This is a genomic window from Flavobacterium aeripolare (genome assembly GCF_013294025.1).
In the GTDB taxonomy this organism is placed as follows: domain Bacteria; phylum Bacteroidota; class Bacteroidia; order Flavobacteriales; family Flavobacteriaceae; genus Flavobacterium.
This window is the reverse complement of record NZ_JABSNL010000007.1, coordinates 1-57,671: the sequence shown is the minus strand read 5'-3', so window position 1 is coordinate 57,671 and position 57,671 is coordinate 1. Positions and strand designations below refer to the sequence as shown.

Here is a 57,671-nt window from a genome sequence, read left to right as displayed (position 1 = left end):
CAAAAAGTAATTTGTAAATTTGTTTTGCATGTGAATTGTATTTAAAATTAATAATAAGGATTAACTTAATTACAAAACAGTAAGGAATGAAAAATAGGAATAGCAAGACTACTCCAAAGCGATAACTCCCGAAAGCTTTGTTGTTGTGCTTCTTGGCAGGTCTTCTGACTCATTCCTCTTTTTACTCCTTCCCATCAATTACGACAGTGGTTATAGTAAAAAGTATTTCCTGATGTGATCAGGTACGAACTTACAGCAGCGGGAACTGTTCAGGATTTACACCTGATTCCCTTTTAATGCTTTTACTTGAAATAAAAGCAACCAAAAAGCGTGCAAAACTAAGCTTTTTTTTTCGAAAATAAATCTTACAATCTCAGTTTTTGATTATTAATTTTAAATATTAAAATTCAGTAGCATATAAAAGTATGACTTTTAATCTTTCAGAAGGTTTTTTCTAGAAAGTGTAGCCTTTTTGTGGAGTAACACAATAATTTAGTGCAATATCATTTTCGAATACATCGCTTATAATTTCTTCTGCTTCAAAGAATGATAAACCTATTTTAATGGTTTCTGCTGTGCATTGTGACAAAAATTTGTCATAAAATCCTTTACCGTAACCTACTCGATGGCCTTTTAAGTCAAAAGCTAAAAGCGGAACAAAAACAACTTCAATTTTATTTGCAGGTACTTCGATTCCATCGATCGGTTCGGGGATATTGTATTCATTCTTCTTGATTTTTGTATTATCGGTCAGGAGAAAATGAGTCATTTCTCTAGTGTCAAAATCAGATTTAGAGATGATAATATTCTTGTCTCTACCCGAAAGCAGGTGCAAAATCAGTTCGGTGTCGACTTCATTGTGCTCTGTTATGGCTAGAAAAATATGAAAGTAATTTTTATCCCATATGGGTAGCTTCAATAAGGCATTGGCAATAGCCATACTTTTCTCTTCTATAAGTTCCTGCGAGAATGCTCTTCGTAAGTTTTTATACTTTACTCTTAGCTCTTTTTTACTCTGTGGCATCTACTATTTTTTTTGAAATATGATAAACGGCATCTCCTTGATAGGTAATAGGAGCTTGATTTGCATTGATCACGTAGCCATCATGAGGTGCTTTTATTTTTCGAACAAATTTACCAAAAGGATCTGTGATGGTTGCTAATACAGTGCCTTTGTCTACAAAGGAGCCTACTTTGCCATTGTCGTGTAACAATCCAGAACACTTGGCGCGTATCCAGATGGATCTTTCTATGTAAATTGTTTTTTGATCTGTTTCAGGAATGTCGTGCTTGCTACTCAACATGTCTAAGTGTTTGAGCAGTCTTTTTGCACCATCTGTTCCGGCATCTGCAACAGGGTAATTGATGTCTAGAGATTTACCTCCTTCAAAAAGTAACATCTTCACATTCAATTTTTGACTAGCATTTCTAAAACTACCGCCTATATTTTTTGAAAATAAAGTAAAAGGCGCGTTAAAAGCATCGGCTAGTGCTTTTAAATCTTCGTTATTAGGCGCTAATCTTATTTGGGGAGCGTTAAATCTACTAGCGCCACCGGCATGAAAATCGACAGCATAGTCAACATGCGGCATAATCTCAGTGAGAATGTGATAAGCAAATCTACTGGCTAGAGATCCTTTTTTACTTCCTGGAAAAACTCTATTTAAGTCGCGACCATCAGGGAATTCTCGAGATTTATTAATGAACCCAAACATATTAATGACGGGGATACAAATAATGGTTCCTCTTTTTGGTTTGTTTATTTTTCGAATAATAAGCTGACGTACGATTTCGATTCCGTTAATCTCATCGCCATGAATCCCAGCAGAGAAAAGTACTGTAGGGCCATCAATTTTAGAGCGCTGCACAATTATGGGAATCTTCAATTTAGTGGTGTTGTGCAGTTTTGCAATTTCCATATTAATAGTCTTGCTCTGACCTGGTAAAATGGATTGTCCTAGTATTGTAATCTCTTTTAAATTTTTCATATTGAATTAAAAGTTAAAAATAGAAATAATTATTTGGATTTCGTAAATTTGAAAATAAATCGGCGGTCTTTAGTGATAATTAAAGCTATTCCTAGGTTTACGGCGTAATTTAGCGCTTTTTCACACATACATAACAATGCAGCAACCCACACTCGAACTTCAAATACAAACATTGCCAGATGGTCCCGGTGTATACCAATACTATGATAAAGAAGGTAAAATTCTTTATGTAGGAAAGGCAAAAAATTTAAAAAAGCGTGTTTCATCTTATTTCAATAAAGTACACGACACCGCTAAGACAAATGTTTTAGTAAAAAAAATAGTCACGATTAAACACATTGTGGTCCCTACAGAAACAGATGCACTTTTATTAGAGAACAATCTTATAAAAACGTTGCAACCAAGATACAATGTGCTGCTTCGCGATGATAAAACCTACCCATGGATTTGCATAAAAAAGGAGCCTTTCTCCCGTATTTTTGCAACGCGTAGAATGGTGAAGGATGGTTCAGAATATTTTGGTCCGTACACTAGTTTTAAAACGGTAAACACTATTTTAGAATTAATTAAAGAGTTGTATCCTTTGCGCACTTGTAATTACGATTTGACGCCATCAAATATTGATAGTGGTAAATTCAAGGTGTGTTTAGAGTATCATATAGGAAATTGTAAAGGGCCTTGTGAGGGCTATGAAAGTCTTGAGAATTACCAGAAACAAGTAGATGCTATTCGCGAAATCCTAAAAGGGAATTTCAAAGAAAGTATGAAAGATTTTAAGCGTGTCATGATCGAACTTGCACAAGACATGCATTTTGAAGAAGCCCAAAAGATTAAAGAGAAAATTGAAGTTCTAGAAAATTATCAATCTCGATCAACGATTATAAATCCAAAAATAACCAACATAGATGTCTTCTCCATCGTATCTGATGAGGCAGCTGGATTTGTGAATTTTCTCCAGATTTCGCACGGTTCGATCATTCGATCACATACTATGGAGATCAAGAAAAAACTAGAAGAAACTGATGAAGAATTATTAGAGTTAGCTATCATTGAACTAAGAGAGCGTTTTCAATTACTATCAAAGGAAATAATTGTTCCGTTTCAAGTAGACCTTGGAGAAAATATTAAGGTTACCGTTCCTCAATTAGGAGATAAAAAGCAAATTCTAGACTTGTCTATTAGAAATGCTAAGTTTTATAGAATCGAACAATTAAAGCAATTGCAAATTGTAGACCCTGACCGACATACTACAAGGATTATGGCACAAATGCAAAAAGATTTGCGACTGCCAGTAGAGCCAAGACATATTGAGTGTTTTGATAACTCTAATATACAAGGAACAAACCCTGTAGCTGCTTGCGTGGTGTTTAAGGATGGAAAGCCAAGTAAAAAGGATTACCGTCATTTTAATATAAAAACAGTAGAAGGACCTGATGATTTTGCTTCGATGGAGGAAGTGGTGTATAGACGCTACAAGCGATTGCTTGATGAAAACCAACCGCTGCCTAATTTAATTATAATTGATGGTGGAAAAGGGCAGTTGTCATCAGCATTAAAAAGTTTAGATGCCCTAGAGTTGCGAGGAAAAATAGCTATCATAGGAATTGCAAAACGATTAGAAGAGTTGTTCTATCCTGGAGATTCTGTTCCTTTATATTTAGATAAAAAATCAGAGACCTTAAAAGTAATACAACAATTGCGTAATGAAGCACACCGTTTTGGGATTACGCATCATCGTGATAAACGTAGTAAAGCGGCCTTGAATTCCTCTATAGAATCGATTCCTGGTATTGGTGAAAAAACAATGTTAACGCTCATTCAGCACTTTAAAAGTGTAAAAAGATTGAAATTAGCAACAGAAAAAGAAATAACAGCAGTGATTGGTGTGTCAAAAGCAAAAAAAATTGTCGACTTTTACAAAAACATAAGCAAGTCATAATTAGTTCTTTACTACTAGTGTGGTTTTAATATCCTTATAATACTATGAATAAATACTTACTGTACGTTTTTTTCTTCTTTGCTTTTGCTACTGTGTTTGCACAGGAACACAACAGACCAAAAATTGGTTTGGTTTTAAGCGGTGGTGGAGCAAAGGGTTTTGCGCACATAGGTGTTTTAAAAGTTTTAGAAGATGCGGGGATTAAGATTGACTACATAGGAGGGACAAGTATGGGGGCGGTTATAGGTGGTTTATATGCTTCAGGGTACAACGCCGCACAAATTGATTCTATCTTTCAAACTACAAATTTTGATAAATTAATAAACGACTACATCCCTAGGTCGTCAAAGAATTTTTACGAAAAACAAAATGACGAGCGTTACGCATTAGTACTGCCATTTGATAAATTTAAAGTGGGTATTCCAGAAGCACTTTCAAAAGGGATGTACAACTTTAATCTTATTAGTAAATTGACAAGTCATGTACGCCATGTACGGGATTTCAATAAATTACCTATTCCGTTTTTATGTATAGGAACCGATATTGAAACTGGAAAACAAGTGATTCTTGATAAAGGTAATTTGGCGCAAGCGATAATTGCAAGTGCTGCTTTTCCATCGTTGTTTTCGCCGGTAGAAATAGATGGAAAATTGCTTGTGGATGGAGGTGTGACCAATAATTACCCTATTGACGAAGTGATTAAATTAGGTGCTGATATTATAATAGGTGTAGATGTTCAAGATGATTTGCTTACTAGAAAGTCTTTAAAAGATGCCACACGTATTTTAGTGCAGATAACTAATTTGCATTCGATAGAAAAAATGAAGGAGAATATCGCTCAAACAGATATCTATATTAAGCCAGATATTAAAGATTATGGGGTGATTTCATTTGATAAGGGAAACGAAATTATCAAGAAAGGGGAAAACGCCACCTTTGCAGTCTACGACAAAATCCAACTCTTAGCTGCAGATCAAACAGCTTATGTTAAACCTAAACTTGCTTTATTTACAGATAGTCTCGATATTAAAGAAATCAATATCAATCACCTTGATAATTTTACTAGGGATTATGTGCTAGGGAAATTGCGCTTTAAGCCACAATCAAAAATTGCCTACAGTCAACTAGAGCGCGGAATAAACAATATTAACGCAACACAAAATTTTAGTGTCATTAATTATTCTCTCGAAGATGGTGGCGGAAAAGATAATTTGAAATTAGACTTGACTGAAAACCAAACTAAATCAAATTTAAAATTTGGTTTGCACTTTGATGGATTGTTTAAAAGCGGAATATTAGTGAACGTGACAAGAAGGAAAACCTTATTTAAAAATGACGTGGCATCATTAGATGTGATTTTAGGAGATAATTTTAGATATGATTTTGATTATTATGTAGAGAATGGGTACAATCTAAGTGTGGGTTTTAAGTCAAATTATAATCAATTTAATCGAAATGTCGCTCGTGAGTTGAGTGGCATCGATCCTACAACCGAAGGAGCAAATACAATTAATGTAGATTTCTCTGATTACACAAGTCAGTTTTATTTTCAATCCTTATTTGTTCAAAAATTTCTAGTAGGTGCGGGAGTAGAATATAAATTTTTAAAAATTGAATCTGAAACGGTACAGAATGCTGACCCTATCTTTGATCGAAGCAGTTATGGAAGTGTTTTTGGTTATATGAATTACGATTCCTTTGATAACAAAAATTTTCCCACGAGCGGATGGTATTTTTCTGGAGATATTAAGTCGTATCTGTTTTCGTCTAATTATACTAAAGAATTTGAACCTTTTAATATTGTAAAAGCTGATTTTGGTATTGCAGCTCAATTATTTAAAAATGCAACAATTAAATTCCAAACAGATGCTGGGTTTTCTTTTGGTGATCAAAGTGTTCCTTTTTTTAATTTTATTCTGGGTGGTTATGGTTACAAACCAGTAAATAATTTTAAACATTTTTATGGTTATGATTTTTTAAGCATTGCCGGCGATAGCTACATTAAAACGGCAGTGACCTTAGATTACAAATTATTTAAAAACAACCACATTAATTTTACAGCAAATTATGCTAATCTAGGGAATAAAATATTCGAATCTACTAATTGGATTTCGCTTCCACAATATTCAGGATATGCATTAGGTTACGGTTTAGAAACGGTAATTGGTCCTATAGAAATCAAGCACTCTTGGTCTCCAGAAGAGTCAAAAGGCTACACATGGTTTAGTGTAGGTTTTATGTTTTAAATTTTATATAATTCAATAATATTTCCGATATTTGTTAATATGAAAACGAAATGGGCAGGATTATTAGAATATCTTCAATTCCTTATCAAGAGAAATCCTGAATAGGGTACTTTTTTTTGATTTAGAATAGCAAATTATAAAGCAATCTCGCTTGATTTAGTTACACTTAAAACAAAAAAAAATGCCATTATATCACAAACTGGGGACATTTCCTCAAAAAAGACACACGCAGTTTGAAAAACCCAATGGTGGTTTTTACTACGAACAACTTTTTGGTACCGAAGGTTTCCACGGACACGCGTCCCTATCGTACCACGTTCACAGACCCACGCAGGTTAAAGAGATTTTAAAATCGTATTCGATAGAGCCAAAAATTGCTATTGGTAAAAATATCAAGTCATTACTTTTAAAAGGATTTGAACTGAAACCAGCCGATGATTTCTTAGACAGTCGCAAAGCTATGTTAGTCAATAAAGACTGTACAATAGGACTTGCTGCGCCAAGAAAATCACTCACAGAATATTTTTATAAAAATGCCGATGCCGATGAAATGATTTTCATTCATAAAGGCACAGGAACATTACGTACCATGTTAGGGAATATCCCTTTTAAGTATGGGGATTACCTTATTATTCCGCGCGGAATTATTTACCAAATTCAATTTGACACTGAAGAAAATCGCTTGTTCTACGTAGAGTCGTTTGCTCCTTTTTATACACCTAAAAGATATAAAAATGAGTCAGGACAGCATTTAGAGCATTCGCCATTTTGTGAGCGCGATTTTATTCTGCCAACCGAGTTGGAAACTCATGACGAAAAAGGAGATTTTTTAATCAAAATCAAAAAAGAAGGCATGATGCACGAAGTGGTGTATGCCACGCATCCTTTTGACGTGATTGGTTGGGATGGATATAATTTTCCATACGGATTTAGCATTCATGATTTTGAACCTATTACCGGTCGCGTGCACCAACCGCCACCAGTACATCAAACATTTGAGACGGCTACCTTTGTAGTATGCTCGTTTGTGCCAAGGTTGTATGATTACCACCCAAAATCAGTTCCAGCACCTTACAATCATAGCAATATTGATAGTGATGAAGTGTTGTATTATGTAGATGGTGACTTTATGAGTCGCAACAATATCGAGCAAGGGCACATCACTTTACACCCAAAAGGTATTCCACACGGACCAGCGCCAGGAGCAATGGAACGCAGTATAGGGCATACCGGTACTGAGGAATTGGCTGTAATGGTAGATACATTTCGTCCATTGATGGTTACTGAAGAGGCTATGGGGCTTGACGACGGTCAGTACTATAAATCCTGGGTAGAGTAAGTAGTACTTGCTTGCAATAAAATAACCGCATTATAATTGTCATTTTGATTAGTTTTATAGGTAGGAGCAATTTCCTGCTGTTCGCTAAATCTTTATGTTTTTAAAGAAAAAACATAAAGGATACCGCTACCATCAGGGCTAGGATTAAGTGCAATTAATACACAAATTTTAAATTAGAAAAAATCAGTGAAAATCAATTTTATCCGCTTCATTCGCGTTCCAAAATTAGATTTCGCATAAAAATAAACACAATGGCAAAAGAAGTAAAATCAGTTGAATACGGATTAGAGAAAATATTTGAAGGAGCACAAGATTTCCTTCCGTTATTAGGAACAGACTATGTAGAATTCTATGTAGGAAACGCAAAACAATCCGCTCATTATTATAAAACGGCTTTCGGTTACCAATCATTGGCGTATGCCGGATTAGAAACGGGAGTTAAAGACAGAACATCTTATGTTTTAAAACAAGATAAAATACGCATTGTTTTAACGACGCCTTTAACGCAGGATTCCCCTATTCATGAACATCTTAAAAAACATGGAGACGGAGTAAAAGTAGCTGCTTTATGGGTTGAGGATGCAACTAGCGCTTATCAAGAAACGATGAAACGTGGCGCACGTTCTTTTATGGAGCCAACAGTGGAAAAAGACGAACATGGAGAAGTGGTTCGTTCAGGAATTTACACTTATGGAGAAACAGTACACATCTTTGTAGAGCGTAAAAACTACAATGGTGTTTTTCTACCTGGTTATAAAGAATGGAAATCTGATTATAATCCAGAAGCAACCGGCTTAAAATACATTGACCATATGGTGGGGAATGTAGGTTGGAACGAAATGAACACATGGGTAAAGTTTTATGAGGAAGTGATGGGGTTTGTAAACTTCCTTTCTTTTGATGATAAGCAAATCACAACAGAGTATTCGGCATTGATGAGTAAAGTGATGTCAAATGGAAATGGTAGAATTAAATTCCCTATCAACGAACCAGCTGAAGGGAAGAAAAGATCACAAATAGAAGAATACTTGGACTTCTACGGAGGCCCAGGGATACAGCACATTGCTATTGCTACTGATGATATTATTAAAACAGTAAGTCAATTAAGAGCTAGAGGGGTTGAGTTTTTATCAGCACCGCCACACACCTACTACCAAGCAATTCCTGAACGTTTAGGAGAGCACATGGGTATGATGAAAGAAGATATTAATGAAATCGAAAAGCTTGCTATTATGGTTGATGCTGATGAGGATGGGTATTTATTGCAAATATTCACTAAACCGGTGCAAGATCGACCAACCTTATTTTTTGAAATAATACAAAGAATGGGTGCTAAAGGTTTTGGTGCAGGTAACTTTAAAGCTTTATTTGAATCAATTGAGAGAGAACAAGAATTGCGAGGAACGTTGTAAAAACGCGTTTTTTTTGCATTATGTGAAAAAATAACTATTCAATCGATTCTGATTTTATCAATGTTTTGTTAAACTTTTTTTATTGAATATAGAAGTGAATTTGTTAGCTACCTTTGCACTCGCAAAATGGAAGGGGTGGTTTCCTTCCGAATTGATATAAATTTCATAATTTATAGTTTTTTGGTTAGTTAATAGCATAAAAACTCAGTCATTATTTGACTGAGTTTTTTTGTTTTAATATATTTGGAACAGAATTTGCTTTTTAAAGAAGTAAACAGAAAAAGTAAGTTATGAAAAAAGTTATTCTCTTCTTAGTATTGTTAGCTACAGTAAGTTTTGATAGTCGCAATCAAGATGCCTATGATGTAGGTGAATATTTTAAATTTCGAATTCACTACGGTATCGTTAACGCTGGTTATGCCACTCTTGAGGTAAAAGATGCTACAATAAATAATAAAAAAGTATTTCACGTTGTAGGTAAAGGATACACTACGGGTATGTCTCGTTTTTTCTTTAAAGTAGATGATTTATATGAAACGTACATTGATAAAGATTCAGGTATGCCATACCGTTTTGTTAGAAAAATAGACGAAGGAGGTTACAAGAAAAATCAAGAAGGCTTTTTTAATCAATCGGCTAATAAGGTAACCGTAAAGGATTATAAGAATAATAACGAAAAAACCTTTGTTACTCCTAAAAATACCCAAGACATTTTATCGTCATTTTATTACTTAAGGAATTATCCAGGAATAGATAAAATCAAACCGGGTGAGTCAATTACTATAGACATGTTCTTTGATGATGAAACAACAAAATTTAAGTTAAAGTTTGTAGGTCGTGAAAATATTACGACTAAATTTGGCGTTGTCCCATCAATGATATTTAGACCTTTAGTTCAATCCGGTCGCGTGTTTAAAGAGAAAGAGAGCCTAACGGTTTGGATTTCAGATGATGACAATAGATTGCCTATTCGAATAAAAGCAGATTTAGCTATTGGATCATTAAAAGCTGATCTTGATGCCTACAAAGGATTAAACAATCCGTTTAAAACAAAATAATAATGAATATTAGTGAGCACAGAGAAACTATCTTAAACGATATTGAGGTTAAATACGACGCTATAGGTCAAAAGACAGATACTCATCTCGAAGGACTTCTTTATGCTAAACCCATCACTTACTGGGACTACATTCAAACAGATGCACTTTTAAGTCTACAAACACAAAGAACGACCTTGCCTGATGAAATGGTGTTTATAATGTACCATCAAGTCAACGAATTAATCTTCAAGATGATTCTCTGGGAAATGCAACAAATATGCTATTGCGAGAATATCCAAACTAAATTTTTTGCCGAACGTTTATCTCGCGTAACACGCTATTTTGATATGCTAACGACTTCTTTCAGTATTATGGAGGAAGGCATGGAAGTAGAGCAATACATGAAATTTAGAAATACTTTAACACCGGCAAGTGGGTTTCAAAGTGCACAATATAGATTAATAGAATTTACCTCTACAGACTTGATTAATCTTGTAGACAATCGCTTTAGAGCTAAAATTGATAGAAATACGCCTTATGAAAATGCGTTTGAACATTTATATTGGCAAGCTGCAGGTAAAGATTATAGTACTGGTAAAAAATCATACCTCTTAGAAGAGTTTGAGAAAAAGTACAAAGGTTCTTTCTTGCGCCACATGGAAGAATATAATACAATCAACATTTATCAAAAATTCAAACAGCTGCCTATTGATGATCAAAAAAATCCTGAGCTGGTAGCTGCCATGAGACACTTTGATCATACTGTAAATATCACTTGGGTGATGCAGCATTTAAATGTTGCTATTAAATACATTGACCACAGTGGTAAAGGTGATGGTGAGGCAACTGGTGGTAGTGACTGGAAAAAATACATGCACCCTAAATACCAGAGACGTATCTTTTTTCCTGACTTGTGGAGTGAAGAAGAATTGGCAAATTGGGGTTTATAATAAAAGTAAAATACAAAAAAATAAGTATAGTTTGAAGCAAGTATTAATGGTTATCGTGTTATTGACAACAATACTATCTTGTAATAAATCTGCTGATAAGCTTGATAAAAAAGCACAGATAAAAAAGGTTGCTGTTAAAGCAGAACATTCTGATTTCGGATTTAATTTCGCTGATTTTAATGTAGTTCAAGATACAGTTAGAAAAGGAGACACTTTTGGGACTATAATTAATAAGCAAAATATAGGAGACAGGAAAGTTTTTGAAATAGTTGAAAGTGTCAAAGATACTTTTGATGTTAGAATCATAAAACCCAACCGCTCTTATACAATGTTGAGGTCAAAAGGAAAGACTAATAAACTGGAGGTTTTTGTTTACCAGCCTGATGCCTTAAGTTATTATATTTTTGATTTACGTGACTCTGTAATTGTTGCTCATAAAAAAACGAGGCCTATTACAATACGCCGCCGCACCATAGGTGGTGTTGTCAAAGGGTCGTTGTCAGAGACGCTTGGAGATGCCGGTGTAGAAGCTGCGTTAGCGAGTAGAATAACTAAAATCTACTCTTGGTCTATTGACTTTTTTAAATTAAAAAAAGGAGATCGCTACGGAATCACTTTTACCGAAAGGTTTATAAACGACTCCATTTATGATGGTGTTGACGAGCTCGAAGCTTCTTTTTTTGAATATAAAGGTAAATTAGTGTATGCTTTTCCTTTTGTACAAAATGAGGCTAGCGGTAAGGTAGAATACTATGATGAAGAGGGGAAAACGCTTAAAAATTTCTTTTTAAAGACACCTATTAAATTTAGTCGCATCACTTCTAGATTTACAATGAATAGATTTCACCCCGTACAACACCGATGGAAAGCGCATAAAGGAACAGATTATGCTGCCCCTACAGGTACGCCTATTACAACGACAGCTTCGGGTGTGGTAGAGCAAGCAGGCTATACTGCAGGAAACGGAAATTTTGTCAAAGTTAAACATAATGGTACGTACTCAACACAATACCTACACATGTCAAAAATCCTTGTGCGTCGTGGCCAACATGTTAATCAAGGTGATGTAATAGGTAGAGTAGGAAGCACTGGATTAGCAACGGGACCGCATGTGTGCTACCGTTTCTGGAAAAACGGCGTTCAAGTCGATGCATTGCGTCTTAATCTTCCCACTGGAGAACCCATGACAGGAAATAATAAACAACGTTTTCTTGATAAAATCACTCCTTTAAAAAGAGAGTTAGATAGTATTGCTAATTTATAAGTTAATTGCCAAAAATCTAATTATTTTTAAAAGTTAAAGAGATATATAGTGCTCCAAGTTGTCAATTAGATAATTTGGAGCTTTTTTTTTAACCGAAAGTGTCGTTGATTCCAATAGTAAAAGCTGTAATTGCAAGAATGAATTGACTAGTTAAAACATATTTCAGTATTTTTACAAACATTAAAAACTTGAACTAAAAAAAAATGGCTTTACAAACAAATAACCCTACAACTACTGCCGCTTGGACTAAGCTTCAGCAGCATTTTGAAACGATGCAAGATGTATCAATGCAAGAAATGTTTCAAAAAGATGCTTCGAGAACTGCAAAATTCAATATTAAATGGAACGATTTTTTACTTGATTATTCGAAAAACAGAATTAATCAAGAAACTATGACGCTATTGACAGCATTAGCAAACGAAATGGGATTGAAGAGTGCAATTTCAGATTATTTTAGTGGCGCTGCAATTAATAAAACCGAAAATAGAGCGGTACTACATACTGCTTTGAGAGCTACTGAAGATACAGTTGTCACTGTTAATGGTGAGAATATTATTCCAGAGGTGTACGAAGTAAAGAAAAAAATCAAGGCTTTTTCTAATGAGTTGATTGCTGGAAATAGAAAAGGATATACGGGGAAAGTTTTTACCGATGTCGTTAATATAGGAATTGGAGGATCTGATTTAGGGCCGGCGATGGCTGTGGAAGCATTGCAGTTTTATAAAAATAATTTAGACGTGCACTTTGTGTCTAATGTAGATGGTGATCATGTTAATGAAGTAATCAAGAAATTGAATCCTGAAACTACATTATTTGTTATTGTATCTAAAACATTTACAACTCAAGAAACCTTAACAAATTCAGAAACGATTAAAAAATGGTTTTTAGAGTCGGCAACTCAAGAGGATATTGCTAAGCATTTTGTTGCTGTTTCTACAAATATCCAAAAAGTAAGTGCGTTTGGTATTGATCCTGAAAATGTTTTTCCAATGTGGGATTGGGTTGGTGGACGTTTTTCTTTATGGAGCGCTGTAGGTTTAACGATTAGTTTAGCTATAGGATATGAAAATTTCGACCAATTATTAAAAGGGGCTAATGAAATGGATCAACATTTTGAATCATCAGAGTTTGATCAAAACATGCCCGTAATTTTGGCATTATTGAGCATTTGGTATAATAATTTCTTTGCTGCCGAAAGTGAAGCAGTCATTCCATATACACAGTATTTACAAAAGTTGGCTCCGTATTTACAGCAAGGAACAATGGAAAGTAACGGTAAATACGTAGGTAGAGATGGCCAAAAAGTAAATTATCAAACCGGAACGATAATATGGGGAGAGCCAGGGACTAATTCCCAGCATGCCTTTTTTCAATTAATTCATCAAGGAACAAAATTAATTCCTTCTGATTTTATAGGTTACCTGAAACCACTTTATGGAGATGAAGATCATCATGACAAATTGATGTCTAATTTCTTTGCTCAAACAGAAGCCTTGATGCAAGGAAAGTCAATAGAGCAAGTACAAGCAGAGTTTGACAAGCAAGGTTTGAATCAATCAGCAGCAGCAGCATTATTGCCTTTTAAAATTTTTGAAGGGAACAAGCCTACAAATACCTTACTTATAGATAAGCTAACGCCTAAATCGTTAGGTTCTTTAATTGCTTTGTACGAGCACAAAATATTTGTTCAAGGAATTATCTGGAATATCTTCAGTTTTGATCAATGGGGAGTGGAATTAGGAAAGCAATTAGCAAATAAGGTGTTGACAGAGATCAATAAAAATAAAGTAGCAGCACACGATGCATCTACAAGCTTTTTATTAGATTACTACTTAAAGAATAAATAAGAGTTTAAGTAATTTTTATAATGTAGCCCCAGTAAATTATGTTTGCTGGGGCTTTGTTGTATTTATTAGTCCCATTTTTTTTAAATGTCTGTAATACAAGTTAAAATGATCTGAATGCTATATAAAAAGGAGTAAAGCGGAGATTTATACGGTGTGCATTTTTTATTGTTACGTATTAAATAGAATAAGGAAATTTAAAAGATATAAGATTTCATTCGGATCAACCTGATTTATTTCTCTTAAAGCTTAGGTGTCAGTTATTTCAATTGTAAAATAATCAATATCATCATCATTAGAATAAAAAAACAGTTAAAGCGAAAATATTTTTTCAATTTTATTTGGCACAATATGTTGAATTATTGCTAATATTTATGCTGATTTCAGTTTAATTTCTCATTAATTACTTTAAAAAGTTATTTATAATAGAAGGAAGACTTCGCTTAATCAAAAATTTATTAACATTGCCTTAACTTTTATAGCTAAAATAGTTATAATTTTGCCAAAAATAATAAACTAAACAAAAATGAAGACAATGAAAAATTGGTTATTCTCTGGAATGCTGTTTTTAGTAGCTGTAACTGCGTTTTCTCAAGGAAAAGTTACGGGAACTATTACTGATGGACAAGGTTCTTTGCCTGGTGCTAACGTTGCTATTAAAGGTGCTACAACTGGAGTTTCAGCAGATTTTAATGGTAAATTTTCAATTAATTCTACTACAAGTAAGGGAGAATTAGTTATTTCTTTTATCGGTTTCGAAAACAAAATTGTAAAGTTTTCTGTTGCAGATGGTGGAACAGTAAATTTAGGATCTATTGTTTTAACGTCAAATTCAAATGAATTAGACGAAATAGTTGTTACTTCTAGTGTGATTGATATCGCAAAGGATAGAAAAACACCTGTAGCGGTTTCAACAATTAAAGCTTCAGAAATTCAAGAAAAGCTTGGTTCTCAAGAGTTTCCTGAAATTTTAGCTAACACTCCTTCTGTTTATGTAACTAAGCAAGGTGGTGGTTATGGTGATTCAAGAATTAATATTCGTGGTTTTGATCAAAGAAATATTGCTGTAATGATTAATGGAGTTCCTGTTAATGATATGGAAAATGGTTCTGTTTATTGGTCAAACTGGGCTGGTCTTTCTGATGTTACTTCTGCAATGCAAGTACAAAGAGGTTTAGGTTCTTCTAAATTAGCTATTTCTTCTGTAGGAGGAACTATCAATGTTGTTACAAGAACTTCTGATATGAAAGAAGGTGGTTCAGTATCGTCTACATTTGGTAACGATAATTATTTAAAAGTTCAAGGTTCTTACAATACAGGAGTAATGGATAATGGTTTATCTGCTTCTGTTTTAATTAGTTCTACAACTGGAGATGGTTATGTTAATGGTACTTCTTTTGAAGGTAAAAACTATTTTCTTGCTTTAGGTTATAAGCCTAACGATAAGCACGATTTTCAATTTACTTTTACAGGTGCTCCACAATGGCATCACCAAAGAAGTTTTGCTAACAAGATATCAGAATATATTAAATACGGTGATGCTGCTGCAAATGAGCCAAACATAAAATATAATTCAGATTTCGGATACAGAAATGGACAAGAATTTTCTTTTGCTAGAAATTTTTACAGTAAGCCTGTAGCTTCATTCAACTGGGATTTTAAAATAAACGACAATACAAAATTATCAGCAGTAGCTTATGGATCTTGGGGTCGTGGAGGAGGAACTGGTAGTATTGGTAGTAATCCTTACTCAGCGCCAAAAACTGCAGATGGATTGATGCAAATAGATGAATTCGTTAAATACAATAATGGTCAACCTAATGCTGTAGGTTCAGGAACAAATCTTTTCTTAGTTCCTAATGCTGATGGGCAAAATATCGCAAATAGTAGAAACGGATACATTAGAAGAGCCTCTATTAATTCACACAACTGGTACGGTGCAGTGGTTAATATGAATAAAAAATTATCTGAACAAGTTACTTTAGATTTTGGAATTGATGCAAGAACGTACACTGGTTTTCACTTTAGAAATTTGAGTGATTTGCTTGGAGCTGATGGTTATTTAGATAATGCGGATATTAATAATCCAAATAGAACTTTAACTAAAACCTATGATTCTTCAGCAAGTTTGAATCCATTTAGTAATGTTAAAGATCAAGAGAAAATAGCTTACAATAATAATGGTTATGTAACTTGGTTGGGTGCTTTTACACAATTAGAATATTCAGTTGATAATATTTCTGCCTTCTTTCAAGGAGCTGTATCTCAACAAGGATTTAAAAGAGAAGATACATTTACTTACTTAGAATCAGATCCACTTTACAAAACTGACTTTGAGAACTTAATTGGAGGAAATGTTAAAGGTGGTGTTAACTATAATGTTAGTGAAACAAGTAATGTTTTTGTTAATACAGGATTTTACTCAAAACAACCATTTTTTAATGCTGTATACCCAAATAATCAATCAGTAGTTGCTGCTAACTTAGTTAACGAAAAAGTATTTGGATTAGAAGGTGGATATGGTTTCCGTTCTAAAGTGTTTACTGCTAATTTAAATGTATATTACACTTCATGGAGAGATAGATATCAAAGAAATAGTGATCCGTCTATTGACAACGTTGGTGGATACTATGACTACAACGGTTTAACAGAAATTCACTCAGGTGTAGAGCTTGAAATGAATGCTAAGCCAACACCGAAATTAAGTTTGAACGCTATGATTTCTATTGGTAATTGGTTTTACAAAGGAAATGTTTCAAGTAATAGATTTGATATTGATAACAACGTAATTGGTGGTGGAGTGCCTACGACTTTATACTTAGATAAATTAAAAGTTGGAGATGCTGCTCAAAACACAGCAAGTATAGGTGCTAAATACGAAGTTGTAGAAAGATTAAGCTTAGATGCAAACTATAGAGTTTCTGATAAGTTATATGCTTCTATTGATCCATCAAAATTTACAACTGAGGAAAATAACGGAACTTTACAGTTGCCTTCTTACGGTTTAATGGATGCTGGTTTGTCTTATAAATTATTACTTGGTGCAAACAAGTTGAGTTCACTAAATTTTAGAATTAATGTAAATAACGTTTTGGACGAGGTTTATATTTCTGAATCTAGAACTAATAATTTTGCAACAGCAACATCTGCTACTTATGATGGTGTTGATACAAGTAATCAAGTTTACTTTGGTTTTGGAAGAACATGGAACTTTAGTCTTCGTTACAACTTCTAGTCAAATAATAAAACTAATAAAATTCATAAAAACCCTCATTTCATACGGAATGAGGGTTTTTTTTATGCCTTTTTTACTTATATTTGTTTTTCAAAAATTAAAATTTTATGTACGAATTTATTCAAAAATTACATTCGGGTTGGGCTTACTTAGCTCTGTTGTTGTTAGTTGTTGCTGTGTTGAATGCACTGTATGGTTTTTTCTCTAAGAAAGAATTTAATGCAACAGATAGAAAAATTGCTTTGTTTGCACTTATTGGTACGCATACGCAGTTATTGATTGGTTTGATAATTTATTTTGTTTCGCCTCTTGGGTTTGCTTCTTTAGGTAATATGAGTGATAAGGCCATTCGTCTTACTTCATTAGAGCATCCACTAATTAATATCATTGCTATAGCGTTGATTACGATAGGGTGGTCAAAACATAAAAAGTTGCTTACGAGTGAGTCTAAGTTCAAGACTTTTACCATATTTTATACATTAGGATTAATTTTAATTTTGATGAGAATACCTTGGAAATTGTGGTTGTAAAACTGCCAAAAAAGCCCTTTTTATAGGGCTTTTTTTATCTAGGTATGGTTTTTGTAAAAGTTGAACTGAAATATAAAATGATATGAGAAAATTAATTACACCTTTTTTACTAATAGCAATCATTGGTATTGCAACGAGTCAAAGCTCTATTGCTGATAAAATAAAGGTTTCATTACAAAAAACTGCAATTCAAAAAGATACTTTAAAGAAAAGTAAAGTCGCAGTTTTAGCTCAAAAAGATATAGCTAAGGATACTCTTACTGAGAAATACGGGAAACTAGCTGCCTATAAAACAAATGCTCGTGCGTCTTATTATGCTGATAAATTTCATGGAAGAAGAACTGCCAGTGGTGCTCCATTTAACATGAACGCTTATACGGCTGCTCATAAAAAGTTTCCTTTTGGTACTATGTTAAAAGTGACTAACCAAGTTAACGGTAAGTGGGTTGTTGTAGAAGTTAATGATCGCGGACCATTTGTGAGATCAAGAGAAATAGATCTGTCTAAAAAAGCATTTATGGAAATTGCTAAAAACAAAGGCATCGGTGTGATGACTGTGACAATCGAAGTTTTCAACCCTTAATTTCACTAAGTATTTTTGATTACCATTTACTAAATGGATTTGAATTGAGATAAGCGTTGTAATATCGAGGATCAGTAGTTACCTCTTCTCCTAGCCAAGAAGGTCTCTGGAATTGTTCCTCTTCAAATTTAAGTTCTACTTCGGCTAAAATTAATCCTGAATTTTCACCGTAGAATTCATCTATCTCAAAGATGTGATTGCCCACCTTTACTTCATATCTTATTTTATCGATTGCACCGCTTTCGCATAATTGTAATAAGCATTCGGCTTCAGTAATTGAAATTTCTTTTTCCCATTCAAATCGTGACATCCCAGATTCGTTTGAAGCTCCTTTAATTGTTAAGTAGGCCTGATCGCCTTTAGTACGTACTCTAACTGTTCTTTCTGGTACCGAACTTAAATACCCTTGTTTTATCTTTTTGTTCGAAAAACACTCCAATTTAAACACATCAGAAGTTACTAGAAATTTGCGTTCGATCTCAATCATTAGTTGTCTTTTTTGCTTTGAATTAATCCCTTAGGAGTGTCAAATGTATCAAATTTATTTAACATCAAAGGCGGTTCTTTTTTATGGAAATCGCTATAAATTTGTAAAATGGAAACCACAACCTTAAATAGAAAAATTATACATGTTGACATGGATGCTTTTTATGCCTCTGTGGAACAAATGGATAATCCTGAACTAAAAGGGAAACCCATTGCTGTAGGTGGTTCTGAGAATCGTGGTGTGGTGGCAGCAGCAAGTTATGAAGCTAGAAAATTTGGTGTTCGTAGCGCAATAAGTGGTGTTCTAGCCAAGAGAAACTGTCCCGATTTAATTTTTGTGAAACCTAGATTTGAACGATACAAGGAGATTTCGATTAAAATTCACAAGATATTTAAGGACTATACTGATCTGGTAGAGCCGCTTTCTCTTGATGAGGCCTATCTTGATGTAACCATTAATAAAAAGGGAATTACAAGTGCTAGTTTGCTGGCTGAGGAGATTAGGGCGCGTATCTATAATGAAGTTGGTTTGACGGCTTCGGCAGGTATATCTGTGAATAAATTTGTTGCTAAGATTGCTAGTGATTATAACAAGCCTAATGGGCAAAAAACGGTGAATCCGGATGAAGTGATTGCTTTTTTAGAGGTGCTGCCCATACGTAAATTTTACGGTGTAGGTAAGGTAACTACAGAGAAGATGTATCAGTTAGGAATATTTACTGGTCTAGAATTGAAAAGTAAATCTGTAGAATTTTTAGAAAAGCATTTTGGAAAGGCAGGGAACTTCTATTATAATGTTGTGCGTGGAATTCATAACAGTGAAGTAAAAGCAAATCGAGTTTCTAAGTCAGTTGCTGCAGAACATACCTTTGATACTAATTTATCATCTGAGATATTTATGTTGGAGCAATTAGAAGCAATAGCGGCAACATTAGAACGCCGCTTGAAGAAAAGTACAGTTTCTGGAAAAACAGTTACACTTAAAATTAAATACAGTGATTTTACGCAGCAAACTCGTAGTAAAACCTTGCCATACTTTATTGCGGATAAAGGCTTAATTATGGAATCTGTAACCGAATTGTTGTATCAAGAGCGTATGAAAGATTCTGTGCGCTTGCTGGGGATTTCTATGAGCAATTTAAATACAGAAGTCAAGAAATCTGTCGTGGTGCAGCTATCCTTTCCGTTTTAAAGTTAAATTTTAGGTTGAACAAAAGTTAAATGCTCATTTTGTGGTATTTGTCTTTGTTTTTAAATTTATATTTGACTAAAAATAATGCAAGATGATGAATTTTTTAGAGTACGATAAAGGAGTAGCTAAGTTTAACCAAGAACTGAGATTAAGTACAAGTCCCATTACTTCATGGGATTTTTATGGTGATTTGATTAATGATTTTCGCGCTATTAATTCAGATACTAAAAAAATAAGCCAACTCGCAATTGAGTCCAAGTGGTCAAATAAAAACTGGGACTTAAAAGACATTCTTAAAGACGAAGTTATTGTCGTTACAGATTCAAGCCTTACAATTGTATTTGCATCGCAGAATATCGCTAAAATGAATGGATATAAGCCTGATGAAGTTGTAGGGAAGAGTCCTAGAATGTTTCAAGGTGAAAAAACGTGTGCTGTCACTTCAAATGAGATTCGTGAAGCTATTTTGAATAAGGTGTCTTTTGAGAAGAAAGTAATAAATTATAAGAAAAATGGCGATCTTTATTATTGTATTATAAAAGGTTTTCCAGTTTTTAATAAAAGCGGAGACTTGTCGCACTTTATAGCGTTTGAACAAGCTGCATAGTTCTTGATTTCATATAAATTTAAAAGCCCTTAAAACTACTGATGTGTTTTAAGGGCTTTTAAATTTTAATTAAGTTACGGCTAGTCTTTACTAGATAATTTAGAAAGTAATCTTAGGAATTCGATATACAACCACACGAGGGTTACCATTAATCCCATGGCTCCAAACCACTCCATGTATTTTGGCATTTTTTGTTGTGCCCCTTTATCTATTCGATCAAAGTCTAAAAATAAGTTTAATGCAGCAATAATGATTACAAATACACTGATACCAATACTCATTAAGGAGTTGTCGTAATGTACCGGTTTATAACCTGTGAACATTGAAAACAACCACGAAATTAAGTAATAAGTAGCTATTGCTAGTGTTGCCGCAACCACTATGGATTTAAATTGCTCTGTAACTTTTACAATTTTAAAACGATATAATGCTAGGCATACTCCAAATGTTACAAATGTTGCCCCTACGGCTTGTATTACGATTCCAGGATACTTGGCTTCAAATATAGCAGAGATTCCACCAATGAATAACCCTTCAAATAACGCATAGCCAGGAGCTAAATATCCTGAGTATTGTGGTTTAAATGCTGCTGCAACCACTAATATTAATCCTATAATTGCTCCTGCTATAGCTGGCATAATAGGATTCATACCGTTAAAAGCCATCCACCACACAACCATTGCTGATGCTATTAGTAATAAAAATAAAATGAACGTTTTATTAATCGTTCCTGCTACAGTCATTTCTTGATTGTAATCAATAACGGTGGCACGATGAACTTGATCGCTTTTATGAGCTGATGTAGCTGAAAATGATTTGTTATTCAAAAACGGATTTTTTGATTTGAGATTCATGTTGAATAGTTGGTTTAATTTATTCAAAGATAATTTAAATTTTAGGACAAAAAAAACCGCCTAGTCAAATTGATTTAGGCGGTTATTGTTTGTGTTGAAAAGAGATTACTCTATTTCAGAAACTCTTAAGGTATTTACCATTCCTTTTTCTTTAATAGGCATTGCTGCTAAGTTGATTAAGAAATCCCCTTTAGTTACATATCCTTTTTGTCTTGCAATTTCATTAACATCAGTAACGGTATCGTCTGTACTAACCGTTTTGTCATAGTAGTATGATTTTACTCCCCATAACAAACTCAATTGTGTTACAATTCTTTTATTAGAAGTAAAAACTAAAATATGTGCTGATGGTCTCCAAGCCGAGATTTGGAATGCTGTGTATCCACTGTTTGTCAAGGTGCAAATAGCTTTTGCCTTTATAGCATCAGCCATAATTGCAGCATGGCGACAAATTGTTTTAGTGATAAAACGTTTTGTTTTAATTTGTGGTGTGTTTTGTGGCACTTGAATAAGTGGAGAATCTTCTACCGCTTGTATAATTTGTGTCATTTTTTGGATTACTTGAACAGGATAATTTCCTGCAGCTGTTTCTCCAGAAAGCATTACAGCATCTGCTCCATCCATAACTGAGTTGGCAACGTCATTTACTTCGGCTCTTGTAGGAGTTAAGCTAGTGATCATTGTTTCCATCATTTGTGTAGCAACGATTACAGGAATACGCGCCATTTTTGCTTTACGAATAAGATCTTTTTGTACTAAAGGTACTTCGTGAGCAGGAAGTTCAACTCCTAGATCTCCACGTGCAACCATAAGTCCGTCACAATAAGCAACAATCTTATCCATGTTTTCTAATGCTTCGGGCATTTCGATTTTGGCAATGATTGGGATTTTAACGTCAGAGTGCTCGTTGATTAAATCTTGTAAGTCTTTTAAATCTTGTGGTGTTTTTACAAAAGAAAGTGCAATCCAGTCTACTTTTTGACCAATTGCAAATATCGCATCTGCAATATCTTTTTCTGTCAAAGCAGGAAGTGATATTTTAGTATTCGGTAGGTTAACCCCTTTCTTAGATTTTAATTCTCCTCCTTGAATAACGCGAGCTACAACTTCTGTTTCTTTATCGGTAGAGACAATTTCGAAAATTAATTTTCCGTCATCTAATAAAATTCTTTCTCCTGGATTTACATCATTAGGAAAGTTTTTATATTTCATGAAAACTTTTTCGGCCGTACCAATCACCTCTTCAGCTGTAGTAAATGTGATTAAATTACCGTCATGTACGACAACTCCCTCATTCATTATTCCTACACGCAATTTAGGACCTTGTAAGTCTCCTAGGATTGCTGTAGTATAGCCAAATTCATCATTTAAAGATCTAATGATATTGATTTTTTCTTTTACACCTTCGTAGTCTGCGTGCGAAAAGTTAATTCTAAATACATTGACACCTGCGTCAATCATATCTTTTATAATTTCTCTTGTGCTACATGCAGGACCTAATGTGGCTACAATTTTGGTTTTTTTGTTTGGAATCATTTTTTTTAAAAAATTAAATTGTTTTTCGATTTTATTAGATTCGTATCTACAGTGTATATTGCTGAGATGCTATCTATACTATTTAACGTGGTTTTAATTTGGGACACGTCTATGGTGTCGTCAATGTTTTCTATTTTTAAAAAATAATCTGCTTTTTTAAATTCTGGTAGTAAGAAAACTTTTGTTGAAATCTCCATTGTAATTGCGGCAAATAAATCTTGTGATGGATTCATTTTATGCTGAAGCACTTCATTTTTATTTTGAATTAAATTCCAAGAAACGGCATTCTCAGAATCGTAATAATAAAAGCGCGCAAAATTAGTCTCGCCTTCTTTAATATTTATTTGAACTTCCTCATTACTTTTTGATAAATTAATGGGGAGTTTTTGATTAATAAAGTAAGCCAAACGATAATCTTCTAATGAAGTATGTAATGCGATTAAGAAATAATCTACTTCGTCAAATTCGCCAAGATCTAGTTTGTGAATAGCCATATTCATTAAAAATAATATCGTAAAGATACTATTTCTATCGAAGTATAAGAGTAGAAAATGTAATGATTTCGTTAATTTATGAACGAAAACGTTGTAGTTTTGATGGATTTGATATTATTTCTTGTCCATTTTTTCTTGAAATGCAAAATAAGCTCTTTGTGATGCTTTTTCTTCTGCTTTCTTTTTTGATGTAGCACGTGCTTTTGCAATTACTTTATCATCAATACTTAATCGTACCCCAAAAAGGCGTTGTCCATCGATTGCATTGTCTTCAAAGATGTCATAGTGAAACACTTTTTTTTCTTTTTGGCACCATTCGATAACTAAGCTTTTATAGCTTATCACTTTACCTTCTAATCTGGCGAGATCAACATAGGGAACAATAACTCTTTTTTGAATAAATTGTTCACAGTAATTATAGCCACGATCTTGGTAAATTGCTCCTACCAATGATTCAAAAATATTACCATGTATATTCTCTCCAAAATGATTAACGGGTACTTTGCTTTCTACAAATTGGATCAAGTTGAGATCTTTTCCTAATTCGTTTAAGTGTTCGCGACTCACGATCTTAGAACGCATTTTTGTTAAGTAACCTTCATCACCGTGAGGTGCTTCGGTAAATAAGTAAGCGGCAATAACTGAGCTTAACATAGCGTCACCTAGAAACTCTAAACGCTCATAATTTATAGGATTCCCCTCGTCACTCAAGCGATTTAACGAGCGGTGTGTGAATGCTTTTTTATAATTTTCTAGATTTTGTGGGGCAAAACCTAGGATTTTTTCAACAGCGTTAAAAAAAATCCCGTCTTCTTGAGAACGGGATTTTGAAAATATTTTTTTGAATATACTCATAAAGAATGATTACAATTCTAATTTTTTAACTAACACGCAAGCGTTGTGTCCTCCAAAACCAAAGGTGTTACTCATTACAACGTTCATCTCTCTTTTTTGAGCTACATTAAATGTAAAGTTCAATTTAGAATCAATGTTTTCGTCATCAGTAAAATGGTTAATTGTAGGAGGTACGATACCATGCTTCATTGAAAGAATCGAAGAGATTGTCTCAACAGCACCGGCAGCTCCTAATAAGTGACCTGTCATTGATTTCGTTGAATTCAAGTTCATGCTGTAGGCATGTTCTCCAAATACGTGTTCGATTGCTTTAGACTCAGCTAAATCTCCTAATGGAGTAGAAGTACCGTGCATGTTTAATCCATCAACATCTGTAGGTTTCAAACCTGCATCTCTCAAACAATTCAACATAACATTTTTTGCACCTAATCCTTCTGGATGTGGAGCAGTGATATGATGTGCATCTGCAGACATACCTCCACCACCTATTTCACAGTAAATTTTAGCACCACGAGCAACAGCGTGCTCATATTCTTCAAGAATTAATGCTCCAGCACCTTCACCAAGAACAAAACCGTCACGGTCTTTATCCATAGGTCTTGAAGCAGTTTTAGGATCGTCATTTCTTGTTGATAAAGCATGCATAGCGTTAAAACCACCCATACCTGCAATAGTTACAGCGGCTTCAGAACCACCAGTTACCATTACGTCAGCGTGACCTAAACGAATATAATTGAATGCGTCAATAATTGCATTTGTAGATGAGGCACAAGCCGAAACAGTAGCAAAGTTAGGGCCTCTAAAACCGTATTTGATTGAGATATGACCACAAGCGATATCAGAAATCATTTTTGGTATAAAGAAAGGATTAAATTTTGGCGTTCCATCACCAGCAGAAAAGTTCAACATTTCAATTTGAAAAGTTTCTAAACCACCTATTCCTGAACCCCAGATTACTCCAGCTCTATCTTTATCTAGCTTTTCAAAATTAAAGCCAGCATCATTTACAGCTTCTTCTGATGATACCATTGCATACTGTGCATAACGGTCCATTTTTCTAGCCTCTTTTCTATCTAAGAAATCTTCAACATTGAAATTCTTTAATTCACATGCGAATTTAGTCTTGAATTTTGAAGCGTCAAAGTAGGTTATTGGCGCAGCGCCACTAACACCATTAATCAGGCTGTTCCAATATTCTTGAATATTATTTCCTATAGGAGTAAGAGCACCTAAACCCGTCACTACAACTCGTTTTAATACCATAACTGTATATTTTATTATCTTTAAACAATAATACCCACGCTATCTTCACTGTATTGTTTAAAGAGCCGTGGGCATTAAGTTGTAAATATTCCTTTTGATTGAATTCTAGATTCAATCTGAATTTTGTTCTTTTAAAAAATAAATAATAACACCCGTACACCGTGATGGTATACGGGTGCTTCATTTATTATTTTTTAGCTTCCTCGATGTAAGAGATTGCTTGACCTACAGTAGCGATGTTCTCTGCTTGATCGTCTGGAATTTGAATGTCAAATTCTTTTTCGAATTCCATAATAAGCTCAACAGTGTCTAATGAGTCAGCTCCTAAATCATTAGTGAAGCTTGCTTCTGTTACAACTTCGTTTTCGTCAACACCTAATTTGTCTACGATAATCGCTTTTACTCTTGATGCAATGTCTGACATAATCTTTAATTTTAGAATTTAATTTGTTGGCAAAAATAAAAAACTTTATTTTAAAACAACGCATAAGTTGATAAATGTATTAACTAAATTTAAAAAAAATATTTTAACAAAGGCTTCTCAATGTTCTTTTTTTTAGTTTTTTATTCTTTTTTTTGCTTAAAATTAAACACGGTCAATCATGAAAAAAATTCTAATTTTTGCTTCTGGAGCGGGCAGTAATGCTGAAAACATAATAAAGCACTTCCATAATAATGATATCGCTACGGTTGTTGCTGTGTTTTCTAACAATGTAAAAGCTGGAGTAATCAGTAAAGCAGAAAATCTAGGAATTGCTTCACATACTTTTAGTAAAACCGATTTAAATGAAGGTAATGTATTACAAGAAATTAATAAGATACAACCTGACTTGATTGTTTTAGCCGGTTTTTTATTGAAATTTCCTGAGTCAATAATTGCTGAATATCCTAATTCTATTATAAATATCCATCCAGCGCTGCTGCCTAAGTATGGAGGAAAAGGAATGTATGGTATGCATATTCATGAGGCTGTCGTAGCTAATAGAGAGAAGGAAACTGGGATTACTATACATTACGTAAACGAAAACTACGATGAAGGGGCTCAGATTTTTCAAAAAAAAGTTACTGTTTTAGGAACTGATACTGCAGCTGTTGTTGCAGAGAAAATACATTCACTAGAGCAAAAATACTTCCCCAAGGTTATTGAAGATATTTTAAAATAATTTTTTTTTCGAAAATAGCGCTAAAGTAAAGACAAGTAATGAACTACGAAGTACATATATATACAGATGGCGCCGCAAAGGGTAATCCAGGTCGCGGTGGTTACGGAGTGGTAATGGAAACTGTTAAAGAAGGGAAGACCTATCGCAAAGAGTTTTTTGAAGGTTTTAGAATGACGACAAATAATAGGATGGAATTGCTAGCAGTAATTGTAGGTCTTGAAAAACTTAAAAATCCTAATACAAAAGTGCTTGTAGTAAGCGATTCTAAATATGTAGTCGATTCAGTGGTTAAGAAATGGGTGTTTGGCTGGGAGAAAAAGAAGTTTGTTGACCGTAAAAATGCCGATTTATGGAAACGCTTGTTAGTTGTCTATAGAAAGCATCAAGTAGATTTTAAATGGATTAAAGGGCATAATAACCATCCGCAAAACGAACGCTGTGATGTGTTAGCAGTGATGGGATCAATGCAAAAACAAGTTTCAATCGATGTTGTTTATGAGGGCGAATCAGGGGAATTATTATGAAAACTTTGCGACTTTGAATCTTTGCAACTATCAAAGTTATAAACTATCTTTGCGCCTTAATTTGAAACTCATATAGATGAATAAATTATTGATTGTTGGAACAGTTGCTTTCGACGCAATTGAAACTCCTTTCGGGAAAACAGATAAAATTTTAGGTGGAGCAGGAACATACATTGGTTTATCGGCTTCTTTTTTTAACTTACAATCTGCTATTGTCTCTGTAGTAGGAGATGACTTTCCACAAGAATATTTAGATTTATTGACTGAGAGAAATATTGACATTTCTGGTCTTGAAGTAGTTAAAGGTGGTAAAACATTTTTCTGGAGTGGTCGCTACCATAACGATCTTAATTCTAGAGATACGCTGGATACGCAATTGAATGTTTTAGCTGATTTTCAACCTAAGGTTCCAGAAAATTATAAAAACGCAGATGTGGTAATGTTGGGTAACTTACATCCATTAGTACAAAGCAGTGTTATTGATCAAATGACTACTAAGCCAAAATTAATTGTTTTAGACACAATGAACTTTTGGATGGACTGCGCGCTACCTGAATTATTACATGTAATGAAACGTGTAGATGTGATTACAATTAATGATGAGGAAGCAAGACAGTTATCAGGGGAGTATTCTCTTGTTAAGGCTGCTGCCAAAATTCAAACAATGGGTCCTAAATATGTAGTGATTAAAAAAGGAGAGCATGGCGCTTTACTTTTTCAAGACGAAAAAATATTTTTTGCACCGGCTTTACCGTTAGAAGAAGTTTTTGACCCAACAGGAGCAGGAGATACTTTTGCAGGAGGTTTTGCAGGGTTTATTACTCAAAGCGAAAACATTTCTTTTGAAAATATGAAAAACGCTATTATTTACGGATCTAATCTCGCCTCTTTCTGTGTTGAAAAATTTGGAACAGAACGAATGGTTGCTTTAGATAAAAAAGATGTGGTATCGCGCTTAGAGCAATTTAAGTCACTAACACAATTTGATATAGAAATATAATGTCTTAAAGCCTCGGAAACGGGGCTTTTTTTGATTTTAATTTAGAGTTATTATATAGGTACAATTATTGTTGCCTTCTTTAAATATAAAGTCTAATACAATTAAACAACACAACAAACAACAACACAATGAGCGATGCTTTAAAACACGAGTGTGGTATAGCCTTAGTTAGACTACTTAAACCGCTTGAATATTATAAAGAAAAGTACGGAACTGCTTTTTACGGGATACAAAAAATGTATCTCTTAATGGAGAAACAGCACAACCGTGGACAAGATGGAGCTGGTTTTGCTAGTATCAAGTTAGATGTAGAGCCGGGAGAGCGTTACATAAGCCGTGTGCGTTCAAATCACGCGCAACCTATTCAAGATGTTTTTGCTCAAATAAATGATCGCATTAACGATGAGATGGCAGCGCATCCTGAATATGCTGATAATGTCGAACTACAAAAAGCTAAGATTCCATACATTGGGGAGTTGTTTTTAGGGCACGTACGTTATGGAACCTTTGGTAAAAATAGTATCGAAAGTGTGCACCCTTTTCTACGTCAAAATAATTGGATGCACCGCAACCTTATTCTTGCTGGAAATTTCAATATGACTAATGTTAAGGAACTGTTTAATAACTTGATTGAGTTAGGACAGCATCCTAAAGAAATGGCAGATACTGTTACTGTAATGGAAAAAATTGGACACTTTCTTGATGATGAAGTGACTGATTTATACCAAGAGTGTAAAAACAATGGCTTGTCAAAAAGAGAAGCGTCTCCTATTATTGCTGAAAAATTAGATGTAGCAAAGATTTTAACTAGAGCTGCAAAAAATCTAGATGGTGGTTATGCTATGGCAGGATTACTGGGTCATGGTGATGCATTTGTTTTTAGAGATCCAGCGGGTATTCGCCCGGCGTATTTTTACCAAGACGATGAAGTGGTAGTTGTTGCTTCAGAGCGACCTGTTATTCAAACAGTTTTTAATGTTGACTTTGATAAAGTTCAAGAAATTGAGCCAGGAAATGCATTGATAATTAAAAAGAACGGTACTGTTTCTATGCAAGAGATTTTAACTCCTACAGTTAAAAAAGCATGTTCGTTTGAACGAATTTACTTTTCTAGAGGTAGTGATGCTGAGATTTATCAAGAAAGAAAAAATCTAGGTAGATTGATTTTACCTGCAGTATTAGACGCCATCGATCAAGATACTGATAATACTGTTTTTTCTTATATTCCTAATACTGCTGAAACTTCTTTCTACGGAATGGTAGAAGCTGCTCAGGACTTTTTAAATCAAAGAAAAAACAATTACATATTAAAAAATAGAGATACGCTTACAGCAGAAAGTTTACAAGAACTATTGGCTGTAAAAATCCGTACTGAAAAAGTAGCGATTAAAGATGCTAAATTAAGAACGTTTATTACTGAGGACAGTAGTCGTGATGACTTAGTTGCACACGTATATGACGTTACTTACGGCGTTATCAAGCCTACAGATAATTTAGTAATCATAGACGATAGTATTGTTAGAGGTACGACTTTAAAAATGAGTATCATCAAAATGATGGATCGTTTAAATCCTAAGCGTATTGTGGTAGTGTCATCAGCGCCACAAATTAGATTTCCTGACTGCTACGGTATTGATATGGCAAAGATGGAAGGTTTAGTTGCTTTTAGAGCTGCATTAGCACTTTTAAAGGAAAGAAACTTATACCACATTGTAGACGAGGTTTATGCTAAATGTAAGGCTCAAGAAGATTATGTAGATACTGATGTGGTGAACTATGTAACTGAAATTTATGCGCCTTTTGAACCTCAAGAAGTTTCAGATAAAATTGCAGAAATGTTGAGTTCGCCAGAAATCAAAGCAGAGGTGAAAATTATCTTTCAAACAGTAGAAGATTTACATATCGCTTGTCCTAAAAATTTAGGCGATTGGTATTTTACTGGAGACTATCCTACAGCTGGAGGTAATCGAGTGGTAAACCGTGCCTTTATGAATTTTTATGAAGGAAAAGATGCTCGAGCATACTAATATATGTTAAAAAGTTCCTTTAATCGGGTTTATGTGTCATTCGTCTAAAATGTTTGTAAAAATTGAAGTAGTACTTTAGATTTACAGAACCATAAAATTAGTAGGTTAAATTTATGGTAGATTTGGGGCAAAAAAGGTGGAAGAAATTCCGCCTTTTTTATTACATTAAAGTCAATTAATTGGCTGAAAGAAAGACGATTAAACGTATTAGTTTACTCGTCTTTTTTTTTGTGCCACATTTATTTTTTCGAAAATAAAACAGATAGGGTTAAACAAAAAAAGAGACAAACAACTATAACGCTGTTTGTCTCTTTTTTTTAACTTATTGTCTAAAAAAGACTATTTCTCAGATGCAAATCTTCTTGAAACTTCAGTCCAATTAATTACATTGAAGAAAGCCTCAATATAATCTGGTCTTCTGTTTTGGTAGTTCAAGTAGTAAGCGTGTTCCCAAACGTCCATTCCTAAGATTGGAGTTCCACCACAACCAACACCTGGCATTAAAGGGTTGTCTTGATTAGGAGTTCCACATACTTCAAGCTTTCCACCTTTATGAACACATAACCAAGCCCATCCTGAACCAAACTGTGTTGCTCCAGCTTTACTGAATTTTGCTTTGAATTCTTCAAAACTTCCAAAATCACCTTCGATAGCAGCAAGTAAATCACCAGTTGGTAATCCACCACCACCAGGAGACATTACTGTCCAGAAAAGGTTGTGATTGTAAAAACCACCACCGTTATTACGTACAGCTGCGTTCTTTAAATCAAGGTTGATAAGGATGTTTTCTATTGTTTTACCTTCCATGTCTGTTCCAGCAACAGCGGCATTAAGGTTTGTAGTATAAGCGTTATGATGCTTTGAATGATGAATTTCCATCGTGCGTGCATCAATATTTGGTTCTAATGCGTCATACGCATAAGGTAACTGAGGTAATTCAAAAGCCATAATATGTTTGTTTAAATATTTATAAAATTTTATTCAAATTTAAACATTTAACTTTGGAATTGGAAATTCTATTTTGTTATAATTTCATTAAATAATTAGATAGTTGCTACAATTCGAACAGTTTTTAGAATAAAATCTCTTTTTCAAACTGATTTTTAGAAAATTATAAAAGCGGCACTTCTCCGTTTTACGATTCGGTCATTGCCATACAAACGATGCTAATGCTAGCTCCGGGGATTTTTAATAAGGCCTTAGAGCAGGCTTCAAGTGTAGCGCCAGTGGTGATGACATCATCAATGAGTAAAAAATGTTTGTTGTGGTCGTCGCTGGTGAAATTAACGTCAAAAGTGCTTTGAATTCCTTCTGTTCGTCCTAGTAGATTTTTTTTAGATTGCGTTTTAGAATATACTTTTCTAATAAGAACTTTGTCGTTGTAAGGTAGACTCAATTGTGTAGATAATGCTTTCCCAAAAGTAGCTACTTGATTGTAGCCTCTTTCTCTTAACTTTCTTTTATGTAAAGGAACGGGAATTATACAAGTTGCAGAAGTTACCTCAGGAACTGATTTTAGATCCGCTGCATACCAGTTTCCTAACATTGATCCTACCTCCTCATGACCTCTATATTTTAAATTGTGTATCATTTCTTGAACAATACCTTTTTTATGAAAATAAACAAAGCAAGAGACATGACGAACAGCAACACGTCCATAAAATTTTTTAAAAGCCTCGTTTTCTTGATTCAAATAGTGATTTGTTAATGGAATATCGTGGCGACATGTGGTGCAAATTATAGTTTCATTAGCCGTTAAATAACTGCTGCAGCCACTACATGTTTTAGGAAAGAAGAGGTTAAGTAAGCTTTTAAACATGTTTTTTATGATTTTATTTATAAAAATATGAAAATCAATGGCTCAATCTTGTATGATTTTCTTTTTTTTAAATTCTCTTTTTATATTTTTGCAATATGGCAAAACAAGAAGATATTTTTAAGAATGTAGTTTCGCACGCAAAAGAGTACGGTTTTATATTTCCGTCAAGCGAAATTTACGATGGTTTAAGTGCAGTATACGATTATGCACAAAACGGGGTAGAGTTAAAAAAGAACATACGTGACTATTGGTGGAAATCAATGGTTCAGATGAATGATAACATTGTAGGACTAGATGCATCTATTTTAATGCACCCTACAACTTGGAAAGCATCTGGCCACGTTGACGCTTTTAACGATCCATTGATTGATAATAAAGATTCGAAAAGAAGATATAGAGCCGATGTTTTAATTGAAGATTATGCTGAAAAGCTGAATATAAAAGCAATTAAAGAAGTCGAAAAAGCCAAAGTTCGTTTTGGTGAAGCTTTTAATGAAGCAGAGTTTGTTTCTACAAATCCTAGAGTTGTAGAATACAAAGCACGCGAGAGAGAAATTCTAGAGCGTTTAGGGCGCTCATTAGGAAATGAAGATCTTGAAGATGTAAAAGCTTTAATCGAAGAATTAGAGATTGCATGTCCTGAGTCTGGTTCTCGTAACTGGACAGAGGTACGTCAATTTAACTTGATGTTTGGTACAAAATTAGGAGCATCTGCAGATACGGCAATGGACTTATACTTGCGTCCAGAAACAGCTCAAGGTATTTTTGTAAACTTCTTGAATGTACAAAAATCAGGAAGAATGAAAGTGCCTTTTGGTATTGCTCAAACGGGTAAGGCATTTAGAAATGAAATTGTTGCAAGACAGTTTATCTTTCGTATGCGTGAATTTGAACAAATGGAAATGCAATTTTTTGTACGTCCAGGTGATGAGATGAAGCACTATGAATTCTGGAAAGAAACAAGATTAAAATGGCACCTATCTTTAGGATTAGGAAAAGAGAATTACCGTTTTCATGATCATGAGAAATTAGCGCATTACGCTAACGCTGCCGCAGATATTGAATTTAATTTCCCATTTGGTTTTAAAGAATTGGAAGGGATTCACTCTCGTACTGATTTTGATTTAAAAGCACACGAAAAGTTCTCAGGTAGAAAACTACAGTATTTTGATGCCGAATTAAATAAAAATTACGTTCCTTACGTTGTAGAAACTTCTGTAGGATTAGATAGAATGTTTTTAGCTGTTTTTGCTACATCATTAAAAGAAGAAACATTAGAAGATGGGTCTACTAGAACAGTATTAAAATTACCTTCTGTTTTAGCCCCTACAAAAGCAGCGGTATTGCCACTTGTTAAAAAAGATGGGTTGCCAGAAATTGCACATAAAATCATTGATGAGTTGAAATGGGATTTCCAAGTCACTTATGATGAAAAAGATGCTGTAGGTCGTCGTTATAGAAGACAAGATGCATTGGGTACTCCTTTTTGTATTACTGTTGATCATCAAACTGCCGAAGATCAAACAGTGACCATTCGTCATAGAGATACAATGAAACAAGATCGCGTTAAAATATCAGAATTGAAGGCTATAATCGAAAATGAAGTAGCAGTGAAAAACTGGTTAATGAAAATGTAACAGTTGTTTTTAAAATATGTTTAAAGAGAAGCTTTCCTATTTTGGAGAGCTTTTTTTTTGGTATAGCTAGAGTGTCTGTAGCAACTAAATGAAAACCAATGTGTATTTAATCCCGTATATTTGCCTTTAAACGAGTTAAATTAACATTTTGAAATTGTTAGGTACAAAAAAGTTAACTTTAATAGGGAAGATTTAGAGCTATAGCTTTTTCGATCCCGGCCCATTAAAAAGTGAATAAGAGAAAATAAATTGGACAAAGATGAGTTATTCTTATGTAATTATCGATGATGACAAACAAGGTACCTTGGAAACCCAAGCCATGGCTGGTAGTTTTCCAGAATTAATCTTTGTAGGCACAGCCAATAATTATAAAAAAGGGGTCAATATCATTCTTGAGAATAAGCCTGATCTAGTATTTCTAGAAATAGATCCTACTAATTTAAAAAGTAAGTTATCCTTATCACTTATTAATGAATTGCACCGTTGTCTAAAAGTTGTTCCTAAAATAGTTGTTGTAACAAAAGCAAAGAAATTAGCCTACGAAGCCATTAAATATGCAGTTACAGATTATATTTTGAAATCACCCAGTAGAGGCGATTTTATGCAGTTATTAACAAAGCTAAATAATGATAGCAATCAGATGGCTTTGTTAAATGATGAGATTATATCTAAAACAGTTTCTATTAGCAATCAAAATACAAATTCCCAACAAGGACTTATTTTATGTATAAAATCCTATGGAGATTACCGGTATATCGATACACGTGACATTGCCTACTTAAAAGCAGATAATAATTCAACAGACATTCATTTAAAAACGGGGGAGATGATTACAGCTTTTAAGACGCTTAAACATTTTGAATCAGCGCTGTATTATCCCTTTATTAGAATACACAACAGCTATATCGTGAATAGCTGTTATATCTCAAGAATACATACAGGGAATGCTCTTTGTCATATTAAGCATACGCTCACAAAGATTCCTTTTTCTAAAACGTATAAATCTAATATAGACTTGATTATTAGTAAAATTTCGAGTGATAATTACCTTGAAATCTAAAATAACTACGATTACCATAATTTGACGGTTGTTTACTAGTAGACTACCGCACTTCACCATATACTCCTATTTTTTGATTGATAATGAAGGATGTCGCTATAATTTTACATCAAGGAACAGCAATTAAAGCAGTTCATAACAGTAAAAAATAACCAAATCATAAAACCCTTAATCATGAAAAAATTAGTTTCAACAATCGCATTATTTTCTTTAGTAGTAACAATGAGTTCTTTCACAACTCCAGGAAACGGTAATAGTACAATTATTGGTGGTAGTTCAACGGGAGGTAATGTAAAAGTCGATGATATTATAGGTGGTAGTTCAACAGGAGGAAACGTAAAAGTGGACGATATTATAGGCGGTAGTTCAACAGGAGGAAATGTAAAAGTAGATGACATCATAGGTGGTAGTTCAACGGGAGGAAATGTAAAAGTTGATGATATAATAGGTGGTAGTTCGACTGGAGGAAATGTGAAACTGGACTAATTACTTCATTCTTAAAATATATTTAAAGGCTGTCATTTTTTGACAGCCTTTTTTATTTTTTATCATTTGAATTATTTTACTATTTTTGAGGAAACCACGCCCCATTGAAAAAAGATTATCGTTTTTTTATAACTCTTGTTTTTGCAATTATTTTTATTAAATGTTCAGATAAAAATAATTTTGAGAGTCAGACCACTTCATTAGATAGTTTGAAAACCTATTTTTCCTTTGCAAATGATTTTAATTTGTCTAAAGTAGAGAGGTTGATGTATACTAAAAAAGCCCTCAGTATTGTTAGCGAACAAGAAAATGATTCCATTGGTAGGGTGAATCTATTTAAAGTAGCCAATCGTTTCTACAATGTTGGTGAATTTAATGACTATAGTCATACCGTTCGAGTTATTTTGCAACAATCTGCAAAAGTAAAGGATACGACGAGTATGGCCAAAGCCTATAATTATCTAGGGGACTATTATGATTCTCAATCAAAAACAGATAGCGCCTTTCAGTTTTATTATAAGGCTGAAAAATTATATAATGAGAAAGGTGATAAAATTAATTTAGGGCGGACATTAATAAGTAAGTCTAGTTTGTTATTTAGATCTGGGGATTTTTTAGCTGCAGAGCAGTCAACCATTAAAGCCTTGAGAGCTGTCAAAGACGAGAAAAGTGCTGGAAATATTAGATTTGAAGCAAATAATGTTTTGAGCTTAATCCATCATGAACTTGGAGACTACGAAACTGCTATATTATATAATAAGAAGGCATTAGTCATTACTGATACCGAAGTTTTACATGAAGAGTTTCAATCGAAAGCTACTATTTATAATAATTTAGGTTTTTTATATTTAACTATAAAAAATTATCCTGCAGGTAAAGATTATTTTGAAAAAGGTTTGGCACAAGAAAATTTAAAAATTCAAAAACCAGCATTATATGCAATGTTAGTCGATAATTATGCGTATTCTAAATTTTTACTAAAAGATGATAAAGACGTTTTAGATCTATTCTATAAGTCATTAAAAATGAGGGAGGATTTAGATTTAAAATCTGGTATTTTTGTAAATAAAATCCATCTTGCTGAATACTTTGCGGTTAAAAAAGATAGTGCTAAAGCTGTTAAATATTCAAAAGAAGCTCTAGCACTTGCTAGAAGTACAAAAGTCTCCAGAGATGTATTAGCTGCATTGAAAGAGTTGGCGATCATAGAACCTGAAAATGCTGTGGCATACAACACAGAGTACATTCACTTAAATGACCAATTGCAAAAAGCAGAGCGTAAAATGGGCGATAAATTTACTCGGATAGAATACGAAACTGATCAACTTAAAAATGAGTATTCAGATTTAGAAACTAAAAATAGAAACTTAGTATATTTATTTATCTTTATAGTCTTACTGGCTTTTCTATTCTATATCATTCAAGCACAAAAGACTAAAAATAAAGAGCTTGAATACAAACACCAACAGCAAATTTCAAATGAAGAAATCTATAACTTAATGATTTCTCAGCAAAGTGCTATCGAAATCAATAGAGTGGAAGAAAAGAAACGAGTGGCTCAAGAGTTGCATGATGGTGTGCTAGGCAGGATTTTTGGAGTGCGCATGAACTTAGATAGTTTGAACGGCTTCAATGATGATATGGCTGTACAGCAGCGAAACAGTTATTTGTCAGAGTTAAAGAATATTGAGCAAGATATCCGGGAAATTTCGCATGACTTAAGTAAAGAGAAATCCGATTTAATTAATAACTTCGTAGCAATAATCGAAAATTTATTTGAAGAGCAAAGAAAAACCTACTGCACTTTACTTACAACAACAATCGATTCATCGATCAAATGGGAAATAGTGACGAACTCAGTGAAAATTAATTTGTACCGTATTGTGCAAGAATCATTACAAAATATAAATAAATATGCTTTTGCAAATGCAATAAATATTAAATTTATAAAAGAAAATGATCAAATTGTTTTAACGATTAGTGACGACGGAGTAGGATTTGATACCAAAGCAAAAAGTAAAGGTATAGGTCTACAGAATATTTACTCTAGAACTAAAGACTGTAACGGAAAGATCGTTATTGAGTCTAATAGAAAACAAGGTACAAGCATAGTGATTACAGCTCCAATCGAAAGAATATAAACACCTACAAAAAACCAATGACGACTAACCCTGCGACTAATGCCAGTATTAAGAATAATATTTTAATTGTAGATGATCACCCTTTTATTATTCAAGGGTATAAAAATGCAATTACAAGGTATCAACCTGAAAGTTTTGATTTTATCATTGATGAGGCTAAAGACTGTGAGTCTGCTTATCATTTAATTACAAATCCTGATACACCTACATTTGACATTGCCTTCCTAGATATAAGTATGCCTACCTACGAGGCAAAACAATTATATTCTGGTGAGGACTTAGCGAGACTACTGTTAGAAACAATGCCACATTGTAAGATTATTTTATTAACGATGTTCACTGAGTTTTTAAAAATTCAAACAATAATTAACGGCATTAATCCCTACGGATTAGTTATTAAAAATGATTTAACATTTGATGAACTGCTATTTGCTTTTGATAAAGTTATCAATGGAGAAAGGTATTATAGTCAGTCTGTAGTGAAGATGTTAGCATCTCAGGATAACGGTATCGAGATAGATTTATTTGATAAACAAATACTTTTCCATCTGTCTAAAGCAACAAAATCTAAAGACATGACACAATACATTCCTATCTCTTTGAATGCAATAGAAGCAAGAAAATTAAACTTAAAAAAAGTCTTAGGCTTAGCTGACGGTACAGATATCGAGCTGGTAAGAGAAGCGAGAAATAAAGGATTGCTTTTTTAAGTAGATTCTTAGTTATAAAAAAGGGCATCATTTTTAAATGATGCCCTTTCTTATTATTCGCTTAATGCGTTCCACCCTCTAGCTTTAAGAGGGATGCGAGTATTAGCTCGAGTAACTAAGTGTATTCCTTCACTTTCTTGAACCATGTGTCCAATAATAGAAAAATTAGGATTAGCTTTTATTTTTTCGAAATCTTCCATTGCAATTGTAAATAGCAACTCATAATCTTCTCCACCATTTATTGCAACTGTTGTGCTGTCGATATCAAATTCTTCACACACGCTTATTAATTGTGGGTCTAAGGGTAATTTATCTTCATAAAGATTACAACCTACCTTTGATTGCTTGCACAAGTGCATGATTTCAGATGAAAGACCGTCAGAGATATCGATCATGGATGTTGGTTTGATCTCTAAAGCATGCAATAAAGTACGTACGTCTTTACGAGCTTCAGGTTTTAATTGGCGTTCAATTAAGTAGGTATACAAATCTAAGTCGGGCTGCGAATTTGGATTCACTTGAAACACTTGTTTTTCTCTTTCTAGAACTTGTAATCCCATATAAGCGGCACCTATATCTCCCGTAACTACTAATAAATCAGAACTTTTTGCTCCATTTCTATAAACGATTTCGTCTTCGTCTGCTTCACCTATTGCGGTGATACTTATAATTAATCCTTTTTGAGATGAGGTAGTATCTCCTCCTATCACATCTACTTTATATTCAGCGGCAGCGTGAGCAATTCCTTCAAATAATTCATCTAAAGCCTCTAGTGGAAAACGGTTTGACACCGCAACAGACACTGTTATTTGCGTTGCCTTTGCATTCATTGCACAAATATCAGAGATGTTAACTACTACAGCTTTATATCCTAAATGTTTTAAGGGCATGTAAGCCAAATCAAAGTGTACTCCTTCTATCAATAAATCAGTAGAAACGACTACTTTTTTTTCTTTAAAATCCAAAACAGCTGCATCATCTCCTATACCTTTTAACGTAGAACTTTGATTTACCTCAAAGTTTTTAGTAAGGTGATCTATCAGTCCAAATTCTCCTAATTGTGCAATACTAGTGCGTTGTGGGTTTTTATCTTCAATCATTATTTTTAATTTAAAAAGCAAAGGTACAAAGATAATTAGATAGTGATTTTTCAGGGAGCATCTATTTGGTTTTTTGTAAGAATATTTTCGGCTACTTGTTAATATTATTGTAACAATTGCAGTTGTTTACCTACTAATGTATAAACCATTTAAATTTTTTACAATGAACCTGAAAATAACTAACCTTAGTAAGACCTATAAAAACGGTGTAAAAGCACTTGATAATTTGAATTTAGAAATTGGAACTGGAATGTTTGGTTTACTCGGACCTAACGGTGCTGGTAAGTCATCATTGATGCGAACAATTGCTACGTTACAAAAACCAGATTCGGGTACGATTGAATTTGATGGTAGTAACGTTTTAGAAGATCAGATGTCGCTAAGAAAAGTTTTGGGCTATTTGCCGCAAGAATTCGGAGTCTATCCTAACATGTCTGCTGAAAGCTTACTAGATTATTTTGCTCAGTTAAAAGGGATTTCGAGTAAAAAAGAAAGACAAGAGATAATCAAACAAGTCCTAGAGGTGACTAATTTGTATGAAGTTCGAATGAAATTTGTAAACGGCTATTCTGGAGGAATGAAACAACGTTTTGGAATCGCCCAATTGCTGTTGAACAACCCAAAATTAATTATAGTTGACGAACCTACTTCTGGTTTAGATCCAGCAGAAAGACATCGTTTTTTGAATGTGTTACGCGAGATAGGGACAAATCATACTGTGATCTTTTCGACGCACATTGTTGATGATGTGAAAGAGCTTTGTAATGAGGTTGCCATTTTAAATGGAGGGAAAATTCTAACTAAAGGTACACCTACAGCAGTTATTGCGGCACTTGAGGGTACAATATGGACTAAGGTTATTGATAGAGATAGCTTAGAGGAAAATGAGAAAAAATTTAATGTTATCTCGTCTAATTACAATCAAGATAATACCTTAAATATTAGAGTGCAAAGTATCGGGCAACCTGACGAACAATTTGTTACGGCTGCTCCGCAATTAGAAGATGTATATTTTGTAGCACTTAAAAAAGATACTGTATTATGTTAGGAACTATATTTACTTTTGAAGTAAAAAGGTGGCTTAAAAATCCGTCTTTTTACATTTATACAACGTTATTTTTTATTTTCTCATTATTGATGGCTGCTGCTGCACTAGGTATTTTTGATGGTTTCACAGTAACGACCTCTTCTAATACTCTTGTCAACTCGCCCATAGCATTAAATGGTTTAATAAATGGCCTATCTACCTTTACCTATTTCTTAGTGCCTACCATTATTGGAGCCTCTATCTACAGGGATTTTAAATATAATATGCACACTATTCTCTTTTCATATCCTTTTACTAAAATGGATTATTTACTAGGGAAGTTCTTGAGTTCATTTTTTATAGTAATCTTAATTGTAGCGGGTATTGGCGTTGCCACGTATCTCGCAAGTTTTTTACCAGGTACTAATCAAAGTTTGTTAGGACCATACAGTATCGTAGCCTACTTACAAATCTACTGCATCTTTGTAATTCCGAATTTATTTTTTTACGGCGTTATCGTTTTTGCGATCGTTACCATTACTAGAAATATATCTGTAGGATTTATTGCAGTGATTGTATTGTTGTTTTTAGATGCTATTATAGGGAGCTTTACTAATGATACAGACAATCGTTATTTAGCTGGAATTCTAAATCCTTCTGGTAGTGAGGCTCTTTCCTATTATACGCAATACTGGACCGCTTCAGAGAAAAATGCAAATTTACTGCCTTTTGATAGTGTGATTATATACAATAGGTTGTTGTGGTTAGGTGTTTCAATTATCATATTTATTTTATTATATCGCTATTTTTCATTTACACAAACGGCATTAACTTTTGGAAAAAGTAGAAAGGAAGAACGCGTTACTAAAAATAATTTTGGAGGTATCACTAGAATAAAACTTCCTAATACTACTTTCAATTATTCGACAAAAAATAATCTAAAAACAGCTTGGAATCTTTCGAACATCGACTTTATTTTTATCGTTAAAAATTGGGTTTTCATTAGTATTGTAATTGTAGGGCTCGTTTTTATATTGTTAACGTCACTGACATCTGGAGTTATTTTTGGAACAAGTACCTATCCTACAACTTGGCAAATGCTTGAGATACCAGGAAGCACTTTTGGTTTGTTTATTAATTTACTTACATTTTTATTTGCTGGTATACTTACGCATCATGGTGCTACCACTAGAATGAATCACTTAGTAGATGTAACGCCTACACCTAACTGGGTATTTTTAGTCTCTAAGTTTCTAGCAGTAGTAAAAATGCAAATCGTTTTACTAGCAGTAATTCTAATAGCTGGTGTAGCAATTCAAACATATCATAGTTATTATAATTTCGAAATAGGCCATTATCTTTATGAATTATATGTTATAAAATTGGTCAATTTTATAATCTGGGCTTTCTTAGCATTTTTTATACAAACACTTTTTAAAAACTACTTACTAGGATTTTTTGTATTGCTAATTTTAACAATAGGATTGGCTTATTTACCAACTCTTGGTGTAGAGCAGGGTGTTTTTAGATTCAATAGTGATGGTGGGTTTCAATATTCTGATATGAATGGATATGGAAGTAGCCTGCCGCTTTATTTCCTATATAAAGGGTATTGGTTTATGTTAGGGTTGGCTTTGTTCGGGTTTACATTATTATTCTGGACGAGAGGAATGGGGCAAAAAGCTTCGGCAAGATTAAAAGATGCTAAAGAACGTTTTCATGGGGCAAAAGCACTTTTAATCCGTTTGTCTTTGATTGGGTTCTTAGCATTGGGAGCGACTTTTTATTATCAAAATAATGTTTTACACCAGTATGACTCTAACTTAGATAATGAGAAATCGCAATCGACTTGGGAAAAGAAATACAAGAAATATCAAAATTATGCACAACCGCGTATTACCGCAATCAATGTTGATGTGGCTTTATATCCTGATAAAAGAGATTTTGTTGCAAGCGGAACCTACATTTTAAAGAATAAAAGCAAGCAAGCTATCGACTCTATATTTATCGACTATAATGAGTATAAAACTAAAATCAAGTTTGCGGTTGCAACTAAATTAGTGTCAAAGGATAGTGTGTTTAATTTCAATATTTATAAATTAGATCAGCCACTTGCTGTAGGGGATTCTATTGTAATGAATTTCGAAATTAAAAATGAAGCAAACACTGTTTTTAGATCGAATTCTCCTGTGATTGCTAATGGAACTTTCATTAACAACGGCATTTTTCCGTCAATAGGCTATAATGATCAAGGTGAATTGACAGATGATGAAGTTAGAAAAACCTATGGCTTAAAGCCAAAGGATCGTATGGCTAGTCCTACTGATTCTATTGCAAGAATGAATACGTACATTAGTAACGATGCTGATTGGGTAAGATTTGAAACAACAGTTAGTACGGCGGGAGATCAAACTGCTATTGCTCCAGGATACTTGCAAAAGCAATGGAAAAAAGACGGAAGAAACTATTTTCATTATAAAATGGACCAAAAAATGCTGAACTTCTACGCATATAATTCAGCTAAGTATAAGGTCAAAAAAGACAAGTGGAACGATGTTGCTATCGAAATCTACTATCAGGAAGGGCATGAATATAATTTAGATCGAATGATTGCTGGAGTTAAAAAATCATTGGCATATTATACCGCAAATTTTAGTCCGTATCAGCACAAACAGGTTCGAATAATCGAATATCCTAAAACTGGTGGAGAATTTGCGCAATCTTTTGCAAACACGATTCCGTTTTCAGAAGCGATAGGTTTCATAGCATCTGTAGATGACGAAGATCAAGAAGCGGTAGATTATCCTTTTGCGATAACATCACATGAAGTTGCTCATCAATGGTGGGCACATCAAGTAATAGGGGCAAATGTACAAGGAGCCACAATGTCATCTGAAAGCTTATCAGAATATAGTTCGCTTAAAGTTTTAGAGCATCAATACGGTAAATCTCAAATGCGTAAATTCCTTAAGGTCGCCCTTGATAAGTACTTACAAGGAAGAACAAGAGAACGCAAAAAAGAGCAACCACTTATGTATAATGAAAACCAGCAATACATACATTATAACAAAGGTTCGCTAGTTTTTTATGCGCTAAGCGACTTTATTGGAGAGAAAAACTTAAACAATGTTTTAAAGGAGTACATAAAGAAAGTTGGTTTTCAGGACGCTCCCTATACCAATAGTATCGAGCTAGTGACTATGTTAAAAGCAGCTACCCCAGATTCTTTACAATATACAATCAAGGATATGTTTGAAACTATCACTTTGTATGATAACAACATTACTAATGTTACGAGTAAAAAATTGAAAAATGGGAAGTACCAAGTAGATATTCAGTTTAATGTGGCTAAATACCGTTCAAATGATCAAGGAACTCGAATCTATAAAGATGCTAATGGTAAGACTATATCGTACAGGAAAAAAGGTGACGAGATAGGTCTTAGTTCATTGCCTTTAAATGATTTTATCGAAATAGGAATCTTTAAACAAGATGAGATTAAAGATAAAAAGGTTGAAAAACAGCTGCATCTTAAAAAATACAGAATCAATAAAATTGACAACAAACTTTCTATTATTGTTGATGAAAAACCTACAGAGGTTGGAGTGGATCCCTTTAATAAGTTGATTGACACCAATTCTGATGATAATCGTAGAAAACTTTAATTTGGTTTAATTTCAAAAGGCGAAGGGATATTCTCTTCGTCTTTTTTATTTTTAAAAGCCTTTTATTAATTTTGAAATTAGGTGGCGTAACATTAAATTTATAACATGAAACATTATAAAATCACAACGGTAACAGTAAATCCGGCTTTAGATAAAAGCACGCATTTGCGCGGCTTAGTGCCAGAACAAAAGATAAGATGCGATGCCCCACGTTATGATGCAGGTGGCGGAGGAATAAATGTTTCTAAAGCGATTGCGCGTTTAAACGGGGAGTCTCTTGCATTGTTTACAGCAGGAGGACCTACGGGCGAAATGATGAAAGAATTGCTTATTAAAGAAGCTATAAACATCGACCCAGTCACTGTGCAAAACTGGACACGTGAGAGTTTTGTAGCGGTAGATGATAATACGAACTCTCAATATCGTTTTGGTTTTCCGGGTGCTGCCTTAAGCGAAAGTGAAAAGGTAACGATACTCGAAAAAATAGCAGCCTTGTCTACAGATTTTTTAGTACTAAGTGGTAGTTTAAATGATGGGCTATCGACAGATTTTTACAAAGAAATTGCCGAGCACGCTAAGAACTCAAATATAAAAGTGATTGTAGATACCTCAGGGGAATCTTTGCAAAAGGTCTTGGAAACGAGCGTTTATTTAATAAAACCAAACGTAGGAGAACTAGCTAAATTAGTAGGTGTAGACCGCCTAGAAATGGAAGAGGTAAACCAAGCAGCCAAAAAGATTATTGCGCAAGGAAGCGCAGAAATTATAGTTGTTTCTCTTGGTCCACAAGGTGCTGCGCTAGTAACAAAAGATTCGTATGATTATGTTCCAGCTCCTCATGTAGCTAAAAAAAGTACTGTGGGCGCAGGAGATAGTATGGTAGGCGGAATGGTGTGGGCGCTTTCGCAAAATAAGAGTTTAGATGAAGTGTTGCGTTGGGGAGTAGCCTGCGGATCTGCAGCAACAATGAATGAGGGAACGCAGTTGTTTAAAGTAGAAGATGCTAATCGATTGTTCGAATGGTTGAAATCAAAGTAATTAGTGTTCAATTTCACTATTTTATCGTTCATTATATCAAACAAAAAACCCTGACAATTTTACATCGTCAGGGTTTTTCTCTATTCTTGTTTCTTTCTTCTATTCTTTGGAGAAAAAAATTAATCATTCAATTTTAAAACAGCCATAAACGCTTCTTGAGGAATCTCTACGTTACCTACAAGTCTCATACGCTTTTTACCTTTCTTTTGTTTCTCAAGTAACTTACGCTTTCTAGAGATATCTCCACCATAACATTTGGCAGTAACGTCTTTACGTAAGGCTTTAATAGTTTCACGTGAAATCACTTTCACCCCAATCGCCGCTTGAATTGGAATGTCAAATTGTTGTCTCGGAATCAACTCTCTCAACTTCTCACACATTTTTTTACCAATAGAGTAAGCGTTGTCAGTATGCATCAATGACGATAAAGCATCCACAATAGTAGCATTCAATAAAATATCTACTTTTACTAAGCTAGATGTTCTCATTCCAATTGGCGTATAATCAAAAGAGGCATATCCTTTAGAAACCGTTTTCAAACGATCGTAAAAGTCAAATACAATTTCTGCTAGCGGCATGTCAAAAGTCAACTCAACTCTTTCAGTTGTCAGATACGTTTGATTGGTAATCAAACCACGTTTTTCGATACACAAACTCATTACATTACCAACATAGTCAGACTTCGTAATGATAGTCGCTTTGATAAACGGCTCTTCTACATGGTCTAAACGCGAAGGCTCTGGTAAGTCAGATGGGTTGTTTACCACAAGTGGAGTCTCTGGATCTTTTTTGGTGTAAGCCAAATAAGAAACGTTGGGAACCGTAGTAATCACCGTCATGTTAAACTCCCGTTCTAGACGCTCCTGAATAATCTCCATGTGTAACATTCCTAAGAATCCACAACGGAAACCAAATCCTAAAGCAGCCGAACTTTCTGGTAAAAATACAAGTGACGCATCGTTCAACTGTAATTTTTCCATCGAGTTTCTTAACTCTTCATAATCCTCAGTGTCTACTGGATAGATTCCTGCAAAAACCATTGGTTTTACATCCTCAAAACCAGTAATTATATTAGTTGTAGGCGTTTTAGCATCAGTCAGTGTATCTCCAACTTTTACTTCTTTCGCCTCTTTGATCCCAGATATTAAATAACCAACATCTCCAGCTGAAATCACTTGTTTAGGAACTTGGTTTAATTTTAAGGTACCAATCTCGTCAGCAAAATATTCATTACCAGTAGCCATGAACTTGATTTTTTGCCCTTTCTTGATCTCTCCATTTACCACTCTAAAGATCACTTCAATACCTCTAAAAGGGTTGTAGTGAGAATCGAAAATTAAAGCCTGTAATGGTTCGTCTTTATTTCCTGATGGTGGTGGAATTTTTTCGATAATGGCAGCCAAAATATTTTCGACACCAAAACCTGTTTTTCCTGAAGCATGAATAATATCCTCTAGTTTACATCCTAGTAAATCAATTATATCATCACTAACTTCCTCAGGATTAGCTGATGGTAAATCTACTTTATTTAAAACCGGAATAATTTCCAGGTCGTTTTCTAAAGCTAGATATAAATTTGAAATCGTTTGTGCTTGAATACTTTGAGCAGCATCTACAATCAATAACGCTCCTTCACAGGCTGCAATTGATCTCGAAACCTCATAAGAGAAATCGACGTGTCCCGGAGTATCAATTAAGTTAAGGATGTATTCCTCACCTTGATAGGTATATTCCATCTGGATGGCGTGACTTTTAATGGTAATACCACGCTCACGCTCTAGATCCATATTGTCTAGTAATTGTGCCTTTTCTTGACGTGCTGTAACAGTTTGTGTAGCACCTAATAATCGGTCTGCTAGTGTACTCTTACCGTGATCAATATGTGCAATAATGCAAAAATTCCTTATTTTTTTCATCTTCGTAAATCAGTCAATTAGTATCAAAATACATTTGATATTTGAATGTGCAAATATAGGGCAAAGTTTCAAACATTTTGCCTACTATTTTAAAAGATAAACAGAAAGCTTAAACAAATCCTAAATGTTTGATTATTGGGAGAATAATACGTTTTTATCACTAAATTTGTATCCCTTAAATATTAAAAATTTGAATTACGAAAGAGTAAAAGAAAAATTGGAAATCCTTGCAGATGCCGCTAAGTATGATGTTTCTTGTTCGTCAAGCGGAGGTAATAGAAAGAACACCTCAAAAGGTTTAGGCGACTCATCAGCAACGGGTATTTGTCACACTTACACTGAGGACGGGCGCTGCGTGTCTTTATTAAAAATATTATTAACAAATTTTTGTATCTATGATTGCGCTTACTGCGTGACTCGCATAAGTAACGATATACAACGTGCTGCATTTACTGTAGATGAGGTTGTCGATTTGACTATGAGTTTTTATAGAAGAAATTATATCGAAGGATTATTCTTAAGTTCTGGTATTTTTAAAGATGCCGATTATACTATGGAAAGACTTGTAAGAGTAGCTAAAAAATTGCGTCTCGAACATAATTTCAATGGCTACATTCATTTAAAGAGTATTCCTGATGCGAGTGACGAGCTCATGCGCGAAGCTGGTTTGTATGCAGATCGATTAAGTATGAATTTGGAGATCCCTACAGAGTCAGGTCTGAAACTACTTGCGCCAGATAAGAGTCACCAACAAATGATTAAACCGATGGATTTTGTTAAAAACGAAATCCTAATTTACAAAGACGAGAAGAAAATTATCAAGTCTACTCCTAAGTTTGCTCCTGCAGGACAAAGTACACAAGTAATTGTGGGCGCAACTCCAGAAACCGACTTACAAATTATAAAAGTAGCCGATCATTTTTATAAAAACTTTAATTTAAAACGAGTGTATTATTCTGGTTATGTACCTGTTTCAAATGATGCTCGTTTACCAGCTTTAGGCTCGCAAGTGCCATTAGTGCGCGAAAATAGATTGTATCAAGCCGATTGGTTAATGCGTTTTTATGGCTTTAAAGCCAATGAGATTCTAGAGCAAAACAATCCGTTTTTAGACTTAGAAGTAGATCCAAAAATGAGTTGGGCATTGCGTAACGTCGATAAATTTCCGGTAGTGATACAAACCGCACCTTTAGAAATGATTTTGAGAGTTCCAGGAATTGGAGTAAAATCGGCTTACAAAATCATTCAAGCACGACGCTTCAAGAATTTGACTTTAGAACATATCAAGAAAATTGGAGTTTCGACTAATAGAGCCAAATATTTTATTACCGTTGCTAACGCAAATCGAAGTCTGGACTTTCTAGATGCAGTAAATTTAAAAGATATTATTCTTAAAGATACTAGGAGTAAATTTGAAAATCCCTTTAGTAATCAATTATCACTTTTAAATGACGATTCTTTCTTACGATAATACAATAGAGGGTTTTTTTACTGCCGTTTTTGAAATTTTCGAATACAAATATCAGGATGTTTCTATAATTGGGGCAGGTAAAGGTCAAAATGCACTTTTTGCCGAAATTATTACTGTAATTACAAATGATGAAAAGTCAGATCGAGTGTTAGCACGGTTAGAAAAGCAGTTAGGGAAAGAAGGAGTGCGACAAATTTTATACGCATTTTTATCAGAGACTGAAGATGCTGAAAATATTTTGTTCAGAGCAATTAAATACGCTGTCGATAATTCTGGTAAAAATGTATTTGCTGATTTTTCTAATCCTGATGTTCTCAAGATTTCTAAACTTGTGAAAAGTGTGGGAAGGGAGAAGCATCGAATGGAAGCTTTTATTCGATTCGAATTGTTGAAAGACGGTATTTATTTTGCTAAAATCTATCCTGATTTTAATGTATTGACGTTAATTGTTAGACATTTTAAAAACAGATATCAAGATCAAAAATGGCTGATATATGATTTTAAAAGAGGATATGGCGTTTACTATAATTTGGAAAATACGGAGATCGTCACCTTAGACGCTGACGCTGAGAAAAAGCTTCAAAATGAAGAGGAGATCTACGATGAAAAAGAAATAAATTACCAGAAATTGTGGGTCGAATATTTTGATCACACGAATATAAAAGAAAGAAAAAATATGAAGCTGCATGTGCAACATGTGCCTAAACGATACTGGAAATATTTAACTGAGAAAAAAATATTTTAAGCAATCCTTTAGAAAACCGTATTTTTGCAAAAAATTAAACGAAGATGATTAAGATTGGCAACATAGAATTACCAGATTTCCCTTTACTCCTTGCACCTATGGAAGATGTGAGCGATCCACCTTTTCGTAGATTGTGTAAAATGCATGGTGCCGATATGATGTACTCTGAGTTTATTTCTTCAGAAGGATTGATTCGTGACGCCATCAAAAGCCGAATGAAATTAGATATTTTTGATTATGAACGCCCTGTTGGAATTCAAATTTTTGGTGGAGACGAAGAAGCAATGGCACTTTCATCTAAAATTGTTTCTACTGTAAACCCTGATATTATTGATATTAACTTTGGTTGCCCTGTAAAAAAAGTAGTTTGTAAAGGTGCTGGAGCTGGAGTCTTAAAAGATGTTGATTTGATGATTCGCTTAACACAAGCGGTGATCGATAGTACCCATTTACCAGTAACAGTAAAAACGAGGTTGGGTTGGGATGATAGTTCGATTAATATTGATGAAGTTGCTGAGCGCTTGCAAGACATAGGGGTTGCTGCTTTAAGCATTCACGCAAGAACACGTGCCCAAATGTACAAAGGCCATTCAGACTGGTCGCATATTGCTAGAGTAAAAAACAATCCTAGAATTACTATGCCTATTTTTGGAAATGGAGATATCGATAGTCCTGAAAAAGCATTACAATATAAAAACGAATACGGTATCGACGGTATCATGATTGGTCGTGCTGCAATAGGTTATCCATGGATTTTTAACGAAATCAAGCATTTCTTTGAAACAGGAGAGCATTTAGCTAAGCCTACAGTCGTGGATAGAGTAGAAGCTGTTCGTAATCACTTAACATGGGCAATGGAATGGAAAGGAGAACGATTAGGAATTGTAGAAACCCGTCCGCATTACACTAATTATTTTAAAGGTATTCATTCTTTTAAACCATTTAAGCAACAATTAGTTACTCAGGATAACCCACAAGAATTATTTGCTATTTTAAATAATATCGAGCAAGCTTATGCTGGTTATGAAGTAGTTTAAACAGTTTATCAAGAAGATTTAAAATGCAAATTCCATTAATTATCACAGTTCAAATTGTGAAAATTAGTGGAATTTATTTTTTTAGAATGCCTAGAATTTTACTCTAATAATTTTTTACTCACGCGACTACTTGCAATTAGCGAAGCAATAAATCCAAGAGTAATAATGGTACCTAAGACGATTAATACATTCTCGATCGAGAAAATTACTGGATAAGCCAGTGTAGGAGTAATCATAATCAATTCATAATGCTGTTGCAATAACACAATTATTATTCCGAGAAATAAACCTATAAGCCCACCAAAAACACTTAATAAGGTACCTTGAAGTAAAAATATCTTACGTAAATCTTTGATTTCGGTCCCTAGATTGAACAGCGTTTTTAGATTCCCTTTTTTGTCTAGAATCATCATAATCAAAGCGCCAATCAAGTTAAAAAGCGCCACTACAATCACGAGAGTAAAAATTAAGTACACAGCGATATTCTCGGTATTCAACATTTTATAAAGGGACTCATTAAGTTGCGCTCTGTTTTTTACCGTGATTTTATTTTTAAAAATGGCATTCAGTTTGGCGATAATCGCATTTTCATCGGCACCCGTTTTCTCTTTAATCTCAATTCCCGAAATTTGATTGGGTTTATATTCTAATAGTTCTTGTGCTAAACCTAAGTCGGCAAAAACATATTTTGAGTCTAAGTCTTCGCTAATAGCGTAAATCCCCACAGGATAAACCACGCTTTTATTAAAAGCTTGTTCGGCGTTTTCAATAGTTCCTTTTCCAGGTTTTGGAACCATTACTTCGAGCTGATTATTAAAGTCCAATAATCCCATCGAAAATTTTTGTGCAATACCATAACCTACAACTACCTGGTAGGTGTCTTTTTCAAGCCACTGCCCATTGTAGAGTGTTTTTTTAATGTCATTTACTTTATCAAACTGCGTGTCAACACCTTTTAAGTAGGTGACTACTTGCTTGTCATTAAAAACAAACAAAACGCGTTCTTCTATAATTTTTGAATAAGAAGCTACGCCATCAATTTTCTTGATTTCGGCCTCTTGTTCTGGCGAAATAAAGAATGATTTCCCCAGTGTGCTGCTTATTTTAATGTCGGGATCGATATCATTAGTAAACGAAAGACTAAAAACTTTCAAGCCACTAAAAACCGACAAAACCACAAACAAAGCCATCGCGCCAACAATGATTCCCATGCTCGCAATGCGATTAATAATGTTTATGGCACTGTTTTTACTGTTACTTCTTATGTAACGTTTGGCTATGTAAAGAGGGAAATTCAAATTATATCAACTTGCGTTTTTCTAATAGATCTCTGTTTTCAATAGGATTATCTCTATTTGACAAAGCAGTATTTATTTTTTCAATATAATCTAAAGAGTCATCAATAAAGAAAACTAAATTAGGTACTTTTCTTAATTGCAAACGCACTCTTTGTGATAAATCATGCTTAATTGTTTTAGCATTTGACTTCACAGCTTCCAAAATTTCAGCAGCCTTATCTTGAGGAAATACACTTAAATACACCGTCGCCACAGACAAATCTGTAGTCACACTAACTTTAGATACCGAAATAATTAAATTAGATACGCCATTTTTTCTCACTTCACCTTGCAGGATATCAACCAAATCTTTTTGGATCACCCCACCTATTTTTTTCTGTCTATTTGTTTCCATAGTGCAAAAATACTACTTTTAAACATTAAACAAACAATTTTTAAAAGCAACCTATTCTTTAAGCTGTTTTTTAGGAGCTTTTTCCTGCTGTACACTCTATCTTTCCTGCCGAAACCCGGCAGCAAAGGATGCCGTTTCCATCAGGGCTAGGATCCACAGCCATCGATAACCGGAAGTGCAATTAAAGAAAAATTGTAAAAATTAGAGAAGCATTTTTTCACAAAAAAAGCTATTCAGACATAAAACCACCATGGAAAATATCAGCAATTCAGAAGACAATATAAATCCAGTTTCGACTCCCTCCCCTTCGGGTAGTCCTAAAAAGTCGGGAGGGGTGGGGAGACCTTCTTTCTCCATATACGATGCCTCAGCGGGTTCTGGAAAAACTTACGCGCTGGTCAAAGAATATTTAAAAATTATTCTAACCGCACATAAAAATGATGCGTACAGAAATATTCTTGCTATTACGTTTACCAATAAAGCGGTCCACGAAATGAAAAGCCGCATCGTAGGGAGTTTGTCTGAATTTGCTAAGGACGAACCTTCTCAAAAGGCGGCTGAGTTAATGCAAGATTTATCCACAGATACGGGACTTTCGATTATAGAAATAAAAGTGAAGTCGCAGCAAATCATCAAGCACATTATTCACAATTATGCGGCTTTTGATATTTCGACTATTGATAAATTTACGCATAAAGTAATTCGTGCTTTTGCGCATGACTTAAATTTACCAATGACCTTTGAAGTTACGCTAGATACCGAAAATTTATTAATCGAAGCTGTTGATGCCATTATTGCACAAGCAGGGGAAGATGAAACACTCACCAAATTGCTGATTGATTTCACGATGGAAAAAACCGATGATGATAAGTCTTGGGATATTTCGCGTGAAATTCTAGATACGGGACGATTGGTTTTGAACGAAAACCACCGATCTGAAATTACTCATTTTCAGGATAAATCCATTGCCGATTTTGTCGAGATTAAGAAGAAATTAATAGCAAGTTGTAAAGTTTTAGAAAAAGACAACGCCGAATTTGCTCAGGCTGCTTTGACGCTAATTGAAAATAACGGTATCGATTTAAAATCGTTTTCTAGAGGTACGTTTCCCAATCACGTGATTAGCATTCGAGACGAAAAATTCAATCCAAAAAATAAAACCTTTCACGAGTTTGATGATATCGCTATCAACAAAACAGCAAAAGACCGCGCGTTAATTGAGAATCTAATTCCGGAATTAATCCAAATCCTAGCTACAATTTATAAAAATTTCGAAAAAAGAGATTTCTATAAAGCCTTTCTTAAAAACATTACGCCACTTTCTTTATTGAATACGGTGAGTAATGAATTAGCAAAAATTCAGGAAGAACAAAATGTGCTTTCGATAACCGAATTCAATTCGCTTATTCATCGCGAAATTCAAAATCAACCCGCTCCTTTTATATATGAGCGATTAGGGGAGCGTTACCGCCATTTTTTTATTGACGAATTTCAAGATACTTCAGAGATGCAGTGGCAGAATTTAATTCCGTTGATTGATAATGCGCTTTCGGGTCAGGATGACTTTGGCGAAAAAGGCACGTTGATGATTGTAGGAGATCCTAAACAATCTATTTATCGCTGGCGTGGTGGAAAAGCAGAGCAGTTTATAGCGTTGAGTAAAGACAATAATCCGTTCAATAATCCAGATAAAAGACTCGAGCATTTAGATAAAAACTACCGTTCGTACTCACAAGTGATCGATTTTAATAACGAGTTTTTCAAAATGCTTTCGGGCGAGTTTGAGCATCCTGATTACAAAGATTTATATGAAAATCACAGCCATCAAAAAACGAATAGTAAAACCGGTGGCTATGTAAATATTTCTTTTATTCCAGAAGTAGAAGCTACTGATGACGATGATGAAGCGCTGGATAAAACAGCGTTATTTGTTTTGGCGACTTTAAATACGATTCAGAAAGTCCTTCGAGAAGGTTTTGAATACAAAGACATTGTTGTTTTAACCCGCAAACGCAGTCAAGGTGTTGCGATTGCCAATTATTTAACCGAGCAAAATATTCCGCTTTTATCATCAGAAACATTGATGATCCAGAACGCAACCGAGGTACGCCTAATCATTCACTTACTAAAATACCTTAAAAATAACGCCGACTTAGAGGCGAAAGCTTATTTTCTGCATTATATCGCAGAGCATGTTCAGGACAAATTAGATGTTCACGACTTCATTGCTCAGGGAATGGAGCATAAAAACGAACTAGAGTTTGAGAACTGGCTCACTAGTTTTGATATTAATCTTTCGTTTCAAAATATTCGAAAGAAATCATTGTACGAAGCGGTGGAGGTAGTTATTTCAAAATTCTTATCGCCAGAGCTAGCCAAAGGCGGCGGAGCGTATGTGCAATACTTCCTCGACATCGTTCTTGAACGCGACGTTCGCAACCAAGCTGGAATTGCCGATTTCTTGAACTTCTGGGATAAAAATGCAGAGAAATTCAGTATTCCGTCACCAGAGGGGAATAATGCCGTGCGTATTATGACCATTCATAAGTCAAAAGGATTGGAATTTCCGGTGGTTATTATGCCATTTGCCGAGGAAGATTACAGTAGAAAACCAAAAGATAAATTGTGGTTAGATACTGAGGAAGCCGATTTTGATTTGCCAAAAGTACTTATTGATAATAGTAGTGCTGTTGAGGGTTTTGGTGAAAAAGCCAAAGCAGTATTTGATTTAAAGAAGCAAGAGGAATTACTGGATAATATCAATGTTTTGTACGTAGCTTTAACCCGTGCAGAGGAACAATTGTATGTTATTTCGAATATGAATTTAACGAGTAAGGGAGAGGTAAAGCCAAATAATATGTCGACTTTCTTTATCAAGTACTTGGACAGTAAAGATGGTTTTGATCCAGAGAAATTTGAGTATGCATTTGGTAGTCCGGTAAAATTATCCGCAGCATCAAAGCATGTCGATACTTCAAAAAAGATTGAAGTTGTTGCGGAAACTTTAAACCCAAAAAACATAAAAATCGCCCAGCGCGAAGCATTGATGTGGGGAACCCACCAGCAGGAGTCTATTGAGTATGGGAATCTGGTTCACGAGATTTTATCTTTGGTGAAAACCAAAGAAGATGTAACATTAGCTGTTGATAAATCAATCGAAAACGGTCTAATCAATTTTGGGCAAAAAGAATTGGTTCATCAAACGATTGTAGATATTGTAAACCATCCGGAATTAGCAGAATGTTTTGCATCTGGAAACACAGTTTTAAACGAACAAACGATCATTCAAAAAGAAGGGAACACCATCAAGCCAGATCGAATGGTCATAAACCAAGCTAAGGAAGTGTATCTTTTAGATTATAAAACGGGAGCTCATAATGCTAAATATCAAAAGCAATTAGAAGGTTACGAGCAGGCGATAGAACTAATGGGTTATAAAGTCGTAAAAAAAGCGCTGATTTACATCGGAAAAGGAATCGATGTAGTAAATTTGTAACGTATAAATGAATTATTCGTAAAAGTGGGTTCAAGTTGTTGTTGGTCTACTATAAGGTCGAATAGAAATTATACTGCAGTTATTATTATAACGCTAAACAAATAAAACTTTAAACAAAATACACCATAAATTATGTACGGAAAAATAAAAGAACATTTGCAAAACGAATTGCAAACAATAGAAGACAACGGGATATTCAAGAAAGAAAGAATCATCACTTCACCTCAAGATGCTGAAATTACGATTTCAACAGGAGAAACAGTTTTGAATTTTTGTGCTAACAACTACTTAGGGTTGTCATCACATCCAGATGTAATTCAGGCTGCTAAAGATGCTATGGATACGCACGGTTTCGGAATGTCTTCTGTGCGATTTATATGTGGGACGCAGGATATTCATAAAACATTAGAAAGAAAAATTTCTGAATTCTACGGAACAGAAGATACTATCCTTTATGCAGCAGCTTTTGATGCAAACGGTGGCGTATTCGAACCATTATTAGGTGAAGGAGATGCAATAATTTCAGATAGTTTGAACCATGCCTCTATTATTGACGGGGTGCGTTTATGTAAAGCGTCACGTTATCGTTATGAAAACAGTAACATGGAAGACCTAGAGCAGCAATTGATCAAAGCAAATGAAGCAGGAAGTCGTTTCAAGATTATTGTAACTGATGGTGTTTTTTCTATGGATGGTGTAGTAGCACCTCTTGATAAAATTTGTGATCTAGCAGATAAATACGATGCTATGGTGATGGTTGATGAATGTCATGCAGCTGGTTTTATTGGAGCAACAGGAAAAGGAACGCTTGAAGCAAAAGGAGTAATGGGGAGAGTAGACATAATTACAGGAACCTTAGGAAAAGCTCTAGGTGGCGCCATGGGAGGATATACTACTGCCAAAAAAGAAATAATCGAATTGTTGCGTCAACGTTCAAGACCGTATTTATTCTCTAATTCATTAGCACCAGCAATTGTGGGTGCTTCTATTAAAGTTTTTGAATTATTAGAAAAAGACACGACGTTAAGAGATCAATTAGAATGGAATACAAACTATTTCAAGGCCGGTATGAAAAAAGCTGGTTTTGATATTGTTGAAGGAGATTCGGCTATTGTTCCTGTTATGTTGTACGATGCTAAGTTGTCACAAACTATGGCAGATGAATTATTGAAAAAAGGAATCTATGTAATTGGGTTTTTCTTTCCAGTTGTACCTAAGGATAAGGCTAGAATTAGAGTTCAATTATCAGCTGCTCATACTAAAGAACACTTAGATAAAGCTATTGCTGCATTTATCGAAGTTGGTCATACTCTGAAAGTTGTGTAATTATCATCCAAATTTACAATATTGCCACTTTTAAGGTTTTAAAGTGGTTTTTTTTAACATTTGATTTTGTGGTTAATAATTATCGCATTACTTTTGCTTGTAATTAACTAAAATTGTAATTAAAACAAATAAGTATGAAACATCTTAACAAAATTTTAGTTGCTGCTATGATGGTTATGGGATTAAGTTCTCAAGCTCAAGACAGTAACAACCCATGGGCTATCTCTTTTGGAGTTAACGCAGTAGACACTAAAACTAGTGCGGGTGGAGGTAACGGATGGTTAGATCGTCACTTTTCTCAACCATTTCAAACAAAAGACAACTGGAATGTACTTCCTTCTGTATCTTACATTAGTGTATCTAGATATTTAGGAGATAACTTCTCTTTCGGATTGCAAGGTTCGGTTAACAAAATTGACAAGTATGTTAAATTTGACCCAACTGCTCCAGGACACGATTCACGTGGTTACGTAAACAGTAATCCTGGTGATTTAATGTACTACGGAATTGATGCTACATTGAGATATAGCTTCATGAACCTAATTGGATCTAAAGTAATTGACCCATCTTTACATGTTGGTGGAGGTTATACTTTCTTTGGGGACAGTAGCTACGGAACTTTAAATCCAGGTGCTGGATTAACTTTCTGGTTTACTGACAATGTTGGTTTAGCTCTTGAGACTTCTTACAAGAAATCATTCGGAGATAGAGAAGATGCTGCTGGAGTCCCAGATGCACCGTCTCACTTCCAACACACTGCTGGTCTTATCTTCAAATTTGGAGGAAAAGATACTGATGGTGATGGAATATATGATAAAGATGATGCATGTCCAGAAATCGCTGGTTTAAAAGAATTCAACGGTTGTCCTGATACAGACGGAGATGGTATTGCTGATAAAGATGATGCATGTCCAGACGTTGCAGGTCCAAAAGA

General features: G+C 34.3%; 47 protein-coding genes and 1 riboswitch (1 of these 48 running past the window's edge). Of the genes, 31 read left to right on the top strand and 16 right to left on the bottom strand.

Features of this window, described 5'->3' with window-relative positions; all coding sequences use genetic code 11:
- From HNQ00_RS09295 to HNQ00_RS09285, 3 genes are all read right to left on the bottom strand, one after another.
- Positions 1 to 30 carry the 5' end (the start) of a PKD domain-containing protein gene (locus HNQ00_RS09295; RefSeq protein WP_173838061.1) on the bottom strand. The gene continues 1,113 nt to the left of window position 1, outside the view, so 30 of the gene's 1,143 nt are visible here — the first part of the coding sequence; the start codon lies at positions 28 to 30; its stop codon lies beyond the left edge, outside the window.
- Between the two features lie 107 nt (positions 31 to 137).
- A riboswitch (cobalamin riboswitch) is annotated at positions 138 to 341 on the bottom strand.
- Between the two features lie 113 nt (positions 342 to 454).
- Positions 455 to 1,024 carry a 5-formyltetrahydrofolate cyclo-ligase gene (locus HNQ00_RS09290; RefSeq protein ID WP_173838060.1) on the bottom strand — a complete coding sequence of 190 codons (570 nt, stop codon included), beginning with the start codon at positions 1,022 to 1,024 and terminating at the stop codon, positions 455 to 457.
- Positions 1,011 to 1,988 (bottom strand): succinylglutamate desuccinylase/aspartoacylase family protein, encoded by a 978-nt coding sequence (locus tag HNQ00_RS09285; RefSeq protein ID WP_173838059.1) that lies wholly within the window; start codon positions 1,986 to 1,988, stop codon positions 1,011 to 1,013. Before HNQ00_RS09285 ends, HNQ00_RS09290 begins: the two co-directional genes overlap by 14 nt.
- 136 nt (positions 1,989 to 2,124) lie before the next feature.
- Here HNQ00_RS09285 and uvrC point away from each other — a divergent pair, with 136 nt between their 5' ends.
- The 11 genes from uvrC (at position 2,125) to HNQ00_RS09230 (ending at position 18,370) form a co-directional block, all read left to right on the top strand.
- On the top strand, positions 2,125 to 3,927 hold the full coding sequence (gene uvrC, locus HNQ00_RS09280) for an excinuclease ABC subunit UvrC (protein WP_173838058.1): 1,803 nt from the start codon (positions 2,125 to 2,127) through the stop codon (positions 3,925 to 3,927).
- Between the two features lie 44 nt (positions 3,928 to 3,971).
- A complete protein-coding gene (locus HNQ00_RS09275) occupies positions 3,972 to 6,173 on the top strand; it encodes a patatin-like phospholipase family protein (RefSeq protein ID WP_173838057.1) in 2,202 nt (733 codons plus the stop codon).
- A gap of 181 nt (positions 6,174 to 6,354) precedes the next feature.
- A complete protein-coding gene (locus HNQ00_RS09270; RefSeq protein ID WP_173838056.1) occupies positions 6,355 to 7,512 on the top strand; it encodes a homogentisate 1,2-dioxygenase in 1,158 nt (385 codons plus the stop codon).
- A gap of 251 nt (positions 7,513 to 7,763) precedes the next feature.
- Positions 7,764 to 8,924: a 4-hydroxyphenylpyruvate dioxygenase gene (hppD, locus tag HNQ00_RS09265; RefSeq protein WP_173838055.1), complete on the top strand. Its 1,161-nt coding sequence runs from the start codon at positions 7,764 to 7,766 to the stop codon at positions 8,922 to 8,924.
- A gap of 290 nt (positions 8,925 to 9,214) precedes the next feature.
- Positions 9,215 to 9,982, top strand: a complete 768-nt coding sequence (locus HNQ00_RS09260; protein WP_173838054.1) for a DUF3108 domain-containing protein — start codon at positions 9,215 to 9,217, stop codon at positions 9,980 to 9,982.
- Positions 9,983 to 9,984: 2 nt separating this feature from the next.
- Positions 9,985 to 10,914, top strand: a complete 930-nt coding sequence (locus HNQ00_RS09255; RefSeq protein WP_173838053.1) for a tryptophan 2,3-dioxygenase family protein — start codon at positions 9,985 to 9,987, stop codon at positions 10,912 to 10,914.
- 31 nt (positions 10,915 to 10,945) lie between these two features.
- Positions 10,946 to 12,178 carry a peptidoglycan DD-metalloendopeptidase family protein gene (locus HNQ00_RS09250; RefSeq protein ID WP_173838052.1) on the top strand — a complete coding sequence of 411 codons (1,233 nt, stop codon included), beginning with the start codon at positions 10,946 to 10,948 and terminating at the stop codon, positions 12,176 to 12,178.
- A 203-nt stretch (positions 12,179 to 12,381) separates the two neighbouring features.
- Positions 12,382 to 14,025, top strand: a complete 1,644-nt coding sequence (gene pgi / locus HNQ00_RS09245) for a glucose-6-phosphate isomerase (RefSeq protein WP_173838051.1) — start codon at positions 12,382 to 12,384, stop codon at positions 14,023 to 14,025.
- A gap of 523 nt (positions 14,026 to 14,548) precedes the next feature.
- Entirely contained in the window at positions 14,549 to 17,257 is a 2,709-nt protein-coding gene (locus tag HNQ00_RS09240) for a TonB-dependent receptor (protein ID WP_173838050.1), read from the top strand.
- Between the two features lie 107 nt (positions 17,258 to 17,364).
- The gene (locus tag HNQ00_RS09235; protein WP_173838049.1) at positions 17,365 to 17,787 is read left to right on the top strand and encodes a hypothetical protein; all 423 of its coding nucleotides are present in this window, start codon (positions 17,365 to 17,367) and stop codon (positions 17,785 to 17,787) included.
- Between the two features lie 82 nt (positions 17,788 to 17,869).
- Positions 17,870 to 18,370: a septal ring lytic transglycosylase RlpA family protein gene (locus tag HNQ00_RS09230; RefSeq protein WP_173838048.1), complete on the top strand. Its 501-nt coding sequence runs from the start codon at positions 17,870 to 17,872 to the stop codon at positions 18,368 to 18,370.
- 19 nt (positions 18,371 to 18,389) lie between these two features.
- Here the strand turns inward: HNQ00_RS09230 and HNQ00_RS09225 are convergent, their stop codons facing one another.
- Positions 18,390 to 18,857: a CYTH domain-containing protein gene (locus tag HNQ00_RS09225; RefSeq protein WP_173838047.1), complete on the bottom strand. Its 468-nt coding sequence runs from the start codon at positions 18,855 to 18,857 to the stop codon at positions 18,390 to 18,392.
- Positions 18,858 to 18,965: 108 nt separating this feature from the next.
- Here HNQ00_RS09225 and dinB point away from each other — a divergent pair, with 108 nt between their 5' ends.
- Together dinB and HNQ00_RS09215 are read left to right on the top strand one after the other, a co-directional pair.
- Positions 18,966 to 20,048, top strand: a complete 1,083-nt coding sequence (gene dinB, locus HNQ00_RS09220; protein WP_173838046.1) for a DNA polymerase IV — start codon at positions 18,966 to 18,968, stop codon at positions 20,046 to 20,048.
- 91 nt (positions 20,049 to 20,139) lie between these two features.
- Entirely contained in the window at positions 20,140 to 20,655 is a 516-nt protein-coding gene (locus HNQ00_RS09215) for a PAS domain-containing protein (RefSeq protein ID WP_173838045.1), read from the top strand.
- A gap of 80 nt (positions 20,656 to 20,735) precedes the next feature.
- On the opposite strand, the gene HNQ00_RS09210 is transcribed toward HNQ00_RS09215, so the two are convergent.
- From HNQ00_RS09210 to HNQ00_RS09185, 6 genes are all read right to left on the bottom strand, one after another.
- The gene (locus tag HNQ00_RS09210) at positions 20,736 to 21,509 is read right to left on the bottom strand and encodes a Bax inhibitor-1/YccA family protein (RefSeq protein ID WP_173838044.1); all 774 of its coding nucleotides are present in this window, start codon (positions 21,507 to 21,509) and stop codon (positions 20,736 to 20,738) included.
- Positions 21,510 to 21,614: 105 nt separating this feature from the next.
- A complete protein-coding gene (pyk, locus tag HNQ00_RS09205) occupies positions 21,615 to 23,045 on the bottom strand; it encodes a pyruvate kinase (RefSeq protein ID WP_173838043.1) in 1,431 nt (476 codons plus the stop codon).
- Between the two features lie 5 nt (positions 23,046 to 23,050).
- Positions 23,051 to 23,539 carry an IPExxxVDY family protein gene (locus HNQ00_RS09200; RefSeq protein ID WP_173838042.1) on the bottom strand — a complete coding sequence of 163 codons (489 nt, stop codon included), beginning with the start codon at positions 23,537 to 23,539 and terminating at the stop codon, positions 23,051 to 23,053.
- Between the two features lie 114 nt (positions 23,540 to 23,653).
- Positions 23,654 to 24,394: a ribonuclease III gene (gene rnc / locus HNQ00_RS09195; RefSeq protein WP_173838041.1), complete on the bottom strand. Its 741-nt coding sequence runs from the start codon at positions 24,392 to 24,394 to the stop codon at positions 23,654 to 23,656.
- A 9-nt stretch (positions 24,395 to 24,403) separates the two neighbouring features.
- Positions 24,404 to 25,657: a beta-ketoacyl-ACP synthase II gene (gene fabF / locus HNQ00_RS09190; protein WP_173838040.1), complete on the bottom strand. Its 1,254-nt coding sequence runs from the start codon at positions 25,655 to 25,657 to the stop codon at positions 24,404 to 24,406.
- A 187-nt stretch (positions 25,658 to 25,844) separates the two neighbouring features.
- On the bottom strand, positions 25,845 to 26,081 hold the full coding sequence (locus HNQ00_RS09185) for an acyl carrier protein (protein ID WP_007137004.1): 237 nt from the start codon (positions 26,079 to 26,081) through the stop codon (positions 25,845 to 25,847).
- A gap of 178 nt (positions 26,082 to 26,259) precedes the next feature.
- On the opposite strand from HNQ00_RS09185, the gene purN reads away from it, so the two are divergent.
- The 4 genes from purN to HNQ00_RS09165 all read left to right on the top strand — a co-directional run bounded on the left by purN (position 26,260) and on the right by HNQ00_RS09165 (position 30,371).
- On the top strand, positions 26,260 to 26,820 hold the full coding sequence (gene purN, locus HNQ00_RS09180; protein ID WP_173838039.1) for a phosphoribosylglycinamide formyltransferase: 561 nt from the start codon (positions 26,260 to 26,262) through the stop codon (positions 26,818 to 26,820).
- Between the two features lie 38 nt (positions 26,821 to 26,858).
- Positions 26,859 to 27,344: a ribonuclease HI gene (gene rnhA, locus HNQ00_RS09175; RefSeq protein WP_173838038.1), complete on the top strand. Its 486-nt coding sequence runs from the start codon at positions 26,859 to 26,861 to the stop codon at positions 27,342 to 27,344.
- Between the two features lie 76 nt (positions 27,345 to 27,420).
- Entirely contained in the window at positions 27,421 to 28,344 is a 924-nt protein-coding gene (locus HNQ00_RS09170; protein ID WP_173838037.1) for a PfkB family carbohydrate kinase, read from the top strand.
- Between the two features lie 128 nt (positions 28,345 to 28,472).
- Positions 28,473 to 30,371 (top strand): amidophosphoribosyltransferase, encoded by a 1,899-nt coding sequence (locus tag HNQ00_RS09165; RefSeq protein ID WP_173838036.1) that lies wholly within the window; start codon positions 28,473 to 28,475, stop codon positions 30,369 to 30,371.
- Positions 30,372 to 30,710: 339 nt separating this feature from the next.
- Here HNQ00_RS09165 and HNQ00_RS09160 read toward each other — a convergent pair whose 3' ends face one another.
- A complete protein-coding gene (locus tag HNQ00_RS09160; protein ID WP_173838035.1) occupies positions 30,711 to 31,319 on the bottom strand; it encodes a superoxide dismutase in 609 nt (202 codons plus the stop codon).
- 187 nt (positions 31,320 to 31,506) lie between these two features.
- On the bottom strand, positions 31,507 to 32,190 hold the full coding sequence (locus HNQ00_RS09155; RefSeq protein ID WP_173838034.1) for a ComF family protein: 684 nt from the start codon (positions 32,188 to 32,190) through the stop codon (positions 31,507 to 31,509).
- Between the two features lie 95 nt (positions 32,191 to 32,285).
- On the opposite strand from HNQ00_RS09155, the gene HNQ00_RS09150 reads away from it, so the two are divergent.
- The 5 genes from HNQ00_RS09150 (at position 32,286) to HNQ00_RS09130 (ending at position 38,224) form a co-directional block, all read left to right on the top strand.
- Positions 32,286 to 33,827, top strand: a complete 1,542-nt coding sequence (locus tag HNQ00_RS09150; RefSeq protein ID WP_173838033.1) for a glycine--tRNA ligase — start codon at positions 32,286 to 32,288, stop codon at positions 33,825 to 33,827.
- 259 nt (positions 33,828 to 34,086) lie between these two features.
- A complete protein-coding gene (locus HNQ00_RS09145) occupies positions 34,087 to 34,887 on the top strand; it encodes a LytR/AlgR family response regulator transcription factor (RefSeq protein WP_173838032.1) in 801 nt (266 codons plus the stop codon).
- 174 nt (positions 34,888 to 35,061) lie between these two features.
- Positions 35,062 to 35,373, top strand: a complete 312-nt coding sequence (locus HNQ00_RS09140; RefSeq protein WP_026708508.1) for a hypothetical protein — start codon at positions 35,062 to 35,064, stop codon at positions 35,371 to 35,373.
- A gap of 104 nt (positions 35,374 to 35,477) precedes the next feature.
- Positions 35,478 to 37,514 carry a tetratricopeptide repeat-containing sensor histidine kinase gene (locus tag HNQ00_RS09135; RefSeq protein WP_173838031.1) on the top strand — a complete coding sequence of 679 codons (2,037 nt, stop codon included), beginning with the start codon at positions 35,478 to 35,480 and terminating at the stop codon, positions 37,512 to 37,514.
- Positions 37,515 to 37,531: 17 nt separating this feature from the next.
- Positions 37,532 to 38,224, top strand: coding sequence for a response regulator (locus HNQ00_RS09130; protein ID WP_173838030.1), 693 nt, complete (start codon positions 37,532 to 37,534; stop codon positions 38,222 to 38,224).
- A gap of 53 nt (positions 38,225 to 38,277) precedes the next feature.
- Here HNQ00_RS09130 and thiL read toward each other — a convergent pair whose 3' ends face one another.
- Positions 38,278 to 39,324, bottom strand: coding sequence for a thiamine-phosphate kinase (gene thiL / locus HNQ00_RS09125; protein ID WP_173838029.1), 1,047 nt, complete (start codon positions 39,322 to 39,324; stop codon positions 38,278 to 38,280).
- A gap of 163 nt (positions 39,325 to 39,487) precedes the next feature.
- Between thiL and HNQ00_RS09120 the strand changes: the two genes are divergently transcribed.
- From HNQ00_RS09120 to HNQ00_RS09110, 3 genes are all read left to right on the top strand, one after another.
- Positions 39,488 to 40,372 (top strand): ABC transporter ATP-binding protein, encoded by an 885-nt coding sequence (locus HNQ00_RS09120; RefSeq protein WP_173838028.1) that lies wholly within the window; start codon positions 39,488 to 39,490, stop codon positions 40,370 to 40,372.
- Positions 40,366 to 44,016, top strand: a complete 3,651-nt coding sequence (locus tag HNQ00_RS09115; protein ID WP_173838027.1) for an ABC transporter permease/M1 family aminopeptidase — start codon at positions 40,366 to 40,368, stop codon at positions 44,014 to 44,016. Before HNQ00_RS09120 ends, HNQ00_RS09115 begins: the two co-directional genes overlap by 7 nt.
- A 105-nt stretch (positions 44,017 to 44,121) precedes the next feature.
- Complete coding sequence (locus HNQ00_RS09110; RefSeq protein ID WP_173838026.1) at positions 44,122 to 45,054, top strand: 1-phosphofructokinase family hexose kinase; 933 nt, start codon at positions 44,122 to 44,124, stop codon at positions 45,052 to 45,054.
- Positions 45,055 to 45,173: 119 nt separating this feature from the next.
- Here the strand turns inward: HNQ00_RS09110 and lepA are convergent, their stop codons facing one another.
- Positions 45,174 to 46,970: a translation elongation factor 4 gene (gene lepA, locus HNQ00_RS09105; RefSeq protein WP_173838025.1), complete on the bottom strand. Its 1,797-nt coding sequence runs from the start codon at positions 46,968 to 46,970 to the stop codon at positions 45,174 to 45,176.
- A 190-nt stretch (positions 46,971 to 47,160) separates the two neighbouring features.
- Here lepA and HNQ00_RS09100 point away from each other — a divergent pair, with 190 nt between their 5' ends.
- The 3 genes from HNQ00_RS09100 to dusB are packed head-to-tail and all read left to right on the top strand — an operon-like array spanning position 47,161 to position 50,223.
- Positions 47,161 to 48,441 carry a putative DNA modification/repair radical SAM protein gene (locus HNQ00_RS09100; RefSeq protein WP_173838255.1) on the top strand — a complete coding sequence of 427 codons (1,281 nt, stop codon included), beginning with the start codon at positions 47,161 to 47,163 and terminating at the stop codon, positions 48,439 to 48,441.
- On the top strand, positions 48,419 to 49,186 hold the full coding sequence (locus HNQ00_RS09095) for a TIGR03915 family putative DNA repair protein (protein WP_173838024.1): 768 nt from the start codon (positions 48,419 to 48,421) through the stop codon (positions 49,184 to 49,186). Before HNQ00_RS09100 ends, HNQ00_RS09095 begins: the two co-directional genes overlap by 23 nt.
- 44 nt (positions 49,187 to 49,230) lie before the next feature.
- Positions 49,231 to 50,223 (top strand): tRNA dihydrouridine synthase DusB, encoded by a 993-nt coding sequence (dusB, locus tag HNQ00_RS09090; RefSeq protein WP_173838023.1) that lies wholly within the window; start codon positions 49,231 to 49,233, stop codon positions 50,221 to 50,223.
- A 98-nt stretch (positions 50,224 to 50,321) separates the two neighbouring features.
- Here the strand turns inward: dusB and HNQ00_RS09085 are convergent, their stop codons facing one another.
- Both HNQ00_RS09085 and rbfA read right to left on the bottom strand, forming a co-directional pair.
- The gene (locus HNQ00_RS09085) at positions 50,322 to 51,521 is read right to left on the bottom strand and encodes an ABC transporter permease (protein ID WP_173838022.1); all 1,200 of its coding nucleotides are present in this window, start codon (positions 51,519 to 51,521) and stop codon (positions 50,322 to 50,324) included.
- Between the two features lies 1 nt (position 51,522).
- Positions 51,523 to 51,915 (bottom strand): 30S ribosome-binding factor RbfA, encoded by a 393-nt coding sequence (gene rbfA / locus HNQ00_RS09080; RefSeq protein ID WP_173838021.1) that lies wholly within the window; start codon positions 51,913 to 51,915, stop codon positions 51,523 to 51,525.
- Positions 51,916 to 52,249: 334 nt separating this feature from the next.
- On the opposite strand from rbfA, the gene HNQ00_RS09075 reads away from it, so the two are divergent.
- The 3 genes from HNQ00_RS09075 to HNQ00_RS09065 form a co-directional block, all read left to right on the top strand.
- Positions 52,250 to 55,411 carry a UvrD-helicase domain-containing protein gene (locus tag HNQ00_RS09075; RefSeq protein ID WP_173838253.1) on the top strand — a complete coding sequence of 1,054 codons (3,162 nt, stop codon included), beginning with the start codon at positions 52,250 to 52,252 and terminating at the stop codon, positions 55,409 to 55,411.
- Between the two features lie 132 nt (positions 55,412 to 55,543).
- Positions 55,544 to 56,737 (top strand): glycine C-acetyltransferase, encoded by a 1,194-nt coding sequence (gene kbl, locus HNQ00_RS09070; protein ID WP_173838020.1) that lies wholly within the window; start codon positions 55,544 to 55,546, stop codon positions 56,735 to 56,737.
- Between the two features lie 134 nt (positions 56,738 to 56,871).
- Positions 56,872 to 57,671 (top strand): thrombospondin type 3 repeat-containing protein (locus tag HNQ00_RS09065; RefSeq protein ID WP_173838019.1); only part of this gene is annotated, 800 nt, incomplete at its 3' end.

Excerpts from the sequence above, each read along its gene's own strand:
- HNQ00_RS09290 (WP_173838060.1), bottom strand. The coding sequence starts at position 1,024 with ATGCCACAGAGTAAAAAAGAGCTAAGAGTAAAGTATAAAAACTTACGA.
- HNQ00_RS09285 (WP_173838059.1), bottom strand. The coding sequence starts at position 1,988 with ATGAAAAATTTAAAAGAGATTACAATACTAGGACAATCCATTTTACCA.
- uvrC (WP_173838058.1), top strand. The coding sequence starts at position 2,125 with ATGCAGCAACCCACACTCGAACTTCAAATACAAACATTGCCAGATGGT.
- HNQ00_RS09275 (WP_173838057.1), top strand. The coding sequence starts at position 3,972 with ATGAATAAATACTTACTGTACGTTTTTTTCTTCTTTGCTTTTGCTACT.
- HNQ00_RS09270 (WP_173838056.1), top strand. The coding sequence starts at position 6,355 with ATGCCATTATATCACAAACTGGGGACATTTCCTCAAAAAAGACACACG.
- hppD (WP_173838055.1), top strand. The coding sequence starts at position 7,764 with ATGGCAAAAGAAGTAAAATCAGTTGAATACGGATTAGAGAAAATATTT.
- HNQ00_RS09260 (WP_173838054.1), top strand. The coding sequence starts at position 9,215 with ATGAAAAAAGTTATTCTCTTCTTAGTATTGTTAGCTACAGTAAGTTTT.
- HNQ00_RS09255 (WP_173838053.1), top strand. The coding sequence starts at position 9,985 with ATGAATATTAGTGAGCACAGAGAAACTATCTTAAACGATATTGAGGTT.
- pgi (WP_173838051.1), top strand. The coding sequence starts at position 12,382 with ATGGCTTTACAAACAAATAACCCTACAACTACTGCCGCTTGGACTAAG.
- HNQ00_RS09240 (WP_173838050.1), top strand. The coding sequence starts at position 14,549 with ATGAAGACAATGAAAAATTGGTTATTCTCTGGAATGCTGTTTTTAGTA.
- HNQ00_RS09235 (WP_173838049.1), top strand. The coding sequence starts at position 17,365 with ATGTACGAATTTATTCAAAAATTACATTCGGGTTGGGCTTACTTAGCT.
- HNQ00_RS09230 (WP_173838048.1), top strand. The coding sequence starts at position 17,870 with ATGAGAAAATTAATTACACCTTTTTTACTAATAGCAATCATTGGTATT.
- HNQ00_RS09225 (WP_173838047.1), bottom strand. The coding sequence starts at position 18,857 with ATGATTGAGATCGAACGCAAATTTCTAGTAACTTCTGATGTGTTTAAA.
- dinB (WP_173838046.1), top strand. The coding sequence starts at position 18,966 with ATGGAAACCACAACCTTAAATAGAAAAATTATACATGTTGACATGGAT.
- HNQ00_RS09215 (WP_173838045.1), top strand. The coding sequence starts at position 20,140 with ATGATGAATTTTTTAGAGTACGATAAAGGAGTAGCTAAGTTTAACCAA.
- HNQ00_RS09210 (WP_173838044.1), bottom strand. The coding sequence starts at position 21,509 with ATGAATCTCAAATCAAAAAATCCGTTTTTGAATAACAAATCATTTTCA.
- pyk (WP_173838043.1), bottom strand. The coding sequence starts at position 23,045 with ATGATTCCAAACAAAAAAACCAAAATTGTAGCCACATTAGGTCCTGCA.
- HNQ00_RS09200 (WP_173838042.1), bottom strand. The coding sequence starts at position 23,539 with ATGGCTATTCACAAACTAGATCTTGGCGAATTTGACGAAGTAGATTAT.
- rnc (WP_173838041.1), bottom strand. The coding sequence starts at position 24,394 with ATGAGTATATTCAAAAAAATATTTTCAAAATCCCGTTCTCAAGAAGAC.
- fabF (WP_173838040.1), bottom strand. The coding sequence starts at position 25,657 with ATGGTATTAAAACGAGTTGTAGTGACGGGTTTAGGTGCTCTTACTCCT.
- HNQ00_RS09185 (WP_007137004.1), bottom strand. The coding sequence starts at position 26,081 with ATGTCAGACATTGCATCAAGAGTAAAAGCGATTATCGTAGACAAATTA.
- purN (WP_173838039.1), top strand. The coding sequence starts at position 26,260 with ATGAAAAAAATTCTAATTTTTGCTTCTGGAGCGGGCAGTAATGCTGAA.
- rnhA (WP_173838038.1), top strand. The coding sequence starts at position 26,859 with ATGAACTACGAAGTACATATATATACAGATGGCGCCGCAAAGGGTAAT.
- HNQ00_RS09170 (WP_173838037.1), top strand. The coding sequence starts at position 27,421 with ATGAATAAATTATTGATTGTTGGAACAGTTGCTTTCGACGCAATTGAA.
- HNQ00_RS09165 (WP_173838036.1), top strand. The coding sequence starts at position 28,473 with ATGAGCGATGCTTTAAAACACGAGTGTGGTATAGCCTTAGTTAGACTA.
- HNQ00_RS09160 (WP_173838035.1), bottom strand. The coding sequence starts at position 31,319 with ATGGCTTTTGAATTACCTCAGTTACCTTATGCGTATGACGCATTAGAA.
- HNQ00_RS09155 (WP_173838034.1), bottom strand. The coding sequence starts at position 32,190 with ATGTTTAAAAGCTTACTTAACCTCTTCTTTCCTAAAACATGTAGTGGC.
- HNQ00_RS09150 (WP_173838033.1), top strand. The coding sequence starts at position 32,286 with ATGGCAAAACAAGAAGATATTTTTAAGAATGTAGTTTCGCACGCAAAA.
- HNQ00_RS09145 (WP_173838032.1), top strand. The coding sequence starts at position 34,087 with ATGAGTTATTCTTATGTAATTATCGATGATGACAAACAAGGTACCTTG.
- HNQ00_RS09140 (WP_026708508.1), top strand. The coding sequence starts at position 35,062 with ATGAAAAAATTAGTTTCAACAATCGCATTATTTTCTTTAGTAGTAACA.
- HNQ00_RS09130 (WP_173838030.1), top strand. The coding sequence starts at position 37,532 with ATGACGACTAACCCTGCGACTAATGCCAGTATTAAGAATAATATTTTA.
- thiL (WP_173838029.1), bottom strand. The coding sequence starts at position 39,324 with ATGATTGAAGATAAAAACCCACAACGCACTAGTATTGCACAATTAGGA.
- HNQ00_RS09120 (WP_173838028.1), top strand. The coding sequence starts at position 39,488 with ATGAACCTGAAAATAACTAACCTTAGTAAGACCTATAAAAACGGTGTA.
- HNQ00_RS09115 (WP_173838027.1), top strand. The coding sequence starts at position 40,366 with ATGTTAGGAACTATATTTACTTTTGAAGTAAAAAGGTGGCTTAAAAAT.
- HNQ00_RS09110 (WP_173838026.1), top strand. The coding sequence starts at position 44,122 with ATGAAACATTATAAAATCACAACGGTAACAGTAAATCCGGCTTTAGAT.
- lepA (WP_173838025.1), bottom strand. The coding sequence starts at position 46,970 with ATGAAAAAAATAAGGAATTTTTGCATTATTGCACATATTGATCACGGT.
- HNQ00_RS09095 (WP_173838024.1), top strand. The coding sequence starts at position 48,419 with ATGACGATTCTTTCTTACGATAATACAATAGAGGGTTTTTTTACTGCC.
- dusB (WP_173838023.1), top strand. The coding sequence starts at position 49,231 with ATGATTAAGATTGGCAACATAGAATTACCAGATTTCCCTTTACTCCTT.
- rbfA (WP_173838021.1), bottom strand. The coding sequence starts at position 51,915 with ATGGAAACAAATAGACAGAAAAAAATAGGTGGGGTGATCCAAAAAGAT.
- kbl (WP_173838020.1), top strand. The coding sequence starts at position 55,544 with ATGTACGGAAAAATAAAAGAACATTTGCAAAACGAATTGCAAACAATA.